We start from the raw sequence: 57,671 nt of genomic DNA on the forward strand, positions 1-57,671 counted from the left end.
AAATTGCGACTCTTATTTACACAATATCCCTAATTACATGAAAAAAATTATCCTATTATTCTTATTTACAGCTTCTTTAACCATTAATGGACAAGTACACTGTGATGATGCCAATGCTTACTTAGTTAGTGCATATTCACATGTTAAAACTTCCTACGAAGCTAATAATATAAGTCATCTAAAATATTATGCTAATAGATCTGTCGAGTCTTTTAAACTTGCACAAACAGAATTAGATATCTGTGATTGCGTTGAAGCAAAAAAACTGGCTGATAAAAGCATGAAGTTATTAGTACAAGTTGATGATGCTGAAACTTATGAAGACGGACGTTTTTTTGTAAAACGTGCTAGAGAACTTAGTAAGGAATGTGTTATTGAAATTGATAAATGCTCTATAGCTAGTGATAGTGATGAAGGCACAGCATCTTCTACAGAAGATAGTAATGACCTTGACGAATTACAACAAGAACAGTTAAAATTACAACAACAACAAGAAGCTCTATTACTTAAAGCTGAACAAATAAAATCTAGACTAGCCGAACAAAAAGAAAGAGCATTGTTAATTGAAAAGAAAGAATTAATTCTCTCTTATGAAAATGTCCTTACATCTAACATTGAGATGTATAATAAATCTTTAGATGATTGTGATTGTGAGCAACAAGCTATTAACAATATTACTTCGCCTAGTGATATTTCTGAAAAAAGTTTTGAAGATATTAAAAAACACTACATAGCTAATCTTAAAGCATTAGCTTCAAAATACTTATCAAAACTAAATGCATGCAAGTAATAATTACTTTTTAAAATAAAAAATAAGCCCCATAAAATAGTTATTTTATGGGGCTTATTTTTTATTTTACTTATCTATATTATCTATATTATTTACTCGCAAATAACTTGACATCAGTTTCGCTTACTTCTTTTCCTCCTAAAATAATTAAACGTTCAATTACATTTCGAAGCTCTCTAATATTTCCTGTCCAATCATATTCTTGAAGTAATTTTATAGCTTTATCTGAAAACATTTTTTTCACACTTCCTTGCTCGCTTGCTATCTTTTCTGAAAAATGTTTTACCAATAAAGGAATATCATCACGCCTGTCATTTAAAGCTGGTACTTTAACTAGAATAACGGCTAGTCTATGGTATAAATCTTCACGAAACCTACCTTCTGCTATCTCTTTTTTTAAATCTTTATTTGTTGCAGCCAGAACTCGTACATTAACCTTTATATCTTTATCACTACCAACACGTTGAATTCTACTTTCTTGTAATGCTCTTAAAACCTTAGCTTGTGCTGGTAAACTCATATCTCCTATTTCATCAAGAAAAATGGTACCCCCATTTGCTGCTTCAAACTTTCCTGCTCTATCTTTATTAGCACTTGTAAAAGCGCCTTTTACATGACCAAACAATTCGCTTTCTATTAACTCGCTCGGTATTGCAGCACAGTTTACTTCTATTAAATTAGCTTTTGCTCTATCACTTTTTTCATGTAACCAATGTGCAACTAATTCTTTACCTGTACCATTTGGGCCTGTAATTAAAACTCTGGCATCTGTTGGAGCTACTTTATCTATAATATCCTTGATTTGCGAAATAGCTTCACTCTCACCAATCATTTCATATTTCTTGCTTACTTTTTTCTTTAAAATTTTGTTTTCTACAACCAATTCTTTTCGGTCTAAAGCAATACGAACGGTATTAAGTAAACGATTTAAATCTGGTGGTTTTGAAATATAATCAAAAGCACCTAAGCGCATTGTATTTACAGCTGTATCTAAATCTCCATGTCCTGAAATCATAACAATAGGTATTTCTGGTTTAATCTTTTTTACAGCTTCTAATACTTCTACACCATCCATTTTTGGCATTTTAATATCACAAAGTATTAAGTCAAAATCTTCATTTTTTATTTTTTCAATTCCTAATAAGCCATCTTCTGCTTCTTCTACTTGATAGGTATCATTTTCTTCTGAAAGAATTTTAACAAGCACACGTCTAATGGCAGCTTCATCTTCTATTACTAATATTTTTGACATATTTATATTTTATATTTAAGTCTAGTTCTTAAATAAAACGTACTTACATCGTTTATTTAAAAATTTTATTTCTATTTTAATTTCGCAACATACTTGTTTTATATGATTAATGTTACCTCTATACATATATGCTACTAAGTAGGTACTTAAACAATATTCATACCCAAATTAAAAAACATACTAAATATTATATATTAATTTAAAATTTAACTTAGCTTTTGAACAACATGAACATCTCTTTGAGGAAATGGGATTGTTATATTATTTTCTTTAAAGCTTTCATATATTTTAAAACGTAAATCACTTTTTATTAATAATCCATTAAAACTATCGTTTACATAAAAACGTAGCCTAAATTCCAAGGCACTATCTCCAAAGTTTTCAAAAAATACGGCTGGACTTGGTTTACTTAAAATAGCTTCTTCTTGTAATGCGATACCTAAAAGTAACGCTTTTACTAAATCTATATCTGCATCGTAAGCAACGCCAACATCTACATATTCTCTTGTTACCTCATTATTTTGAGTCCAATTATATAAAATTTCATTTAAAAATTTATGATTGGGTATTACTAATATTTTATCATCATTGGTTATCGCTTTTGTTGTTCTTAAACTAACATGTGTCACCTTCCCTACTTTTCCATCAATTTCAATAATATCATTAACAGTGATAGTACCATCTATTAAAATAAATATTCCAGAAATAATATCTTGAAATAATTTTTGCATCCCTAAACCAAGGCCTACAAACAACGCTGTAGATGCTGCTAATAATGCTGTTACTTTTACACCCGAAGCATCTAAAGTCGTTACTATGACTACTAAAAATATAATATATTTAAAAAAAGTAAATACCGTTTTAAAGCGATTTTTATCGTCTTCCTTTAACCTCTTGCTTGCCATAGTTCTAGCTAAGCGTAGTAAAACATGAGTAAAAAACAATGTTAATACCAAAATTAAAATGGTTCCTATGGTTACTTCTACCCCATCGGAATTATACAAACTCTCTGATAAAAACTTTTGAATCGATTCAATCATTTTAATACTTTATCCATTTAATAAGTTCCTTATAACTTGCTTTTTTTCCATACATTAAGATACCAACTCGATAAATTTTTGCAGCAAACCAAACGGTAAAAATAAATGAGCCAACCAAAATTAATAACGATAATAATTGTTGCCACAATGGTACTCCAAATGGTATACGCATAAGCATAACCACTGGTGATGTTAATGGTATAAATGAGAATACTGTAGATACTGTTCCGTGCGGGTCTTCTATAACTGTAAAGATGCCAATATATACGGCTAACATTAAAGGCATAATAATAGGCATCATAAACTGCTGTGTATCTGTTTCATTATCTACTGCAGCTCCTATAGCTGCGTATAATGAACTATATAGTAAATACCCTCCTATAAAAAAGAAAACAAAAGCTACCACTAAATTAGCCAAAGGCAAATTATAAAAAGCAATTATTGCTTCTTGTACTTTCATATTTAATTCTGGAGTTTCCATGGCTTGTTGCATAAGCTCTTGTTGTGGCGTTTGCACTTTCGAAATATCTATCCCTATAAAGGCAGAAACTACAACCATTAAAACAGTACTTAAAACTATCCATATGGCAAACTGTGTAATCCCAGCAAGAGAGGTGCCTATAATTTTACCCAACATTAATTGAATGGGTTTTACAGATGATATAATTACTTCAATAATCCTACTTGTTTTTTCTTCAATAACACTACGCATAATCATGTTACCGTAAATAATAATAAACATGAATAATAAATAACCTGCCGCTATACCAAAAGCTAATTTTGCAAAACTATCTGTTTTCGAAGTCTTCTCTCCTTCAAAACTCTCTTGAGCAATATTAACCCTAACCTTTGAAGCATTAATCATTGCGATATCTACTTTATTTTTTTTAAGATTAATATTAGTTAACTTATTACCTAACTGCCTTTCTAAATCTGAAATTACAGTTAATGATGGAGATTCTTCAGAATAAAACGTGATATGATTTGATGCCATTTTCACATCACTTATTTTATCAACATGCAACAACCCGTATGCATTGCTTTCTTTTGAAAGTGCCTTAGCCTCTTCTAAAGTCATATTATTCTCAAAAAGATTATAAGTCGTTTTTTCTGAGCTTTCAAAGATATCTTTTACTAAGTTTGACTCATCTAAAACAGAAATGACATGTACTTTATCATTATTTAATTGTGATAAATAAGCAACAACAGCTATAAGTGCTATAAAAATTATAGGACTTAAAACTGTCATAATTATAAACGATTTATTTTTAACCTTAGTTAAATATTCACGTTTTATAATGAGTGATAAATGGTTCATATAAATTAATTATTCTTTACTGTTTTAATAAAAATATCGTTTACACTTGGTATGAGTTCTACAAAATGAGACACATCTCCTTTAGTAGTTAGATAATTTAATAAGTCGTTTGGTTTATGTCCATCTTTAAGCTTAATATTAAGTTTTAATTCGTCTTCTAATGTTTTAAAATTAGCTTCTGAAACACTAAATTTTTCTGTTAATTCTTGCCTTAAATATTCTTTATCGTTTACACGAATACCAACCTCATAAGTGTTTATTTTATATTGACGCTTTATATCTATTAATTTACCACCTAATATTTTATTAGATTTGTTTATTAATGCTATATCATCACACAATTCTTCAACAGATTCCATCCTATGGGTTGAAAAAATAACGGTAGCCCCATCTTCTCGTAAGCGCAAAATTTCATCTTTTATTAAATTAGCATTTATAGGATCGAATCCTGAAAAAGGCTCATCAAAAATCAACAGTTTTGGCTGATGTAAAACGGTAACAACAAATTGTATTTTTTGAGCCATTCCTTTAGAAAGCTCTTGAATTTTCTTGTTCCACCAATCTCCTATTTCTAAACGGTCAAACCAATATTTTAAACGCATTCTAGCTTCTGCCTTGCTTAAGCCTTTTAGTTGCGCCAAGTACAAAGCTTGCTCTCCTACTTTCATTGATTTATACAGACCTCTCTCTTCTGGTAAGTAGCCAATATCTTTAATGTGCTGCTCGTTAAGTGATACGCCGTCTAAATGTACCGTTCCCACATCTGGCATCGTTATCTGGTTTACAATACGTATTAACGTTGTTTTTCCTGCTCCATTTGGCCCAAGCAACCCAAATATACTCCCCTTAGGAACAGCAATTGAAACATTATTTAATGCTTTAAAGTCTCCAAAATTTTTAGAAACTTTATTAACTTCTAGTAAGTTACTCATTTATATTTTTTAATTGAGTTGTCGTTGGTAAATATATTAAATGTTATGCGAGAAGCTTTAATGCTTCATATATAAATAGTAACTAAACACATAAATTTGTTACATCATGCTTTTAATCGTATTTTACTTAATTAAGTATAATGCCCTTTTATTAATATTCTTAGTTAGTTATTTAAAATAATTTTATTTAGGGTTTAATAACAAATCGTATCCTAACTCTATAAGAACTATTTTCTAGTTATTAATTATTCTCTATAAAATCACAAAACATTTAAAATAAAAGATAAAATCATTCGTTAGTGTTAATTCAATTAACAGTTTTTGTAAATTGTTTTAATTATAAGATTAAGATATCTCTATGAAATAAGAGCTATTATGCTACATTAAATACTTTATAGACTTAAAAAATTGAGCTTCTATAAAAAACAAAACCCACCCTTAATTAAATTAAGGATGGGAAAAAAATTGCTATGAAAAAGAAAAATTATCACTAAAATACATTAGTGATACTCCAAATATAGTTTTTTTTTATTAAAGTACTAAAACAAAACATAAATTACTTTTTACCAAAAAAAAATCCGTACAAATACGGATTCTTTATTTTTTAATAGTTTTAATTACGAAAACATATCTTTTACTTTCTCAAAGAAAGATTTATCTGATCTTTCTGGCTTTGGCATAAAATGTTCATCTTCTTGCATTTCTTCAAAGAATTCTCTTTGTTTTTTATTCAACGTTTTTGGTGTCCAAACATTAACATGCACTAAAAGGTCTCCTTTTCCGTATCCATTTACACTTGGAATTCCTTTTCCGCGTAAGCGTAAAATTTTACCAGATTGTACTCCTGCTTCAACTTTAATACGTACTTTTCCTGTTACCGTATCAATTTCTTTTGATGTTCCTAAAACAGCATCCGGATAACTCACATATAAATCATAATGTAAATTATCTCCCTCTCGTTGTAATTTATCGTGATCTTCTTCTTCAATAACAACTATAAGATCTCCAGATATTCCATTTCCTGGTGCTTCATTACCTTTTCCTGAAACTTTAAGTTGCATATCATCTACAACACCTGCTGGTATTTTAATAGATACTGTTTCTTCTGCTACTTTTAACCCTTGCGCATCTGCATCACTTGGTTTTTTATCTATAGTTTGTCCTGCTCCTCCACACACATTACATGGTGCAGATGTTTGCATTCTACCTAAAATAGTGTTTGCTATACGCGTAACTTGTCCACTACCATTACATGTAGAACATGTTTTATATGTAGTTCCTGGTGCTTGGACTTTACGTTTTACTTTTATTTTCTTCTCTACACCATTAGCTATTTCCTCTAAAGTTAACTTTACACGAATACGAAGGTTACTCCCTTTAACTCTACGTTGGCCACCGCCTCCGCCGCCAAAACCTGAGAAACCTCCACCAAAGCCGCCTCCGCTGCCAAAAATATCACCAAACTGGCTAAATATGTCATCCATATTCATACCTCCGCCGCCAAAGCCGCCGCCTCCATTCTCAAAGGCTTGATGACCAAATTGATCGTAACGTGCTTTTTTATCGCCATCACTTAAAACTTCATAGGCTTCAGCTGCTTCTTTAAATTTACCTTCAGCATCCTTATCGTCAGGATTTTTATCTGGATGAAATTCTATTGCTTTTTTACGATAAGCTTTTTTAATTTCTGCAGTACTTGCTCCTTTACTAACTCCTAATATCTCGTAATAATCTCTTTTAGCCATGTCTTTAATTTATTGCCCTATAACTACTTTTGGAAAACGAATTACTTTCTCGCCTAAAACATACCCTTTTTCAATAACATCAATGACTTTTCCTTTTAAATCATCTGTAGGCGCTGGTATTTGAGTAATAGCTTCGTGATTATCTGCATTAAAAACATCTCCCTTTTCAACTTTTACAGACTTCAACCCTTTTTGCTCTAATGTATTTACTAATTTTTGATAGATTAATAATACACCTTTGCGTAGCTCTTCAGCTTCTTTATCTTCTTCTATATGACTTAATGCTCGTTCAAAATCATCAAGAATTGGCAATAAAGTTTTCATAACATCTTCACTTGCGGTAGAAAATAACTCAATACGCTCTTTAGCAGTACGTCTCTTGTAATTTTCAAACTCAGCAAATAAGCGCAAAAACTTATCTTTCTCTTGTTTTAACTCCTCTTGAAGTTTTTCCTCAATAGTTTGCTCTTCAATAACTTGTTCTTCAACCTCAACAGTTTCATTTTCTGCAACGTCTACTTGTTCGTTATCTATATCGTTTATTTTATCTTCTTTACTCATTACTGTACCTAAATTTTATACAAATACTAGAATTAGTTGGCAAAAGTACTGCCAATATTATAAAAATGCCATAATGTCACTAAAATATTTTTTTTTTTTTACAGATATGATTACCTAATTTTACACAATAAATTATACCCTTATTAAGGTTTTTGTCTAAAAAATGAAATAACATTTTTTACTTCAACCAAAAAACTCACTAAAAATAATTAAAAATGAAAAAAAAAATCGCCTCTATTTTTTTTATGACCGCTTTAACTGTATTTGTTATAAGTTGTAAAGAGACTACTAAAGAAGCTACAACTACTGAAGCTCAAAAAGTCAAAGAAGTAAAAGTTAAATCTAATGTATTTACTGCTAATGTTTCTTCATCTACCATTGAATGGAAAGGCTTCAAACCTACTGGGTCTCACAATGGAACAATGCATTTAAAAACAGGTTCTATTAATGTTGTTGATGGAAAAATTGTTGGAGGTTCATTTCTTATCGACATGACGTCTATTATTGTTACAGATATTCCTAAAGAAGATGCTGGTAACGCAAAGCTACTTGAACACTTAAAAAACCCTGACTTTTTTAATGTTGAAAAGTACCCTACTGCTACTTTTGAGATTACCAGTTTAAAAGAAATTGATAATAAAACTATGGTTTCTGGAAATTTAACACTTAAAGAATTAAAAAACAACGTAACACTCCCTGTTACTATTTCTAACGAGAACAATATAATATCTCTTATTAGTGATACTTTTACTATTGATAGAACTAAATGGAATATAAAATATAAATCTAAATCTATTTTTGGTGATTTAGGTGATAAGTTTATTAATGATGATATTGAATTAAAAATTATAATTAAGGCTACTAAATCTTAAATCTCATCATACTATATTAAACTTATAAAAATCCATTCAATAACATTATTGAATGGATTTTTCATACTGCTTACTTATTCGTAAAAATACAACAACTTAATATTACATCTGCAAACAAAAAACATAAGAAATCTATTTAACTCATTCCAATAACCCCTCTAAAGCGGGGTCTAAATGGTGATACTCAAAATAAAACCCTTCATTTTCTATTTTTTTAGAACTGACTCGTTGACTTTCAAATAATAACGTATACATATCTCCTAAAATCATTTTCATAAAAAATTTAGGGATATTTGGTATAAATAAAGGTTTTCCTAACTTATTAGCTATAATCTTAGTTAGGTCTTGATTTGTAACAGGATTTGGAGCTACTCCATTATAAACACCTTTTAAATTATTTTCAAATACATACAAAAACATATTTGCTAAATCCTGAATATGAATCCAAGACTGCCATTGTTTTCCATTACCAAAAGCAGCACCCAACCCTAGTTTTATAGGTTTTATCATTTCTTGCAATGCTCCTCCCTTATTTGACAACACTAAACCTATTCTAATTTTTGATACTACAATACTTAACTTCTCAAATTCATCTACAGAACGTTCCCATTGCTGCACAACTTCACCTAAAAAAGAAGAGTTAAAATCATTATAATCTTCACTATAATAATTAGTTAAAGAATCTGGATATATTCCAATAGCACTTGCCGAAATTACTTGTTTAATTGTATGTTGTTGTGTTTTTAAACTATCAATTAATAATTCTGTAGTTTGTTTTCTGCTAGCTATAATTTCTTTTTTATAGTTAGATGTCCATCGTTTTGAAACAGTTGCTCCTACTAAATGAACAATAGCATTTACCCCCCTAAAACAGTTAGCATCTATTGTTTTTGCTTTTGGATTCCAATAAAACCCTTGATAGTTTTCTGTTTCGGTAATTTTAGATTTACTCGTTGTTAAGAAGTTTACTTTTATCCCTTTTTTATGACAAAGTAATACAATCTCTTGACCAATTAATCCCGTAGCACCTGTTATTAAAACACGCATTTTCTTTTTTTAATAAAGTTACAAAATCCCCTAGTGGATTACTATGGTTTTATATTAGGTTTAACAAAATCAATGAATTACAAAAAGTAAACTACATAATTTTAAACCTCTCTTATTAAAGCACAAAATCTTATGAACTATAAGTATTATTAAGATATTGCTATTAAAAATTAAAAAAAATTATGAATACTCTAAAGCATTTAACCTTTTTAATGAATATTACAACTCTTTACAAGCCCGCAACATTTCACGTTTACCTGGTGGTCCAGGGAGGCGTTCTACAGTAAAACCTACTGCTTGCAATGCACGACGCACACTCCCTTTGGCTGAGTATGTCACCAAAACTCCATCACTTTGTAAAGCATTATACATTTTTTGAAAGATGGCTTCTGTCCATAATTCTGGCTGTACCCTGGCTCCAAAAGCGTCGAAATAAATTAAATTATAGACATTCTCATCTTTAATTTCAGAGAAAAACAGATTTTTTTTTGTTAATAAAAAATGATCAGATACCTGATGCTTTTCATCCCAAGGAATTTCATGGAGTTTTTTAAAAAGCTCTTCATTTTTTTCTTCATTTAACTGTTTAGGATAATTTAATTGGTTAATTTCTTCCATGGAAACTGGATACCCGTCAACACCTACATAACCAATATTTAGGTTTAACTTTTTAGCTTCCAACAAGGTAATAAAAGTATTTAATCCTGTACCAAAACCTATTTCTAAAATATTAATAGCTTTATTAGTCTTCCCTCTATATTCATTATAATTATATAATCCATGTTTTATAAATACATGATACGCTTCTTGTATGGCTCCATGTTTAGAATGGTACTGCTCATCCCATTCTGGCAAATGGATGGTTGAAGAACCATCTCCTGTAATAACAATTTCTCTATCCAAAATTAATTTTTTAATAAAACCCCATCTGCTTCAAACAAATAAGTTTTTTTTGGTTTTGTAATGTTTGCAATAGCTTTAGTAGACTTCCCCTCATCTTTAGCATAATGTTTTTGTTCATCAACAGAAACCTCTTTTACATAAGCTTTACCGTTTACAATAACATCTTTCCCAGTTATATCTTTTGGTACAAAAAAACCATAATCTTTAAACTTTACCATAACTTTTGTACTACCTTCTATATTTAAAGTCATCCAACATCCTTTTACTTGGCATACACTATTTACTTTTGCTATCATTTTAGAGTTTATGCTATCTCCTATATTCATAGTTTCATAATGATATGCCATAGATACAGACTTTATAGCATCGTCTGCAATAATTTCTTTTCCAAAAGATGTATATTCTACTTTTTCACTTTTATTTGAGTCTTTAGCATTGTTTTTACTTTTCTTTTTACAAGAATTAAAAAATAAAACACTAAAAACCAACACAATAAGTAACTTCATAACATTAATACTTCTATTTTAAGCGATTTATGTAAATATACCTCTTTTTTAAAAACGTTTTTATTTAAATTTGTATTATAAAATAACTAGAACTATGAGTACTATAATCAACAATATAGAGATTATAAAGGCTAAAGCTACTAAAATCAATGATGTAGATTTTAACAATTTAAAATTCGGACATGTGTTTTCGGATCACATGCTAGAATGTAATTTTAAAGATGGTAAATGGGCTGCTCCTAAAGTAGTACCTTATCAAGCTATTACTTTAGATCCTTCTTCTAAGATTTTTCATTATGGGCAATCTGTTTTTGAAGGCATGAAAGCTTATAAAGATGCTAACGAAGATGTCTGGTTATTTCGCCCGTTAGATAACTTTAATCGTTTGAATATTTCTTCAAAACGATTGGCTATTCCTGAGTTACCTGAAAATTATTTTATGGATGGCCTAAAAACCCTATTAGAGGTTGATAAAGAATGGGTTCCTAAAAACGAAGGTAGTTCGCTATATATTAGACCTTTTGTTTTTGCTTCTGGAAATGGATTTCATGCTTCACCAGCAGATGAGTATAAATTTATAATTTGTACAGCACCTTCTGGAGCATACTTTTCTGGAGAGGTACGTGTATTGATTGAAGAAACTTATTCGCGTTCTGCAAACGGAGGTGTTGGTTATGCTAAAGCTGGCGGTAATTATGCTGGTCAGTTTTACCCAACACAATTAGCAATAGAAAAAGGTTACCAACAAGTTATCTGGACAGACGACAATACACATGAGTATATTGAAGAAGCTGGAGCTATGAATATTTTTGTTCGTATTAACGATACATTAATTACTGGACCAACTAGTGATAGAATTTTAGATGGTATTACCCGTAAAAGTATTATCGAATTAGCTCAAGCCGAAGGTATAGCTGTGGAGATTAGAAAACTATCTGTACTCGAAGTTGTAGAAGCTGCTAAAAATGGAACTTTAAAAGAAATGTTTGGAGCTGGAACTGCTGCTGTTATCTCTCCAATCTCTGGATTTGGATATAAAGACACAGATTACGACTTGCCAAAGCTAGATGATACTTATGCTAACTATTTAAAAAAGCGTATTACAGATATTCAAACTAATAAGGCGGAAGACCCTTTTGGATGGCGTTATAAGATATAACTCATGGATTTTGAAAAAAGAAACATATAAATTACAATTAAAAAAGGAAGCTAAAATTAGCTTCCTTTTTTAATAAATGTGTAAATAATACCCAAAATAACATCGACTTTAATACGACATTTTATAAAGTTGGTATAAAAAACCTTATTTACTTAAAATAGATTCTATATTTGGTTTAAAATAATTAGGACCTTTAAGTACCTTACCGTCCTCTCTATAAATTGGCTCTCCGTCTTCTCCCAATTTACTCATGTTACTTCTTTGTATTTCATTAAAAACTTCTTCAATCTTATGTTGCATACCATGCTCTATTATAGTACCACATAAAATATAAAGCATATCCCCTAAAGCATCAGCTACCTCTACTAGATCATTATTATTAGCGGCTTCTAAATACTCCTCATTTTCTTCTTTCATCAAATTAAAACGTAACATATTTTTCTCTTCACCCAAATTGGCCTTAGGTGTTTCTCTATGTCCAATTTTAAATACTGTATGAAATGCCTTAACCGCTTCTATTTTATTCTTCATTATATTTCAAATTAATTCTATTTTCTTTATTTTGCATAAAAATAACTATATGTTTAGTAAAGGTCAAATCATTTTCGGTGTTTTATTTTTTATTGTCTTTGCTGTAATTATTGCATACACTTATCGCAAAGATTTTAAACTTCATAAACGCTTTTATGCTGGTAGCATATGGGTTCTTATTGCTTTTATCACCTTTATTTTGCTTATTTCTGCTATTAAGTTTTTTTTTAAATAATAAAACGCCCTACTTTTTTATTTCCATTAATCTTTATATTAAACTAAAAAAGACTAACATTAACTAACTCTTTAACAAAAATAAAGAGTAAAATTCTATGTAATAATTATTTTTTTCATAAACATAAACTTACATAAAAGGTTAAAAAACAAGAATTAAGGCATGGTTTTTGAAAGCTTATCATATAAGTTTAATTATCTAGACTGGGAAAATCTATAATTAACTTGTTACATAAATAAATAACCAATTTTAACGCAACCTTTTTAAAGGTTCTGCATCTAATTAATAACTCAACTAAATTTAACAAATGAAAATATTATTAATTTTCAGCATTCTCATTGTTATTAATATCATATTATTAGTTTTTAGTGTAAATAAAAAAACTGATCCTTAATTTAATACTTTGAATCATCAAATCATTATAAAACAGTATCTATCAAGACATTAACCAACTTAATAGATACTATTCTTTTTGATTTCCTAAAACTCTTCCACATATATAGGTTATCAAACATACATTTCTACATCCTTAAATTCACAAAAAACCAATATAACAACCTAAAAACCATTTATTTGCGGTTTTACATCTTTGTATCTACAAGCTTTATTCCTACAAAAAGAAAATTTAAAAATGATTATCTTTGAATTAATACAATCATTAAAACAGAAAAAATGAAAGCTATTAAGTACATTTTATTCTTATTACTCATTATTATTATTGGTCTCGCTAGTTATATTGCTGTACAACCAAATGAATTTGAATTTTCCAAAAGTAAGGTGATAAAAGCGCCTACTTCACTATTATTTAATAAAGTAAATGACTTTAAAAATTGGCCTAGTTTTTCACCTTGGATTGAAAAAGAACCTAATGCAATATTAACTTATGGAGAAAAGACCTCTGGAGAAGGTGGTAATTATGGCTGGAATGGAGAAATTTTAGGTGAGGGTAATATGAAAACACTTTCTGTAGAAAATAATAAATCTATTTCTCAACATATTTCTTTTATTAAACCGTTTGAGTCTGAATCTGATATAAATTGGAATTTTGAAACTACTGATGAGGGAACCAAAGTTACTTGGGCAATGAAAGGAAAACAAGATTTCGCAACTAAAGCGTTCACAACCTTCAAGGGATCCATCGAAAAAAATACAGGACCAGACTTTGAAAGAGGTTTATTTAAATTGGATAGTATAGTTGATGCTGATATGAAAAAATATGGTATAAAAATAAATGGCACCTCTGAACACGGAGGTGGGTATTATTTATACAATACAACTTCATGTAAAATAACCAATCTAAAAAATAAAATGCAAGAGATGTTGCCCAAAGTTGGTAAATATGCTATGAATAATAATATAAAAATAGCCGGAGCTCCCTTTGTTAATTATCATAAATGGGATGAAGAAAATAATGCTGTTATGTTCTCTTGTTGTGTACCAACAAGTACAAAAATTGAAAGTACGGACAATGACATTCTTACAGGGCAGCTACAACCTTTTAAAGCTATAAAAACTACCCTAAAAGGCAACTATACAAATTTAAAAGAAGCTTGGGATACAACCATGAGATACATACCTGAAAACGGTTTGGAATTTACTAAAAATGGTCCTATGTTAGAAACCTATCTTACAGACCCTATGAACACTCCTAATCCAGCAGATTGGGTTACCGAAATTTTTATTGCCATAAAATAATATACTACTATATATTTATTAAATTTAATTCGTAAAAACATGATGCAAAAATACCTCCAGGTAATTCAAACTAAAATTATTTAATGAAAAGTCTTTTATTTGTTTTTTTTGGAGGTGGGTTTGGTAGTGTACTTCGTTTTTTAATTGGTAAATATCTCAATAATGCTCAAAATGGTATTCCTTATGGAACATTTGCTGCTAATATTTTAGGAAGTTTATTTATTGGTATAATATTAGGCTTAGCTGCAAAAAATGACACCCTATCTCAAAACCAAACATTACTTTTAGCTACTGGGTTTTGCGGGGGCTTTACAACTTTTTCAACCTTCGCTTATGAAAACCATATATTTTTAAAATCTGGTGATTTTACGAGTTTTGCTATCTATACTATAGCAAGCTTTATCATTGGTTTTTTAGCTGTCTTTTTTGGCATGTATTTGGTAAAATAAATACTATAATAAAATTAAAAACCTTTAAATAAGCCCATAATTAACTAAGTTATCAACGTATAATATCTAACTATTTCTTTTCCTTATTAAAAATTTTCCCATAAAATAAAGGTATCTTGCCATATTATCTAAAAGTTACCTTTTATAGAATATGGCTAGTACTAATAACTCCCCAAAGAAAGCACCTACATCTTTACATAATTCAACATTCGATACGATAATTATAGGATCTGGAGTTGGAGGTTTATCCTCAGGGATTTGTCTATCACGTGCAGGTCAAAAAGTATTAATTTTAGAACAACACGACGTACCTGGTGGCTGGTGTCATAGCTTTTATCTTGATGGTCATCGTTTTACACCTGGTGTTCATTATGTTGGTTTGGTTGGTAAAGGCTTATCCACAAGTGAATTATATGAAGGGCTGGGTATTGCAAATGAAATAGCATTTTATCGTCAGAATCCAGAAGCTTTTGAACATTGTTGGATTGGAAACGAGCGATTTGATTATCCTGCCGATTTTAAAACATTCGAAAATAAACTTATTGAACGTTTTCCGCAGGAAAAGAAAAATATTATTAAGTACTTAAACCTTGTCACAAACATTGGAAAACAATTAGACTTAATACCAAAAGTACGCGGTTTTTGGCAACTTATAACTATTCCTTTTCGAACAAAACACATGGGAAAATATGCACCATTTAGTTTAAAACGTGTTATGGGTTGGTATATTAAAGACCCTTTGTTACAAAACATTTTAAACATACAAGTTGGTGATCATGGTTTACCTCCTGCCAAAGCTAGTTTTGTATTTCATTCTGCCATTATGCACCATTATTCTAGTGGTGGTTTCTACCCCATGGGAGGCGGCGGTGCCATTGTTAAGGCCATGACTAATGCTATAAAAGTAAAAGATGGGATCATAAAAACGAGTACTCTTGTAAAACGTATTTTATTAGAAAATGGAAAGAAAAAAAACAAAGCTATTGGAGTAGAACTTGCTAATGGAGATCAAATATTTGCAAATAACATAATTTCTAATGCAGACCCAGGAATTACATATCAAAAACTAATTGGTGAAGAACATTTAAGTAAAAGACTAAAGAAAAAACTTCATAATACAACATACTCTTGCACATCATTAATGCTCTTTCTTGTTGTAGATATGGATGTTAAAAAAGCTGGTTTAGACTCTGGAAACATTTGGCGCATACCAAATGTAAACATGGATGATTTGCATAGTGACATGCAAAAAAATGATATTTTAGAGGATGATGAATTTCCTGGTATGTTTATAAGCTGTACAACACTTAAAGACCCTATTAGTTACGATGGAAAACACCATACCTTAGAAGCTATAACCTACATTAATTATGATGCCTTTAAAGCATTTGAAGGTGAAGATATAGAACGTTCTCAAGCCTACTTAAAATTTAAAGAACAATTAATTACTAAATTTTTTGTGACTTTAGAAAAAGTTATTCCTGGAATTTCAAATCATGTAGTACTAAAAGAATTAGGCACTCCATTAACAAATAAATATTATATTAATACCACACGTGGTAATGTTTATGGCACAGAAAAAACTCTAAAACATATTGGTCCATTTGCTTACAAAACTAAAAGTGAAATTGACAATTTATATATGTGTGGTGCCAGTATTGTTTCTCATGGAGTAGCTGGAGCTAGTTACTCTGGAGTCCAAACAGCAGCAGCAATTTTAGGCTCTCATCAAGATGACTTAATAAAAAATACAGAAGACCAGCATTTACGTGTTTTTGAAGCTGAAGATGATACTAATTACCCAGATTGGATGAACAAAAAAATTGAATTAAAACAAACTAAAACTGAAGCAAAAATAAGACAGATATAATTATTTTTCTTTATTTTTAATAATTTAATGCTTATCAAAAACCTTTACACCAGCTTTAATCTTAATTTTTAAATAGTTTTCTCTTGGCACTATAGGACAAGAGTACTTTTCATTATAAGCACAATATGGATTATACGCTTTATTAAAATCGATTAGCATGACATCCCCTTCTGGAATTCGAGTATCAATATAGCGACCTCCTCCATAACTTTCTACACCGTTAGTTTCATCTAAGAAAGGAAGAAACAAATAATCTTCAAACCCTTTTTCTTTTATTAAATCTTTACCTTGATAAATATTTAACTTAAATGTTTCATCTTCTATTTCAAAAGACAAAACACCAAAAATACGCTCTTCTGAAACTCTATTTGTTGTTGTTTTCATATTAAACCATTTCGTATCGGGAGTTCTAAACAATGAAGCTTTAACAACATAAGTAGAATCAAACTTAAAAAAATCTAACCCTTTAAAGTTTTTTCTATCCTTATCTTTTAGAGGAGATTTTGTCGCATCTTTGTATTCAGAATTCAACTTTTTCTGAAATTCTGTTTCTCCTAAAATAGGACGTTTACCTTGAGCGCAACCTGCAAGCCAAATTACAGACAATAAAATAGGAATGAATAACTTCATTTTAATACATTTTTATTTCAAAAATAAGATTAATCTATTCTACAGCTTTAAAAGTTACTTTTAAATTTTCAGGGTACATCGTAAACTCAAATCGCTCTTTTATCTCTTCTGGTTTTACTTCTAGTTTAAAATTAAAATGTTTACACAATGCAGAAATTAAAACAATCATTTCACTTTTTGCCAAATGCATGCCTGGGCAATACCTAGCACCTCCTCCAAATGCACGCATAACATTAGGAGAATGTTTTTCATGCATTGGACATTCATTTAAAAGCCATCGCTCAGGAGTAAATGTATTGGGGTTAGAGAAATAATTTTCTTGCGTCTGGGCTACTTTATTTTGCAAAATAATACTTGTTCCTTTAGGAATCGACACATTTTCTATAATTATATGTTCATTAGATTCTAAGTACAACTGCGGCGTTGTCGGTTTTAATCGCATAGTTTCTTGAGCAACTGCATTAGCATATTTTAATAATTCTATATCATCGTAAACACTTGAAAGTACTTCATTTTTATATACTTCTATAGCCTCTTCCCTAACCTTATTTACAATTTCTGGATGCTGTGCTAAATAAAAAATAGCCCAAGACAATGTGTTTGATGTTGTATCCTCTCCAGCCAATAACATCGTAAAAACATTTCCATAAATTTCTTCATCACTAAAATTAGCTTCTCCATTTTCTACTAATAACGCCTCTAGGAAATTAGATGGTTGTTCTTTTAGTTTAGGCTGTTTTTCTATTCGCCTTTTTGCTTTGTTAATAACATCGTAAATGACATTTTCTATAGATTTTAAAGAATTATCTAACACCATGTCTTTCTTGCTTTTAAAATATCTCCAGATAGGAAATGGTGCAGTAACACGTTTATTAATCATAGGGAAAATAACTTCTAAATGTTTTTGAAAATCATTAGAGCTATTATTAATAGTATCCAACTTATAACCAAATGCAACCTCTGTAGTAATATCAATTGTAAATGCCATAAACTCTTTTTGAACATCAACAACATGCTCTACCTCAGCATACTTTTTAAATTTTTCAAGAATAGTTTTTGTTTTATCTAAGATAATAGGATAAAATGCTTTTACATGTTTTACACTTAACGCTTCAGCTATAGGCTTTCTATGTCGTTTCCAAGTCGTTCCTTCTGCATTAAAAACACCATCCACCCCCATTTCTTTTAAAACCTCTTCTATTTTAGAGAAACGTTTAAATGTTTCTGGTCGCATTCGTAACATTTTGTTATTAAAGTCTGGGTTTGCAGATACAACAAACTCCTTTCCTACAAAATTGATTTTAAACAAATCACCAGACTCTTCTACCCAACGCTCTAAAACTTGATGTTTATTATAAGTATTAAATTGAGGCAAGTGTCCTAATAAAAATGCTCCTTTTGGAGACTTTAAATCTTTAATTTTTATTATTTTATTATCAAGCATAAATAATGATTTATTAGAAAACTAAATGTATGTTAAAACAATTAATTATAAAAAAATACATACAAAAAATACAACTTACAATTATTTTATATAATTTTGTAAAAGTAAAATAAATAACATGAACAACAACGTCACAATTTATAAGCAACTATCGACCTCTTTATTTAGAAAAAGTTGGGCTTGTTATATATTGTGGTGATATAAATATAAAATATTACAATATTAAAAAGTCCGACTTCACAGTCGGACTTTTTGCTTTTAGATAATTTTCAAAACTTTAATTAAGACCAAAGCATACATATAGAAACATAAACTAAGAATAACTAAAGCTAATGAAAACACTTTTTAACAATTACTTAAATACTTTTAAAGGTCTATCTCGAGAAGTATGGTGGTTATCTTTAATAACTCTAATAAATAGAGCAGGAACTATGGTTATTCCTTTCTTATCATTATACTTAACCAAGAATCTTAATTTTACATTAAGTGATGTAGGGTGGATTATGAGTGCATTTGGTTTGGGCTCTGTATTTGGCTCTTGGTTAGGTGGTAAGTTAACAGATAAAATAGGTTATTACAAAGTAATGATATATAGCTTATTGTTTACTGGTATATTATTTATCGTATTACAGTTTATAACAACATTTAACTCATTTTGCTTAGGTATTTTTTTAGTTATGTTGGTAGCCGATATGTTTCGCCCTGCAATGTTTGTAGCGCTTAGCGCTTATAGTAAGCCTGAAAATAAAACACGATCGGTTACTTTAATTAGACTTGCCATAAACTTAGGATTTTCTGCTGGACCTGCTATTGGAGGCATTATAATTACAACTCTTAGTTATGGTGGTTTATTTTGGGTAGATGGTATTACATGCATCGTAGCTACTCTAGTTCTTATTAATGTTTTAAATCCTAAAACAACTAAAACGTTAGATGATGTTAAAACTGAAAATCCAAAATCAGCATATCAAGACAAAGCTTTTTTAATATTTTTAATGGCTATGGTACTTTTTGGAATAGTGTTCTTACAATATTTTTCAACAATGCCATTGTATTACAAAGATGTACATCATTTAACCGAATTAGAAATAGGAATAATACTTGGAATGAACGGTTTTATCATTTTTGCTTTAGAAATGCCTTTAATAAAATGGTTAGAAAACACAACTTATACAAAATCTGGATTAATACTTTTTGGAGCTTTACTTACAGGTTTAAGTTTTATTATTTTAAACACAACATCATGGACTGGCATTTTAATAACAGGCATGTTATTAATGACTTTTGGTGAAATGATTGCATTTCCTTTTTCTAATGCATTTGCTATGGATAGAGCAAAAAAAGGCAATCAAGGAGAATATATGGCATTATACTCCATTGCATTCTCTATTGCTCATATTTTTGGGCATAATGCAGGTATGAGAATGGTTAACTATTTTGGTTTTGATAATACTTGGTATGTTATCACTTTACTTGCTGCGCTTTGTATATTTTTATTATTCATTTTAAGTCAATACTTAAATCGAAAAAAAAAATTAAAAACTCAATCTTGAGTTTTTAATCAAAAAAAACTATAAATCATAATAGCTATGAATTTAAATCAAATAACCATTCCTTCATTAAATGTCGAAAAATCTACTAAATTTTACAAAATCTTGGGACTACATCTTATTGTAGATGCACTCCTAAGATATGTAAGGTTTGAATGCCCAAATGGGGATGCCACATTCTCTATTCACAAAGTAGACGAATTATCCCAAAAAAATGGCATTACAGTATATTTTGAAGATGATAATTTAGATACATTAGTTCTAAAACTTCAACAAAAAGGTGTTATTTTTACCAAGATGCCAGAAGACACATCTTGGTTATGGCGTGAAGCTCATTTACTTGATCCTGATGGAAATAAAATTATTTTATATTTCGCTGGTAAAAACAGAAAAAATCCGCCATGGAGAATTAATTAACTCAATTTCAAAATACTATTCATAATATGAAAAACGTCCTATTACCAATAATTCTATTACTTTTGGTAAGTTGTAATTCTTCCGAAAAAAAGAAAACAATTTCTAATGGTGAAATTCAAAAACAAATTCAACAAGACAATAGCAAGGTCTTTCCTAAGCTAGAGCCTAACCGCTATAATGTAGCGTTTTTAATTATGGATGGTACATTCAACACAGAATTAACGGCTCCTTTTGATATTTTTCAACATACTATATTTAGAGACAGTATTAAGGCTATGAATGTTTTTACAGTTGCTAACACTGATGATGCTATTACGACATTTGAAGGCATGCGCATTTTACCTGATTTTAATTATATCAAAGATTCACTTCCAAAAATAGACATACTAGTCGTACCAAGTGCAGAGCACCATTTAGACACCGATTTAAATGATGAAATCATGATTAATTTTGTAAAAAAAGTTAATAATGAAGCACAATTTATCACATCACACTGTGATGGTGCATTTGTACTAGCTAAAGCTGGTGTTCTTAATAATGTAGTATCTACAACATTCCCTAGTGATATTGATAAAATGAGATCTAAATTTCCCCACTTAGATATTAGAAAAAAAGTCTTATTTGTTCATGATGGTAAATATATTACTTCTGCAGGTGGTGCCAAAAGTTTTGAAGGAGCTCTTTATTTATGTGAGTATTTATATGGCAAGGAAGTCGCACAAGCTTTAGCTGGAGGTTTAGTAATTGATTGGAATTTAGAAAATGTTCCACATTTAATAATTAAAAAATAAAATTGAAATCTTTAAAAAAGTTATTTATTGAATTGAATACATAAAACCCTTTTATATTTTAACCTATTAAATAGGCTTAACTTCCTTTTGCTTAATAACTCGAGACAAAACAATTTGAGTTTTAGTTTCACCATAACTAATAAGCTGATCTATAAAAATTTCTAAATGCTTATGGTTTTTTAATACCACTTCCATCACAATGTTTTCATCACCTGTAATTCTATAGCAGTTTATAACCTCATCATACGTTTTTACTTTATCTAAAAAGGGTTTTAATTTCCCCATAAAAGCTCTTAAAGTTATAATAGCTTTAAGCTGATATCCAATCTCAAAAGGAGAAACAATCGTTTTATACCCTTCAATAATCCCCATATCTTCCATCTTTTTAATGCGCTCTGAAACTGCTGGGGAACTTATACCAACTTGCCTACCAATTTCTGCATTAGATAGCCTCGCATTTTTCTGTAAACACTTTAAAATCTTACTATTAAGGGCATCTACACTCATTTAAAAGAAAATTAACTATAAAAAATTAGAAATTAAAGCAAATATACGATTTTACTTTAAAACCTAAAGCTAAATATAATTTCTTGTGACTAATTTTGAAGTAATTGTTTAGAGAAAAAGATTATGCTACCTAATACCCCATTAAACCTATCGGATTTACCGATTTACAAAAAGGCTTTAGAGATATTTGATTTATCTCAGAATATTTCTGTTTATCTAAATAATGACTTATCCAACTTAAAACCAGATGGGTCTGAAGACAATAACATCTATTTTTCAGGAGATATTATACAACAATCAATCTCATTAGCACCAGAAATTTTAAACGCTGAATTAGAGCGTCATTCCGACAGAAAACATAAGCATATTGCCTCTCTTAAGCGTCTTACTAATAAGCTTTATAGAAACTCATACAGATTAGAACGATCAAATAGCAACGGAAAAGATTTTTTACCTATTCTACGTAGTGAATTAAGGAAATTTAAGAAATTACAACGTAGCTGGATGCTTAGTTTATAAAATATCTATATTATTTATTATATAGTGAAAAATAAAAAAAACAGAAAAAGCGACTCTTAAAATATTAGCTGAACTTTAAAAACCCTTCGACTCCTTCAGGATAAGTGATTCACGTACTTTTTCTAAAACAGAAAAATGGTTCTCTGTTTACATATTACGTCTATACTGCCCACCTACTTCAAAAAGAGCATTTGTAATTTCACCTAAAGAACATACTTTACAAACTTCCATTAAAGCTTCAAATATATTTTCATTATGGATCGCTTTTATTTGAAGGTCTTTTAATAACGTTTTAGTATCATTAGCCGTATGCAGATTTTCTAATGTTTTAATTTGAAATTGCTTTTCTTCATCTGCAGCACGAATTACTTCCACTGGTAAAACCGTTGGAGATCCTTTACTACTCAAAAATGTATTTACTCCTATAATTGGGAACTTACCATTATGTTTTAAGGTTTCGTAGTACAAGCTTTCTTCTTGTATTTTACTACGTTGATACATGGTTTCCATAGCTCCTAAAACACCTCCTCGTTCTGTAATTCTATCAAACTCTAAAAGCACAGCTTCTTCTACTAAATCTGTTAATTCCTCAATAATAAATGAACCCTGTATTGGGTTTTCATTTTTAGCTAACCCTAGTTCTTTATTAATGATTAATTGTATGGCCATTGCACGACGTACAGATTCTTCTGTTGGTGTCGTTATAGCTTCGTCGTAAGCGTTGGTATGTAACGAGTTACAATTATCGTAAATGGCATACAAAGCTTGTAATGTTGTACGAATATCGTTAAAATCTATCTCTTGAGCATGCAAACTACGCCCCGATGTTTGGATATGATATTTAAGCATTTGTGCTCTAGCATTAGCATTATACTTATGCTTCATCGCTTTTGCCCATATTTTTCGAGCTACACGACCAATAACTGCATATTCAGGATCTATGCCATTTGAGAAAAAGAATGATAAATTTGGTCCAAACTTATTAATATCCATACCTCGACTTAAATAATATTCCACGTAAGTGAAACCATTAGATAAAGTGAGTGCTAATTGAGTTATTGGATTTGCGCCTGCTTCTGCTATATGATAGCCTGAAATTGAAACTGAGTAAAAATTACGCACCTTATTTTCAATGAAATATTCTTGAACATCTCCCATTAAACGTAATGCAAATTCTGTTGAAAAAATGCACGTATTTTGCGCTTGATCTTCTTTTAAAATATCTGCCTGAACCGTTCCCCTAACTTGAGCAATGGTTTTAACTTTAATATCTAGATATAGATCTTTAGATAATACTTGATCCCCTGTTACTCCAAGGAGCATCAAACCTAAACCATTATTTCCTTCAGGTAATTTGCCATTATATTTTGGGCGTTCTTTTCCCTTGTATATCTTTTTTATTTTCTCCTCAACTTCAGCTTCTAAATTATTTTCCTTGATATAAATTTCACATTGTTGGTCTATTGCGGCATTCATAAAAAAGCCCAATAACATAGGTGCAGGACCATTTATAGTCATACTTACCGATGTCATTTCATGAGCCAAATTAAAACCTGAATATAACTTTTTAGCATCATCTAAACAGCAAATACTAACACCTGCATTACCAATTTTCCCATAAATATCTGGCCTCAAATCTGGATCGTTTCCATAAAGTGTTACACTATCAAAAGCTGTTGATAAACGTTTTGCTAATAAACCTGCACTTACGTAATGAAATCGCCTGTTTGTTCGCTCAGGACCACCTTCACCTGCAAACATACGTGCTGGATCTTCACCTGTGCGTTTAAAGGGATATAAACCTGCTGTATATGGAAATTCTCCAGGTACATTTTCTTGTAAACACCATCTTAAAACATCTCCCCAAGCTTGATATTTTGGAAGTGCAACTTTTGGAATCTGTGTATGAGACAAAGATTCTGTATGGGTTTCTATTTTAACTTCTTTATCTCTAACTTTAAACGAATAAATAGGTTTTTCATATTTGTTTACTTTATCACCCCACCCTGTAATAATTTCCCAATTATAAGGGTCTAGATTTAGTTTTACGCGATCAAATTCTTTGAATAATAGTCCTAAAAAGTTTTTATCGCTTTCATCTTGAACTTGATCTAAAATGTTATCATGCACTAATCCCGACTTACTCAAATATAATTTCTCGTTTTCGTTCGAAATAGAGGCTACAGAACAAATCGTTTTATAAATTCCATAAAGTTTTTGAGTGACTTCTACTTGTTTATTTACTTTTTCATCATATCCTCTATTACTCTCTGCTATTTCAGATAAATAACGTGTTCTTGCTGGAGGGATAACAAAAATCTTTTCACTCATTTCATTTGAAATATTAAAGGTAGATTTTAAATTAGCATCGGTCTTTTCTACTACCTTCCCCATAATTGCTTTATAAAGCGTATTCATTCCTAGATCATTAAATTGCGAAGCAATTGTTCCGTAAACAGGTAATTCATCTTGTGGTAAATCCCAAAGATTATTATTTCGCATGAATTGTTTTTTCACATCACGCAAAGCATCTAAAGAACCACGTTTATCAAACTTATTAATGGCTACCAAATCTGCAAAATCAAGCATATCAATTTTTTCTAATTGTGTAGCTGCACCAAATTCTGGAGTCATAACGTATAATGAAACATCAGAATGTTCTATAATTTCAGTATCGGATTGTCCAATACCAGAAGTTTCTAAAATAATAAGATCATATTCCGCAGCTTTTAAAACTTCAACAGCTTCATTCACATATTTAGAAAGCGCCAAATTAGATTGTCGTGTTGCCAAACTCCGCATGTATACTCTAGGAGAATTTATGGCATTCATACGAATTCTATCTCCTAAAAGTGCGCCTCCTGTTTTTCGTTTTGAAGGATCTACTGAAACTATACCTACTGTTTTCTCTGGAAAATCAATTAAAAACCGCCTCACTAATTCATCCACTAAACTAGATTTCCCTGCACCTCCTGTACCTGTAATTCCTAAAACAGGTGTCTTAGATGTTTTATTTTTTGCATGAATCTTTTCTAAACTATCTTTTGCTACTTCTGGAAAATTCTCTGCAGATGAAATAACTCGAGCTATAGCCTTAGAGTTTTTACTTTGTAATATATCCACCTCTCCATTTAACTGATCTCCTATTGCAAAGTCTGATTTTTCAACTAAATCATTAATCATACCTTGTAGCCCCATTTCTCTTCCATCATCTGGCGAATAGATACGTGAAATGCCATAATCCATCAATGCTTTAATTTCCGATGGCAAAATAACACCACCTCCGCCGCCAAAAATCTTTATATGTTCTCCGCCTTTTTCTTTTAAAAGATCAAACATATATTTAAAATATTCGTTATGACCACCTTGATATGAAGTTAAACATATGGCATTAACGTCTTCTTGAATAGCAGTATTTACAACTTCTTCAACACTCCTATCATGACCTAAATGAATCACCTCAACACCTGTAGATTGAATAATACGACGCATAATATTTATGGAGGCATCATGTCCATCAAAAAGTGATGCTGCTGTAACTATTCTAACTTTATATTTTGGTTTATAGGGAGTACTTGATATCATTATTAAATAAACTTATTTTTTAAGCCACTAATTTACGAAATATTCAAAAAAACAAACCATTTACACAAAATTATCTAAAACTATATTACCCTCTAACTTTTATATATTTTTAAGCTAATTTTGGGTATCAAAAGGTTTAAAATTTCATGAATAAAATCACTATTTTAATACACTGTAAAGACCAGCCAAACATTATAGCATCTGTCACCAACTTTATAGCAGAAAAAGGGGGAAATATTGTTTATATCGACCAACATGTTGATAGGGAACAAAACATATTTTTTATGCGATTAGAAAGTGAATTTTTTTCTGAAGCTTTTTCTACTGAAGCTTTTAAAATTACATTTAAGGATTCCTTAGCCGAAAAATTTGGAATGAAATGGCGTATTTATTCTTCTGAAGTAAAACCTAAAATGGCCTTGTTTATTTCTAAGTACGACCATTGTTTATACGATTTATTAGGGCGCTATAACTCTGGTGAACTTAATTTAGAAATTCCTTTTATTGTTAGTAATCATAACGATTTAAAATTTATTGCGGATAATTTTAAAATTCCATTTTATCATATTCCTGTCACTAAAGACACTAAAACTGAAGCTGAAGAAAAGCAACTTGAGTTATTAGAAAAATATGATATTAATTTTATTGTTTTAGCTAGATATATGCAAATTGTTTCTGGTAAATTAATAAATAAGTATCCTAATAAAATTATTAATATTCATCATTCTTTTTTACCTGCTTTTGTTGGTGCTAAACCTTATCATTCTGCCTATAAAAGAGGTGTAAAAATTATTGGTGCTACAAGTCATTACGTTACAGAAGAATTGGATGCTGGGCCTATTATTGAACAAGATGTAGCACATGTATCTCACACCCATTCTATTAATGATTTAATAGCCAAAGGACGTGATTTAGAAAAAATAGTATTAGCTAATGCTGTTAAACTCCATTCTAACAGAAAAGTTATGGTATATAATAATAAAACTGTCATTTTTTCTTAAGATATAAATATTTTCATTTAAAAATATAGTAATTTTCCTACGCAAAAAGTTGAATTTTAGTTAAGTTTGTGACTTAAGCACTTTTGGTGCATCTCATGAATAACGAAATTATTAACCATTAACTAAAATTTTAACTTTTATGAAAACAAAATTATTTTTATGTTTAGCATGTTTACTAAGCATCAATTTTAGTCAAGCTCAAAATTTACCAGCAAATCCAGAACCTGGAAAATGCTATGTAAAATGTATTACTAAAGATGAATTTAAAGACATTCAAGAAACTATTGAAGTGTATCCCTCTTACACTAAATTAAAAGTTGTTCCTGCTAAATACAAAACAGTTACAGAACGTGTATTAATAAAAGAAGCGTCTAAGAAATTAGTTTACGTACCTGCTGTATACCAAACGATTGAAATTCCATATACAAAAAAAGAAGGAAGAACAGATTTAAGAGTTACTCCTGCTTCTTTTGGCTCAAGCTCAAAAACTTTTGAAGTTTACCCTAAAACTGCTGGCTGGGAGTATAAAGAAACAACTTGCGATTCTCCGAATAAAGAAGATTGTGTTGTAGCATGTTTTGTTGAGTACCCATCTCGTTCTAAAGATGTCAAATACACAACATTGGCTAATGATGCGGGAACCAGAAATATTCCTATAAATCAAATAAGTACAACTTACAAAAAACGTATTATAAAAACACCTGCAAGAATGGATGAAGTTGAAATACCTGCAGAATATGGTACTATTACCAAACAAGTTATAGCTAGTCCTGCTACTACTATAAGTTCTGAAGTACCAGCCAAAACATTAAACGTAACAAGAACTGTTTTAGCTAAAAAAGGAGGTATTACGACTTGGGAAGAAGTTGATTGCGGATTACTAAGCGCAAATGTTTTACCTATTTTTTACGAAACTGGAAGTGCTCGTATTACGCCATCTTCTAAAAAAATAATTGATGAAACTTTATTACCATTACTTAACAAGAAACCTGTGAGTATCGAACTGATGTCTCATACAGATTCTAGAGGTAATGACAATTTTAATATGTCTTTATCTCAACAACGTGCTAATTCGGTTGTAAACTATTTAGTTTCAAGAGGTATTTCAAGAAGTCGTTTATCGGCTAAAGGATATGGGGAAACTAGATTAGTAAACCGTTGTTCTAATGGAATAGCATGTTCTGCTTCTCAACACCAGAAAAACAGAAGAACTGAATTTAGAGTTTTATCTAACTAAACTTTTAGTGTATCGTTATTTCAGGACGAGACAACAAATTTTAAAAAAAAGGTACTTTAAAAAGATACCTTTTTTTTATACAACCAAGCATTCTAATAAGAACACTGTTTTAAATTATCTTTGAGTTATAATATAATTAGGGAAATTAGCTATTTTCTTTTCTATTTGAATCCCATAAGTATCATCCATAATAGATTTCATTAAACCAAAATACTTATAATGTATTTCCCAATCATGTAAGTCTTCGTCCGTTTTGTTCCCTTTTATAATAATTGGTATGTTTAAAAGATTGGTAAGTTGATATTTTATTTGACTGAGTGTGACATTATCTGCTTTAATTTCGGAATCTCCTATCAAAAAATGACGCGTATCTACACCCCAATCTATTTGCTTTGTATCCCAAAATGTTGGTTCTTCAATATTAAAAACTAAAGTTTTCCCTGTTATTTCCTTATTTACTTGTTTCAATTTTAAAGCTTCAATAATGAATTTTGCTTTATTTTTATAGGCATTCGTTTCAAAATTAAACTTTACTTTATAATTTTTATTTAAATTACCTGAAAGCACTATTTGTCTTTTATGTACATTATATGAATATGCCAAAATATCTTTTAAATGCCCTTTTAACTCTAAAAAGAATTTATGTTTTTTAATTTGTAATATTTTCACATTCTCATCTATTTCTAAAATCTCAAAATCATCCTTCAAACTAACCTCTTCTTTTTCAACTTCTTTACTGTACAACTTCGTTATAAACACATCATCTACTGATATCCGTTTTTTATTATCCTTTAAAAATCCTTCTATATGATGCCCTTTAAATTCTGCAGGATGTCCTTCCCATAACTTTACACCTTGAGCATTATACAAAATACCATAAGGCAAACTCACTACCTTATTATTAGCAAAGGTTTCCCCTTCGTAATCTATGGCTACAGCTAAATCCATATTACGTTTTTCCATAAAACGTTTTACAACCTCTGGGCTTTCTTTAGTTAAAGAAAGTACATAGAAATTATCTGAGTATTGTTTTTGAAGTGATTCCAAATATTTTGACACATGTACACAGGGACTACACCAAGTTGCCCAAAAGTCAACAAAATACAAGGCGTTATTATTTTGCTTTGTAATTTTAGAAGCTTGTATATGCTGAGAAACTTTTATCTGTCCGAAAAAAAATAAAGGAAATAAAAAACACATTAAATACAAAGAACATTTTGTAAACTTCATTTAAAACAGTTTTTAGATTAATACTTAATTAAATATAACAAATACTATACTAAAATAATATTTTATATGACTTTTAACTTTTTTATACTCTGAACTCATCTTGACTTTATCTATTTCCTAAAAAATGTCCAAAATTCGCCCATATTTTAGTTATTTTTCATGTGTAGCCTATGCTATGCCTTTTAAAAATAACTTTATCTGAACAAATTTTTACTCATTTTTGGTTAAATCCAAAAAATCAAGATGAGTTCTTTTATAGTTATAAAAGAAACTAAATTATTAGGCACGAATGTTGTTAGCTTTTAATTCGTAAAATATATCTTTGTTATAAATTATAAACCCAAAACCATGATACGTAAATTTTTGGCAGTTCTCTTAATATTTAACCTTACTGCTTGTGCTGAATTGCAGCACGTTGTTAATCAATTACCTCAAGCTACAGGAGTTATAGGCAACGCAGAAATAGCTTCTGGACTTAGACAAGCCTTAAACTTAGGTATAGATAAACAGGTTACTAAGCTAACTCAAACAGACGGATTCTTTAAAAACAATCTTGTTAAAATATTATTACCAGAAGAACTTCGTAAAGTAGATAAAGGACTAAGAGATATAGGTCTAAGCAAATTAGCCGATAAAGGTTTAAAAGTACTTAATAGAGCTGCAGAAGATGCTGTAAAAGAAGCTACTCCAATTTTTATTAGTGCTGTAAAAGATATTACATTTACAGATGCAAAAAATATTCTGTTAGGTAATAACAATGCTGCTACAAATTATTTAACTTCTAAAACCCAAACAGCTTTATACGCTAAATTTAATCCTGTTATTAAAAACTCTTTTAGTAAAGTTGGTGCAGACCAAATTTGGAAAAATTTAATTAATAAATATAATAGCATTCCTTTTACTAATAAAGTAAACCCTAACTTAACAGATTACGTTACTAGTGAAGCTCTAAAAGGAGTTTATACTATGATCGCTGTTGAAGAAAAAGACATAAGAACAAAACTATCCTCAAGAACAACAGATTTATTGAAAAAAGTTTTTGCTTTACAGGATGGTAAATAATCTCTATTAAAGTAATAAGCATAGTATATACCAAATTTAGAAAAACCGAATAGAAATATTCGGTTTTTTATGCTTACCACTTAACTATAATCATCATATTACTATCTCTATTTCTCATTTCTTAATAGTTTTACAACATAGTCATTTATTTTCTAATCTATATTGAGTGAAATTTAATGATTTATTTATGTAAGATTAAACTTATTTTTATGGAAAAATAGTTAGGTAATTATTTTTTATTCTTTAATAAAAAACGTATATTTAGATAACTATTATTCAGTAAGTAAGATAATGAATAGAATAGATATCATAAAAAATCACCAGAATAAGCTTACAGAACAGTACAAAACTCTAATTGAGCAAGCTTATAATTTAAGCCAAACAGATTCTGCTTTAAGTGACATTTCTGAATATCGAGCTATTAAACTACTCAACAAGCTTAATAGACTAAAATATCTTTCTAGAGAAGTTAAACAACAAACTAGTGCTTGACGTTATTTAGCAATTTTTTAACTTTTCACTTACGTCTAAAAAACACAAATCATCGTAATTTATAAAAAAAAAGTTATGAGTACACATTTCTGTAAAGTTGGTAAAATAAAACCCAATTTAAACAAGTTAATTAGCTTAAAAGAGTTAGAAAATAAGATTTCAAACTTTGTAGAAGACGTTAGCAAGGTCGATTATCCTGAAGGTTTAAACAGTAGCTTTTAAAATACTTAAAAGCTTTTGTATTTATGAGCAAGGAAAAGACATATTCATCTATATAGGATTGCATTATTGTAATACTCTTTTTTTTATGTCCTTGTTTTAAATAGAAAAGTTTCTCCTGAAACAATGTATACCTATACATTATTTCCTTCTTATATCAAATTAAATTTCAAGAAAGCAGTTACTATCTTATATCTTTTAAATTTATTTAGTTGGAGTATAAATAATAGTACTCTTATTTTATGATTTGATTTGTATCTAACTAATAAGTCTATTCCTTTCTATTTTTAATTTATTCTACTCCATTCTTCTTAATCATACAGTATACCTTTTTAAATATTATAAAATAGATTAAATTTTATGCAACAATTCAATTTAACTATAAAAGTTTAGAAAAATAACCTTCTTTTTATTCTCTAGAAAAAAATTTGTAATAATAAATTAGATCAATACCTTAACTATAATTAAAAAGGCTATCTCAAAGGATATGAGACAGCCTTTTATTAATTAACACAAGTTTTTAATTTCTAATAATATGAAAAGACTAAACCTTGTTTTGTAAATGGTTGATTTAATTTTTCTTAATTACTTTAAATATCTTAGTATCTTTTTTCCCTACCAAAGTAACTATATAGATACCGTTTTTGTTATTTTCAAGCATTAAATCAAACTTGTTTTCATTATTAGTAAGATTCTTTTTATATACAACACGTCCATCTAGACTAGTAACTTTTATAAAATGAACATCTTTATTATCTTTATTTCCTAAAAGAATAGAAAGCCTATCTCTAAATGGATTAGGGTATGCTACTGCATCAACGTTTTCAAAAAGAGTTTCGTCATGTTTATTTAAAGAGTTTTTGGCTCCAATTGCTGTCAAATAACTAATTTCTAATTGAGGTATCATAGAACTACTTTCTTTAGATGCAAAAGCTACATCGTTTCCATCTGTTTGTGAAACAATAATACTAACCATTCCATTAGTTGGTATTTGAGACCCATCCAAATTCCATGTATAAGTTCTTCCTATACTATAACTTGAATTTAAACTACCTAAAAGAACAGTAGAAGAAGGCTTATTTCCATTAGATAAATTGCTTTCTGTCCAACTATTACTATCACCTAATTCAATATTTATGTTCCCACTACCACTGTCGCTATCACAAGTTAGCTTTAATTTTGCTTCAGTAATACTTCCTTTAATATTACTTAAATCAAATTGAAAGTAACCTACACGCTTTCCTGGCTCAACTCTAACAATAGTATTATTAAACCCTGTAGTTCCTTGTAGATACGCATCATGAATAGGACTAAGAGTTGCTGTTATAGGTTGAGAACCTGCATCAACTACAGTTATTGTACTTGTAGCTGTTTTATCTCCTTCTTCTGTTGTTACTGTAATGATGGCACTTCCAACACCATTAGCAGTTACCAGACCGTCTTGATTAATAGATGCTACCGTATCATTATTAGAAGACCAGCTTACTGTTTTGTTAGTAGCATTAAAAGGCAAAACATTAGCAACTAACGATCCAGTTGTACCTTCCTCTATTGTTAGTGATGTTGGTACTATACTTACTCCTGTTACAGACACTGGACCTGTCGAACCTAACTTTATAAAAGCAACCCAATCGTTGCTATCTGGAGCTACGAGATTAGAACCTAATGGAACAGCATTTTGAATTTCTCCAGATCTAGGATTAAACCATTGTACGGTATAGTTTGAGTTTCCTGAAGGTAAACTAAGATTTGTACTCCCTCCGTTTGGTCGATAAATCGCATATACACCAATAGGGTTTGCCAATACGAAATCATTATTATCAGAAGTAATACCATCATCACTAACAGCTCCTACAACATACTCTTGTAGATAATTATCAAAGAATTTAACCGCATATCCAGCTTCCTTGTATTTTACACCTCTTTTCCTATGATCTTGATTATTAAGATCTCCATCATCCTTTGTATAACCATAATAATATTCAACACCGGCTCCTCCAGCCATCATTGTTCCATAAAGTACTTTTTTACGAACATCTTTATCTGAAATACGAACACCTAATGAAGGAGTTCCTTGTTCGTCATTTGCAACTACCCATTTTTTACCAGAGTTCTTCGATTTTTGAATCCATTTTTTTACATCATTATGTACATCATTCACATTTGTCTGTAATGATACCCCAGTAAGCTCTGATGCATTCCCCAATAACGGATCATATTTTCTATCTTTTTCATGAGGAAAAGTATGAAGAACAATATTATTTTCATAGGGATCTATAGATTTGATGTAACTAGCTACTCCCTTATTAACATTAGCTGACAATTTTGTCTCTTCTCCCATATTCCAATTAAGAGCAAGGTGATGAGCAAAACGAGCAATTAATTCTCTATAATATAATTTTCGTTCTCTTCCATTATTTCCGTTATCCATTAGCCTATCATTTTCAGTCTCTAATGTTTTAAAGTGAAGATAAACTCCTTTTTTGTCTGCGTATTCAAAGATGTTTTCCCATTGATCCATTTTGGATACATCGAATCGATCATGGTGTAAACCATCATCCCATTCTTTTTCTTTCCTTAAGTTTTCATAGTCTCTTACACTTCCTTTAATTAAATGAGGAAAAACATTCTCGTCATCACCTTCTGCATTAAAAGTTAGAAACGACATGACATTAGCTCCTTCTTTATGCAAATAGTTTATAACACCCAAAAGTTCTGTTCCTTTACCGTTATTCCATGTATAACTACTTGCATCTGTTGCAACATAATCTTGTTGATGTCGAGACCAAGATTTTCTTCTATTTCCTTCATTAGGAGTTGCATCAAAATCCTCATAAGCAAAAGCATTTTCTGGAGAGTCTGCACCTACTTTAAAGAACATTTTACCATTTGGAGTTCTAGGAGTAGTACCAGAGAACCTTAAATAATGTTCTCCTACATACACCAATCTTCCATTTTCTTTGTTCCTAAAATCACGTCCAGACTTATTAGACTCTGTGATGTTTATAAAACCTGTATCACCGTCCATAAATCCAGCAGTAACACCACCACCATTTATGGCAACGTTTGATCCTGTCTTAAAAGTAGCTTGCCAGTTCCATCGACCTGTTAAGTTTGGAGCAAAATGCACTCTCCATTTGTTTCCAGAATTACAGCTACTCTCGTCTGCATCTCCACAAGCAGCAAAAAAACCAGGTACTTTGTACTTCACTCCACTAGAGGCATGAGTAAACAATACTTCTAAATTGTAATCTGAAAAAGGATTTGGAGTAGCTGTTTCAGATGTGTTTGGTCCATCGAAAGTTAAACTCACTTTGTGCCAGCGTTTGAGCTCACCACTAACTGTTTGAGCTCGCAAAAGCGTAGGCATTAATGAAACTAAAAAAAATAGAATCATACTAATCTTAATTTGGGTTTTCATAATTTAATTGTTTTTGTTAAAATTAATTTCTTCAACTGTATGTATGTACGAAAAAGGACTACATTTTAGATGTCTTATTTTACAAAAAAAAGTTAAATAAAATCTGTTTAAAAAATATACCTTAATGAAAAAATTAAGTGAACTTTCTGATAGTATTTTTACTCACTATCAACCATTGATTTATACAAAAATTTAAATATAAATGAAACTAAAAAACTTAAATCATATTAATTTCTGTTTGAATTTAAATAGATTAACTGATTAAAAATGAATCAAATAACAACTTCAATAATGTGATAAAAAAATCAATTAAATATATTTAAACTACTTAAAGGTTATTAGTTTATAACAATGTAATATATTTAATACTAACTTTTTTTACATAGAAATCACACTATTTAGTATAAATCTCCATTGGGAAACATTTGATTTAAATACTTCAAAAAATTATCATACAAGATGTTCTAAAACAAATACATCAATAAAAAGTAGTTATTCTATTTATTTTGTTACTAACACTCATTATCAAACAGTTAAATTCATTAAAATTAAACTACACACCCGTAATCACTCATAATTCAGCAATATTTGTAATAACGAGCCTATCAAAAATTCTTTCATCAAAACACCCTCTATTGAGTTTATAAGCAAACTCATTCAAATATAATTGCAAGTATTTTTTTGATTTTATGATGATTACCCACAAAATTGTGTTTAGCATTATTAATAGATATATGTACCCACTTGAGAGTTTCTTTAGTGGTTACTTCATTTGATTTTTCACTTATATGAATTTCAATATAATCTGCAATATTTACATATGAAGCACTCTTGTCTGTAAAGATGATGATTTGTCCATTATCTATAACTTTTTCAAAGACTAGCTCTGTAGGATCTGCTTTATAATCTTCTAATACTTTAGCTTTGAAATTGCAACATTGTCTTTCTGTTTTCCTATTTCTAGATCTTCAAGAATTGTACTTTCAGACATAATTATAACAATTAGATTTGGTTTCACTACCACATCCTGATTTTTGAGTTTCATGTTGATGTTCTGAGGCTTCACTGTACAGACAAGGTTTATAACGCTTTAAGCCTAATTGACGTTGTGTTTTTTTTGATTGCTGTTAACAAGAACATTGTTTTGCAACAAAAAAATAGAACTCTGCATATTACCATTTCGATAATATTAAAACTTAAAATGAAATCTATTAATGATATTAGTAGGTATAAAAATTAGCTCTCAAAAATAAGAGCATGATAAGCTTTGTTAGCTTTAACTAATTTTTATAGTTTTTTTATTATTTATTAACACAATAATCGACAATACGTTTAGAAGTATTTTTGGACGAATGAATCTATTGAATTAATTTTTAAATTCCATAGAATAAAATTCTCACACTTTAATTATGTTTACCAAAACTAATTTAGCACTTCTAAATGACGATCTAATTCAACCTTCATGTCTTGCTGAAGTTTTTCAGCCTTTAATGCAGCTGCTTGATCAAAATTCTCTTGATTAGAAGCATAAATAATACCTCTTGAAGAATTAATAAGTAATCCTACTCTATCATTTATACCATATTTACAAACGTCTTGTAAATTACCACCTTGTGCTCCTACTCCTGGTACTAATAAAAAACTATCTGGAATAATTTTTCTAATATCTGCTAAATACTCTGCTTTGGTTGCCCCAACTACATACATTAAGTTTTCTGCATGTTCCCATTCTTTTGAAGTCTCTAAAACTTGTTTATAAAGTTCTTTTCCTTCAACCGTTTTTGTTTGAAAATCGAAAGCGCCAGCATTAGATGTTAGCGCTAACATAATGGTGTGTTTATCTTTAAAAGCTAAAAAAGGTTCTACTGAATCTTTTCCCATATACGGTGCAACAGTTACACTATCAAAAGCTAAATCTTCAAAAAACGCCTTAGCATACATGGTACTTGTATTACCTATATCTCCACGCTTAGCATCTGCTATTGTAAAAATTTCTGGATGCTTTTCGTTTAAATAATTAATTGTTTTCTCTAAAGCTTGCCACCCTTTTATTCCATAAGCTTCATAAAATGCGGTATTAGGCTTATAAGCTACACATAAATGGTGTGTTGCATCTATAATAGCTTTATTAAATTCGAAAATTGGATCTTCAGTTTCTAATAAATGCTTTGGTATTTTATTTAAATCAACATCTAACCCTATACATAAGAAAGATTTTTTTTGTTTAATTTGTTCTATTAATTCTTGTGTTGTCATTCCTCTTTTAGTTTAAAAAATATGAAAAATGAATAGTCGCAGACATTTCGTAAGTAATATAGCTCATGTAATATAAATCATATATTTGTATATTATTTTCGACGAATCAATCTCAATTCCTAAAACATCTTTATTTTTAGAAACTGATTTACCTTGATTACAACTAGTAGCTAATAAAATTACAAACAAATAATAGTATGCTATTTTTCACAAATACAGACTTCTATTCTTACGGAAACAATAATCTTTTAAATAACATCATTGTTTGCCTTTAACTTCTCTGTATTTTCGGCTAATTGTAATTCATCTATAATTTTTTGAATATCACCATTTACAATATTAGATAAATCGTAAAGCGTTAATCCTATTCTATGATCTGTAACACGTCCTTGTGGATAGTTATATGTTCTAATTTTAGCACTTCTATCTCCACTTGTTACCATAGTACCACGTAAAGCCGCATCTTCTTCCATCTTTTTTGCTAACTCTAAATCGTATAAACGTGATCGTAGTACTTTAAAAGCCTTCTCTTTGTTTTTATGCTGCGATTTTTGGTCTTGACATTGCGCTACTAAACCTGTTGGTATATGCGTTAAACGTACTGCCGAATATGTCGTGTTTACAGATTGACCACCAGGACCTGATGAACAGAAAAAATCAATTCTTACATCTTTAGGGTTTATTTCAACATCAAACTCTTCTGCCTCTGGAAATACCATTACTGTTGCAGCACTGGTATGTACACGCCCTTGAGTTTCAGTTTGTGGCACACGTTGTACACGGTGAACACCTGCTTCAAATTTTAAAGTACCGTATACATCTTCGCCATTAACTTCAAACTGTATTTCTTTAAATCCGCCATTAGTTCCTTCACTAAAGTCTACAGTACTTACGTTCCAGCCTTTACCTTCACAGTATTTTGTATACATTCTAAACAGGTCTCCTGCAAAAATACTAGCTTCATCTCCTCCTGTTCCTGCACGTAATTCTACTACAGCATTTTTAGAATCTTCTGGATCTTTAGGTATTAATAATACTTTTATTTCCTCTTCTAATTTAGGAATTCCTTCTTTAGCCTCTTCATATTGCATTTTGGCCATTTCAACCATTTCGGCATCACTTCCATCTGCTATTATTTCTTCAGCTTCAGCTAGATTACTAGTAAACTCTAAATAAAGTTCACGTTTATCCATTAAAATTCTTAAATCTTTATATTCTCTATTTAATTGAACATAACGTTTTTGATCTGTAATAATGTCTGGTTGAATGATTAAATCACTTACCTCATCAAAACGTTGTTTTACTATTTGTAATTTCTCTAACATCTGCCTTATTTAATTGGGAACCAAAAATACGATAATTTATGAATTTTATAACCGATATAATGTACCCTATTCAAAATTAGTTTTTTATTCTTTAGGGTTAATGAATTTTCACTTACAAATTATAAGATAAAACACTACATTTACACACAAACAAAAATCTATATTTAAAAATGAACAAAATTTATGTACTAGCCCTATGTTATGGTACTACAGTGCATAATGCACAAAAGTTAAAAGGAAATTTTTATTCAAATTTGTGAAGTAAGTAAAATTAAATATTATTTAGTAACATATAAATAAAAATATATGATTTTATAAGACTTACCCTATTTTACTCTTCAACCCAAAAGTTTTTTACCTTATCTGGTTTTATAAGAATATAGGTTACTATAAAAAATAATGCATATATATATATTAGCCTATGTAAGTAAATTAGTAAGTTAAAATGAAAATAATACGCTAAAACAGCACAAAGATCTGCAAAACCAAATCCAAAAACAGAAAACATAAAATACATAGACTTTCTTATGCCATATTTATAGTTATAATTTGCAGCAAACACACATGTTATTATTATAGCCGTTCCATAGATATATAGTAAGTATTTTTGAAAAACATCATGTAAAGCCCCAGTTATCGAGTTTAAAATTTTGTCTAAAGTATAAATATTCAATGCAATTAAAAAACCATAAATAAATACCGATCTAATATCAATTTTTGCAACTCGAGTTTTCTTTAAAACATGGTATATAAGTGCTAAATACCCACTTATTGCTATTATTGAAATAATTTTATTATAAACAGGATCTTCATAATAAATTAAAAGAATGTCCGATACAAGAAAACATAGAAATGAAATAAAAACCCATTTTTCTTTATATCCTTTATAAAAAAGAAAAACTACAAAAAATATCAATATTGTTATAATTCTAATAACTCTAATTTCAAAAAAACCATATGCATTAATAATGTATATATTTATTAAAAATAGTATTAATGATATAACAACTAGTAGTTTTCCTTTTAAATTCATTAAATTTATTTCCTGCAAAAATAAGTCTAAAAATAAAACTCAAAATGAGATTTTGGTAATATCTCTAGCATAATTTGATTTTTATTAAAATTTCAACATACTAACTTCATTTATCTAAAGTAATCAATATTTATAATAATTTACTATTGAATATATCGTTATTATAATTAATATGCAACAATTATTTTCTATATCATTTTCTATAAACCATTTATTTTGTGGTCTTTTGGAATTAATTTAATGCTTTCCTTTATGGGGTTTCACTTTATCCTAATAGTTTTAGTAAAGCTCTTTTTAATATGTCTTCTATGGTATTTTATTAATGAAACTAAAGGCAAACAAAAATTAGTGTTTTATAACAATTTAGGTATTTCTCCTCTAAAACTTTTTTCTTTCTTGTTTATTATTGATTTACTTTTAAGTATACCTTTCCTTTTTCTCCTTAAAGAGTTTATATGATATTTGGAGATAAGGAATATTGATTTTTATCTAAAAAATTAAATTTTAAATAACCTATAATTTAAAAAAATGACGTTGCAAATCTTGATTAATAACTTAGAAGAGCTTAAAAATTATTACAAAAAAGGGATTTGATTTATACCAATTAAACTAAAAATCTACTGCAAACCCCACACCTAAAAACTGTTTCCACTGTACTCTAGCTCCTGCCTCATCATCTGCTTCTCCTTCAATTTCTGATGGTTTTGTAGTTTTAACATCATCATCATACCTTATATGTGAACCAAACGTTGCTCTAACAAAATCATTGACTTTAAAATCAAAATCAATTTTCCAATCTAAATCTATATTTCCAAAATTATTTAGATAATCGGTATATAAACTCACTTGATTTTTTAAGCCTATATTTTCAGCTACTTCCATTTCGTAACTATTTGTTAGAAGAATCCCTACTTCTTCTCTTACTCTTTCCCCTTCGGTAATCACATTACCTGCAGCATCTAACACTGCTGGAGTAACTCCAAAAGCTCCTGCATTAGCTAAATCTTCATCTAAAACAAAAGTTGCTTTTAAGGTTAGGGGCGAAAAATAAAAAGATAATTCGTCTATATCTTTACCATATTCCATACCACCCCCTAAAAATACATATCCTGGTGCTAGCAAGCTTGAAATGGGCTTATCTTTGTCTGGATATTTATATCCATTGGTTAATTGCGTTCTAAAATTAAGACGTGCAGAATAATACCAATGCGACTCACTATTGGGTTTATAACCTAAATTGGAGTTAATCTCTAATAAATCATCTGTTTTCCTTAATTCTCTGGATTCTTGTTTATTTATACCATAGCGTAAATCGATATTATTCTTCCATGTTAAAAATTCATCACTATAATTAGCTGAAGATTTAACACCTAAAAGCCCCGAAATAGAATTACTTCCCCCTGCATTCCAATTAACAAAGGTCACCTCACTTAAATCGACAGATGCTTTGTTTTTTTGAATCCATTGTGGTCCTATTTCCTTTATTTTATTTTTCTTAAAAAATAACGAATCTGGTTGAGCATTAACTAAATGATAAAAGAAGCAAACTAAAATGAATAGTGTGTATCTCATGTTTATGTTAGGTTATTTAAAACACATTTCTTATCAATAATCATTCCATTTTAACAAGAAATAATCTTATTTAATAACAAAACTCACCAAATTCAGATTTTATAGTCAATTTTTTAGTTTCTGAAGCTTCTACTCGACCTATTATTTTAGCATCTACATTGAAAGTTTTAGATATAGCAATAATATTTTCTGCAACTTTTGGAGAAACATATAATTCCATTCTATGACCACAATTAAATACTTGATACATTTCTTTCCAATCTGTTTTTGATTGTTCTTGAATCAATTTAAATAAAGGAGGAATTGGAAACATATTATCTTTTACAATATGAAATTCATCTACAAAATGAAGAATTTTAGTTTGCGCACCTCCAGAGCAATGTACCATACCATGAATAGTTTCACTATTATATTCTGATAAAATTGCTTTTATAATTGGCGCATAAGTTCTTGTTGGAGACAGTACTAGTTTACCTGCATCTATTGGAGCATTCTCAACTTCATCGGTTAATTTAACACCTCCCGAGTATACTAATTCTTCTGGCACTGAAGCATCAAAACTTTCTGGATATTTTTCTGCTAAATATTTACTAAACACATCGTGACGGGCAGATGTTAATCCGTTACTTCCCATACCGCCGTTATATGATTTCTCATAAGAAGCTTGTCCAAAACTTTCCAAACCTACAATAACATCACCAGCTTTAATATTAGCATTATCTATAACGTCTGTACGTTTCATTCTTGCCGTTACTGTAGAATCGACAATAATAGTACGCACTAAGTCACCTACATCTGCAGTTTCTCCACCTGTTGAATGAATAGTTACTCCAAAACCTTTTAAATCTTCTAATAATTCTTCGGTTCCATTAATTATAGCTGAAAGTACTTCTCCTGGAATTAAGTTTTTATTTCTTCCAATAGTTGAAGATAGCATAATATTATCGGTTGCTCCTACGCATAGTAAATCATCAATATTCATAATTAAAGCATCTTGAGCGATACCTTTCCAAACTGAAACATCTCCAGTTTCTTTCCAATACATATAAGCTAATGAAGACTTTGTTCCTGCACCATCGGCATGCATGATTAAACAATAATCGTCGTCGTTTGTTAAATAATCTGGAACTATTTTACAAAATGCTTTAGGAAATAATCCTTTATCAATGTTTTTAATCGCATTGTGAACATCTTCTTTTGATGCAGAAACCCCACGTTGTGCGTAGCGTTTTGAAACTTCTTGACCCATAATATTGTATTGAAATGCAAATTTACTTTTTTGAATTAAAAAATCCCGCTTTTAGTAACGGGATTTTTTAAATTATATATAGTTTTGTTTTAAGCGGTTATCTTGCGTTAGGGATTGAAGTATTGTTGAAGCTCCTCACAGAGAGCGACTACTGAAAGCCCGACCCTTGGGTAACGCCCTAAAAACACTACCTTGTAAACAATAACTCTCTATACTTAGTTAAAGGCCAAACCTCATCATCTACCAAAAGCTCTAATTTATCGCAATGGTAACGAATATCTTCAAACAAGGCCTTCACGTGATTACAGTAAGCTATCGCTTTCTTTTCTACTGCTTCCATGTTATTTGCTTTCTTTCTTTCTTCAATCATTTTCGTAACATTAACATTAATGCCTTCTATATGACTAGATATTTCCTCTATTAAATTGATTTGCTCCTTAGAAACTGTCTTAAATTTTTTATCAAAAATTTCTTTTAAACCTCTTACATTTTCTATCAAAACATTTTGATACTTAACTGCTGTTGGCACAATGTGATTACGGGCAATATCTCCTAACACACGACTTTCTATTTGAATATGCTTAATGTAAGCTTCTATTTCTATTTCATAACGTGCTTCGGTTTCAATTTTACTCATTACATTCATTTCTTCAAATAGCGCAATACTTTCTTTAGAAACCCTAGCTTTTAAGGCTTCGGGAGTTGTTTTATTATTACTTAAACCTCGTTTTTTTGCTTCTGCTTCCCAAGCTTCGCCATAACCATTACCTTCAAATAAAATATCTCTACAAGATTTAATATATTCTCTTAATACGTTAAAAACAGCTTCGTCTTTCTTTAAATCCTTTTTATCTATTAATACGTCTACTTCTATTTTAAAATCTTTTAATTGTTTAGCTACAATAGTATTTAATACTGTCATAGGGTTTCCACAATTAGCTGTAGACCCTACGGCTCTAAACTCAAATTTATTACCCGTAAAGGCGAAAGGAGATGTTCTGTTTCTATCTGTATTATCTAATAAGACATCTGGTATTTTACCAACAACATTAAGCTTTAATTCTGTTTTTTCTTGAGGTGATAATTTACCTTTAGTAACGCCTTCTAGCTCTTCTAAAACTTTTGTTAACTGCTCTCCTATAAATACAGAAATAATTGCTGGTGGCGCTTCATTGGCTCCTAATCTATGATCATTACTAGCAGATGTTATAGCTGCTCTTAAAAGTGACTCATGCTCATGAACTGCTTTAATAGTATTTATAAAAAATGTTAAGAATTGTAAATTACTCATTGGAGTTTTACCTGGAGCTAACAAGTTTATTCCCGTGTCTGTAGATAGTGACCAATTGTTATGTTTTCCAGACCCATTTACACCTGCAAATGGTTTTTCATGTAATAATACTTTAAAATTATGACGAGATGCTACACGTCCCATAATGTCCATTAACAATGAGTTATGATCTACCGCTAAATTTGCTTCTTCAAAAATTGGTGCTAATTCAAACTGATTTGGAGCGACTTCATTATGCCTTGTTTTTACAGGTATTCCTAAAAGCATACATTCGGTTTCCAACTCCCGCATAAAATTTAATGCTCTGTTAGGAATGGAGCCAAAATAATGATCATCTAATTGTTGACCTTTTGCCGAAGAATGCCCTAATAATGTACGCCCTGTTAACGTTATATCTGGACGACTTGCTGCCAACATTTTATCTATTAAAAAATATTCTTGTTCCCAACCTAGCGAAGAAGATACTTTTTTTACGTTTTTATCAAAATATTTACAAACTGCAGTTGCTGCATTATCTACCGCATGTAACGCTCTTAATAATGGTGTTTTATAATCTAAAGCTTCTCCTGTGTAAGCCACAAAAATGGTTGGAATACACAACGTTGTTTCATAAATAAACGCTGGAGATGTAGGATCCCAAGCAGTATATCCTCTTGCTTCAAAAGTATTTCTAATACCACCACTAGGAAAACTAGAGGCATCTGGTTCTTGCTGTACTAGTTGAGTGCCTCCAAATTTTTCGATAGACATACCGTCTCCTATCGTTTCAAAAAAAGCATCATGCTTTTCTGCTGTAGATCCTGTTAATGGTTGAAACCAGTGTGTATAATGTGTTACGCCTTTGGATAAGGCCCAATCTTTCATTGAAGATGCTACTTGATCTGCTATATTTCTATCAATTTTCTTCCCGTATTGAATAGCATTTGTAACGCCTTTAAAAGCATCTTTGGTTAAATATTGACGCATTGTATTTTCATTAAATACATTCTTACCAAATAAATCTGACCGACGCTCTTTCTCTTCTACCACAATTGCTTTATAAGCCAGAGATTCTTTTATAGCATGAAATCTTAATGTTGACATTCTTAATTAAATTAATTAAAATATTTTGAAAATAAATTACTGGACAAAAATAAACACCAAAACAATAAAAACTTAAAACAAGAAAACTTATTGTTAACATTTTTTCAGTATTTATATAAAATAATGGTCTTTTTTTTAAATAAACCTTAAAAAAATGGGGTATAAATAAAAATAACTAACCTTTTCATTAAAACACCCCCTATAAATTTTAAGTAAATGTATAAAAATTTATATTTGTGAAATTATTATCAATATTACATTTTATTAAAATATTCATTATGGCAAAAATTAAATTAGAATACCTTTGGTTAGATGGTTATAAGCCAACTCAAAACTTGAGAAGTAAAACTAAGGTAGAGGAGCATGAAAACTTCAAGGGAACATTAGAAGAATTAGGAAATTGGTCTTTTGATGGGTCTTCGACTCAACAAGCTGAAGGTGGATCTTCTGACTGTTTATTAAAACCTGTTGCTATTTATCCAGATCCAGAACGTAGAAATGGTTACTTAGTAATGACAGAAGTTTTAAATGCTGATGGAACTCCTCATGAATCAAATGGTAGAGCTACTATTGATGATGATGATAATGATTTCTGGTTTGGTTTTGAGCAAGAGTATTTCATAATGGATACAGCTACTCAATTACCATTAGGTTTCCCTATTGGTGGTTACCCTGGTCCTCAAGGTATGTACTACTGCTCTGTTGGTGGAAAAAATACTTGGGGTAGAGATTTAGTTGAAGAACATGCAGATTTATGTATCGATGCTGGTTTAAATTTTGAAGGTATTAACCAAGAGGTTGCTGCTGGACAATGGGAGTTCCAATTATTCGCTAAGGGTGCTAAAAAAGCTGGTGACGAAATATGGATTGCTAGATATTTATTAGACAGATTAACTGAAAAATATGGTTACTACATTGAGTACCATCCAAAACCAATTAAAGGTGACTGGAATGGTTCTGGTATGCACGCTAATTTCTCTAATGAGGTTTTAAGAACTTGTGGTTCTAAAGAAACTTACGAAGCTATTTGTGAAGCATTCCGTCCTGTAACTAAAGAACATATAGAGGTTTATGGAGCCTTTAACGACCAACGTTTAACTGGTTTACATGAAACCGCTTCAATTACAGATTTCTCTTACGGAGTATCTGATCGTGGAGCATCTATTCGTATTCCAATTATTACAGTAGAAAAAGGTTGGAAAGGCTGGTTAGAAGATAGAAGACCTGCTTCTAATGGAGATCCTTATAAAATTGCTGGACGTATTATTAAAACTGTTAAATCTGCTAAAATTTAATAACTTTAGTCCACAACATTTTAACATTTTGTTCATAATAAAAGCGTTTACAATATTTTTGTAAACGCTTTTATTTTTGATATATAAATAATAACTTTTTATTTAGGTTTCCAAGTTGATACTGCCTTAACAGCCGCATCTGTATAATCTGTAAATATACCATCGACACCTGCATCGAAAAACAAATGGTATTCTGCTTCAGAATTTCCTTTACTCCATTTTTCATCTTCATTTCTAAATGTATATGGGTGTACTTTTAAATCATATTTATGTGCTAAGTCTACAAAATTTGTTGCTGGTAATACTGTAATATTATTATTTGCATCTTTTGAAAAAGAAATAATAAATGGTTTCCAAGGTCCTATACCATCTGCATATGTAGAAGTAAAACGCATACCTTCTTCGGTTGTGAAATACTCATAGGTTCTATTATCACCATTGACATAAAAATCAAATGGTGACGCATAAGAAATAAAATCACCTGTTGGTACATTATAATCTAAAGTACCATCGTTATTTACATTATAAGTAGAAATTAATTGCACTAATTTAACCGTAGATTTCGAATTGATATACTGTAATGGTGCTACTTCGAAACACTGAACAAAAACTGGAGCATCGTATGAATTCATTTTTTCAGAATCTAACACCTCTAAAAGCGCATCTTCTATCGCTAAACCTAATTTATTATGAAAATAAGGGTGCTTCATTTCTGGATAAATCCCTACTACTTTCCCTTGTGCTCCTGTTTTCAACTTTGTTAATGCTATAATCTCCTTTAATGTTGGAATTTGATATAAGCCATCAAACTGATTAGACCTATCTGACCTTGGTTGTTTAGCTCTTAAACGTTTTATTTGAGCTAGAGTAAAATCTGAAGCAAACCAATCTGTAATTTCTTTACCATCTAAATTTTTTGTGGTTTTTAAATTCGCAAATTCCAGCAAGTCGGCAACATTGGTTGTACCTGACATAAATGGTTCGTGACGAGCAATTAGCACACCATCTTTAGTCATAACCAAATCTGGTTCAATAAAATCTGCACCTAATTCAATGCCCTTTGCATAAGCTTCTAATGTATGTTCTGGAAAAACAGATTGCGCTCCTCTATGGGCAATTACTAATGGCTTCTCAACAACACCTCCTTCTCTATCATCTGTTTTATCGCATGAAACTATACTTACGAATAACGAAAAGATAAGAATTCCTATAAACTTAATTTTTTTCATTCCCTTTATTTCTTTATAATTAATAATAGCGAAAGAAACGACTCACAAATTAAATTATCTCTATGTAAAGGTTAATATAACTATATGTTAATAGCCTACTTTTAAATGATTGTTAAGTTTACATATTAAAATTACAGTTTACCTGAAGTAAATACAAAAAACATAAAAACCCCGTAAGCCATCACTAAAAAGAACCCTTTGATTCTACTTATTTGCAATTGTTTTGGCAAGAAAATTAATGGTAATAGTATTGCTGAAATACCTAGCATCCAAAAAATATCATTAGATAATATTTGAGGCTCAGTAACAGGTATAGGTTTAACCATGGCCGTTAACCCTAAAACAGAAGCTATATTAAAAATATTCGAACCTATTAAATTACCTAAAGAAATAGCTTTTTCTTGCTTAGCAGCTGCAATAACAGAAGCTGCTAATTCTGGCACACTAGTACCAATAGCTATTAAGGACACACCAATTACAGCCTCACTAACTCCTACATCTTCAGCTATATCTTTAGCTCCACTTACTAACCATTCGCTACCAAAATAAAGTGCAGTAGCACCTATAATTAACCATAAAAGTATTTTAAAATTAGATACTACAGATAAAGTATCATCAACCTCATCACTTACAACTGTATCTTTCTTGGCTCCTTTAATAAGGATAATTAAAAATACGATAAGCCCTACAAATAAGAACCCTCCTTCAATAGCTGTTAATACATTATCATTTTTAAGAAAATAATACAATACCATTGAAAATACCATCATTACTGGCCAATTAACTTTATAAAAAGATTTATCTACAGCAATAGATCCAACCATAGCCGTAATACCTAATACCAAACCAATATTTGCAATATTAGAACCTACTACATTATTTATAGCAATAGCAGACGAACCAGACAAAGCTGCTTGAAGACTCACTAATAATTCTGGGGCAGAGGTAGCAAACGATACCACCGTCATACCAATAATCATTTTAGATATATTAAACTTAAATGATAAAGCAACAGACGAACGCACTAAAAACTCACCACCTATGACTAATAAAATAAAGCCTAGTAAAACCCAAAGTAAACTCATAATTTTTTTTTTGCGAAGATAATATAAGAATCTACGATTAACCTTTTTTTAATTAAGGTTTTTGACTTCTTATCTAAAGCTAAAATTAAAAGACTCAAAAGTATTTATTCTACACAAACCCACTACCTAAAGGTAGTTATTTATTATAATTCCATTTTTATTTAAAGAACTCATATTGACTTTTTGTTTTTAACCGAAAATGGATCAAAGTTTGCTCAGATAAAGTTGCTTTTTAAAGGTCATAGCACCATTACGCATTAAAAAATAACTGAAACATGGGTGAATTTTGGACATTTTTTAGGAAATATAAAAAGACGAGTTCAAAGATAAAACACTTAAAAAACAATATTTATTTTACCAAAAGCCCCTTAGTTTTTAAAATTAATTCAAAAAAAACCCTACAATAGTATCAAATTAAAACATAAAACGTAATTATTAATTGCAAAATGAAACTAAAACAAAGAAAGTCACTTTTCTATTAAAACCATTTTAATTTTTAAAGTTACATATTCGTATTCAATTTCATCGATTTATTAAAAAACATTTGGTAAGCATATTAGTAAATATATATCTTCAAAAAACATTGATCTAATTAACTATTTACTAACCTAAAAAACTGAAAATTTATGATAACACTTGCAAAACTTCTAATTGAAATAATTTTATTTATTGTTTCAATTATTTAACACCTTTATAGATAAAGCTTAGTCTAGAATAAGTTTTACTATTTTTGTCTTCTAAGAAGCTCTAAAAAATGCAAAAGCAAATATTCAAATTTTTAGCAAAGGTTAATAAAACTATATTACCAAGTTACTCTAAACAACAATTAGATTTAGCTAAAGCAAACAAATTACAAATGGCTATTATAGGCTGGAGATGGTTTGTTACCAAAAATGCTTTAGATTAAAGCTTTATTTTAACTCTCTTAAAAAGCGGTGTTAAATAGTAACTAAACTTTAAAAATTTATCTAAACCTATAATTACTTTCTGATTAATTCAAATAATATAACTAGTTCTTAATAAATTAATAAATAGACAAAAGCCAAATAACTTGATATTACTAATTATAGATTAAACATAACTATTAATTAACAATTACTTTTTTCACCACTTTTTCATTGTTCGAATAGACCTCAAGAAAATAAACACCAGAATTTACACTACCCAAATCTATACTAATAGTGTCTTTTACTTTTCTGAGTATTAACTTACCGAAAACATCGTAAAGTGCTAAACTACTTAAAAGCACTTTAGTAGTTACATAAACCTTATCATTCGTGGGGTTAGGATAAACACGTATAGCATCATTTAAACTAAAACTATCTTCAATACTTAATACATCTGCTTGATACACTTTAACGTAATCTATAACCATAGCACTCTTAGTAAACCTAGAATCTATGGTTCCTGCAATGCCCCCCATTGCTATGTTCAACAAAATATATTGATCGGCATCAAATGGCCATGTACTCGCATCCTTAACCAGTGGATTATAAACATAATAGACTTCACCATCAATTAAAAAAGTAATTTGATTAGGAGACCAATTAACCGAATATATATGAAAATTATTTACTACATCGCTAATTTCCTTAGAATTCGTATTCATCGTATTACCAAAACAACCAGCACATGAGGTATGCAATGCGCTTGATACATGATTTACAGCACCTAAACCATGCTCCATAATATCTATCTCGCCACAAGCAGGCCAATTTGTTGTGCCAAAACTTGAATCCCAAAACCCACCATTTTCATCAATATTCTTACCCAACATCCAAATTGCTGGCCAGGTTCCTGCTCCTTCAGGTAATTTCGCTCTAACATCTACCCTACCATAGGTAAATGCAAATTTTGAATTTAATCTTGCAGAGGTATATTCCTTTGTTATTCCTTGATATGTAAAAGATTCTTTTATGGCTACGATATTTAAAAAACCGTTATCAACAAAAGAATTTTCTAAACGATTTGTATAATGTTGTTCTTCTCCATTAAACCAACTTCCTCCTGCCGGTAGTTGTGTTTGATGATGCCAATTATCGGGGTTCACAGCCTCAGGAATATCAAAATTATCTTCCCAAACTAAATTTGTGTATTCTACATCAATAGCGTTTGGATCCGTTCCTGCAGAGCCGTCTCTAAAATTATCAATTAAATAAGTTCCTGGAGTTGTAACTCCTCCATCAATGAAAATTGTTAATTTACCATATGTGCCAGCAGCATTAACAGGTGTTACACCATCTGAACTTAATACTGCGTTGGAAAAATTGAAAGTAATATGATCTATCCAACCACCTCCAGAAGGTACATTTTGGGTAACCTGAACATTAGGATTTTCACCATCCTCTAACTTTAAAGTTACAATATGTGTATTAGGATCAAACCCATAGAATGATAACGAAAGAATATTTTGAGAGTCTAAATCAATAGGCTTTATTAAATCAATTGAAAAACCCTGCCATGCATTAGATCCATCATTAAAAAATTGTCCTACATCATTTCCAGAATCATTAGGATCTTTATTAAAAGAAAAACCACTTCCTAAAAAAGCCGTAAAATTATCTGATGAATCAGAAAAGTCTATCGATACCTCTTGTGAAACAGACAGTTGCGAAACAAATAAAAAGACAAAAAATAGATTAATAAAATCCCTCTTCATAACTATAGTATTTTTAAGTTAATAAAAATACTTTATTCCACTTCAATAGCTTAGTCTTTAACCTATACAAAAACCATACAATATAACCTATTATCTCCTTTGGAAAAGCTAAGAAGCTATTTTTACTAGACCTTTTTTTACTTATTCATTCAGTTAAAGATAATACAGTCACCAAAAAAAGCTATCTTATATATCAAATTTTAAAAAAGAGAAATTCCTATAAACACAAATGTATCATTAAACTGGGTTGACGTAAAGGGTATTACCTTTGGCACATACCAAGCGATGTTAAAAGGTAAAAATGGAATGCGCTATATTTTAATCTAATAAAAAAACATGCAAAGATACAGGAAAGTGTTAAAATAGCTTTTGAAACATTTCCTGAATTAAAATTAAAAATGCCATAAATAATACTAAAAGACTTAGAGTGGTTTATGCTTTATTTCAAGATTTAGAGTTCTTTTCTTTGCTAGAAAATTTGAAGTTTACAAAAAATTAAAAGTAAAAACATTTATATTTGACTTAATATCAATAAAAAACGAAGTCTCAAAACTCCCCTAGGTTTCTAGGAAAAAAATAGTCTCAAATAATAAATGAATGAACTATATATAATATTAAAAGAGCTAATTGGCTTAACAGAAATTGAATGGCAAAACTTTAAAACAAAGCTACAGCAAAAAGAGTTTAAAACTAAATCCTTAATAATTAAAGAAGGAGGTATTGCTTATAATCTATACTTTATTAAATCTGGTTTATTAAGAACATATCATTTGCAAAACGGAAAAGAAGTCAATACTTATTTTGCTTGTAATAACCAGATTATTTCAGCCTTTTCTAGTTTTATAACACAAACACCTTCTTTTGAAAATTTAGAAGTTATTGAAGATAGTATTGTTTATTCGTTATCATATCAAGCATTGACGGAGTTATATAAAGCGTCTTCCAAATTTGAAAAACTTGGGAGGGTTTTAGCAGAAAAAAATTACTTATGTATCCTTGATAGAACCATTACAATGCAAACTAAAACTGCTAAAGAAAAATACTTAGATTTTATTAAGAATTATAATGAAAAAATAGTTCTAAGAGTTCCGCAATACCAAATTGCAAGCTTTCTTGGGATTGCTCCAGAATCGTTAAGTCGAATTAGAAAAGAAATATCCATTTCTTAACAAATATCAATGCAAACAAATTAAATTTTTAGTCACTTTGTATTATAAAAAACAAATACAATGCGGGTCAAAAAAATAATTAAATCATTAAGTATATTCTTCATTATAGGTCTCGTAACAAGCATAATAATTCAATCTTGTGCTATAAAACCATTAGCATGGTTACCTCCAATAAAACCAGAATTAAAAGGAGTTATAGCAGAAAATGAATTATTAAATTCAACAGAATGGATCGATTTAAATGGTTGGTATGGCCCAGAAGACATTGCTGTAGATAAACAAGGAAATCTATATTGTGGTGCTCATGTTTCAAAAAACGATTTCACAGATGGTAGAATTTTAAAAATTAACCCTACAGGTAAGGTTTCAATTTTTTGTAAGACAAATGCTTGGGTAACAGGATTACATTTTGATAAAAATGAAAATCTTATTGCCTGCGACCAAAAAAGAGGACTAATAAGCGTCGATAAAAAAGGAGAAATAACAATTTTGGCAAGTCACGATAAAAATGGAAATAAATTCCTAATACCAAATGACGTGGATATAGCTAGTAATGGAATAATATATTTTTCTAACACTTCTTCTAAATATTCATTTAGTCGTAAAAATGCTCGTAAAATTCTATTGGAAGTAAAACCCGATGGTGGTCTTTACAGCTATAACCCAGAAACAGAAGAAGTAAAAACAGTAATAGATAGTTCTTTTTTTGGAAATGGTGTTGCTGTCTCTAAAAATGATGACTTTGTGTTAATGGTTGATTTAACTAAATATAGAGTTGTTAGACATTGGTTAAAAGGAGAAAAAAAAGGAGAAACAGATATATTTATAGAAAACCTGCCTGGTCTTCCAAATGGAATTTCAAAAAGGGATGATGGCAGTTTTTGGCTTGGGTTCACAACTCGAAGAGATGATTTATTAGATAAAATTCAGCCAAAAGTAGGAGTAAAAAAATTAATATCTGGAATACCGCTTTGGCTTCAACCAAAACAAGAACCTTTTGGTATGATTATGCACATTAGCGAAAATGGGGCAATATTAAAAACATACTACGATACTACTGGTAAATTTGTTTCGGAAGCTAGTTCTATTGAAGAGTACAATGGTTATCTTTATCTTGGAGGTGATTTAACAGACCATATAGGAAAATATAAAATGGATTAATAATGCATAGAAATATTGAAAAAATCAAGTAAAAAAATAAAAAAACTAATACTAAAGTTTGAAAACGGATTAAACTCTGCTGAAAAAACGCTTAAGAAAATTAATAAAATTTCTTCTATAAAAATAGATAAGGTTTTATTAACAAATTATTGGAGGAGTTCTGATATAGAAAATTTCGTAGAACTATTAGTAAGTCCAGAAATCAAAAACTGGGAAGAAATTGATGATACTTATGCTGATAAACTAATTACCGAAATTAAAAATAACTTAATCAATGACGCCCTAATAAACAAAAATATAACCGCTTTAGAGAAAAGATATAAAAAATCGAAGAGAACAATATTTAACTGGATTTTTCACAAAAATATAATGGACAATAGAAAGATTTTAGAATTATTAAAAGAAAATACAATAGTTCAATTATAGAATTGTTCCTTTTTAATTTAAAATATTAAGAGCACAAAATGAATTATTTCTTGATATTAATGATTCATTAACTCTATTAATTCTTTTTTGTGCTCTATCCACTGTTAGAAAAGCACTTGAAAGTCATTTTAAAACGAGTAGAACAGAAAAAGAAATTCTTACTACAAATCCAACTAAAGGTTTTAAAAGTAAAAAAATAAACAAAGCCATTTTTTGTAAATATTATTTAATGTTACTTAGTTCCATCTTTTTTAGGACTGAGTAACCTTTTTTTTTCAGAAAAGTAGTGTTTGTATTGGTGCTTCTTTATTCAGTGGCAAATTTTACACCTTAACAAAATACAAGGCAAGGTACTTACAAAAAGAGAGATTATGTAAAAAACCATACTTGTTATTCAATTATAATTCATTCAAAATACTACTATATCAAAACAAATACACTTAACGATTATTCAACTGTTTTTTCTTCTTTTTCATAAACAAAACCAGACACTTATATGTTTATAATAATACTACATAGTAATCCAGCTTATTTCTAACTACATATTTAAGTAATTATTGCTTATTTTTGTAGTATCATGAATTTTATATCAAAAAACATAAAGCATTTGAGGAGTTTAAAAAAGCTATCTCAAGAAGGTTTAGCCGAAGAACTTGGTATTACACGTTCGCGTGTAGGATCTTATGAAGAAAGTCGCTCTGCTCCTACTATAGAGTTGCTTTTAAAACTATCAGACTATTTTAAAATACCTGTAGATATTTTACTCCGTAATGACCTAACTAAAGCAAAAGATTTCTCTTTTATTGAGTTAAATAACCAGCGTGTCTTATTCCCTATTACAGTAAATAGTGATAATGAGAATTTAATAGAAGTAGTGCCAATAAAAGCATCTGCAGGGTATTTAGCAGGGTATGATGATCCCGAATATATTGAGCAACTTCAAAAAATAAAACTCCCCTTTTTACCAACGGGTAAACATCGTGCTTTCCCTATTAAAGGTGATTCTATGTTACCCATGAAAGATGGAGCTTTTGTGATTGGTCGTTTTATTGAAGATAGAAATGATATAAAAAGTGGTCGCACTTATGTTTTAATTACTTTAAATGATGGCATGGTATATAAACGTGTTAAAAATAATATTAATCATGATAACTCTCTATTACTAATATCTGATAACAAAGCGTATAATAATTATAGTGTTCCTATTAGTGAAGTATTAGAACTTTGGGAATTCACCTGCAGTATAAACACACAAGAGTATAGTGAGGAAGAATTAAAAATAAGTAGCATTATTAATATGTTCAATCAACTAGGCATTGAACTTAAAACCTTAGAAAAAGTTTTAAAATGATGTACAGCATTATAGATGTTGAAACTACAGGTAAAAGTAATCAGATTACAGAAATATCTATTTTTAAATTTGATGGTAAGGAGATTATCGACGAATTTACATCCTTAGTCAATCCGCAAACCTTAATTCCAGATTATATAACAGCCTTAACTGGTATTGATAATGGCATGGTAACTAATGCTCCAACATTTTCAGAAATAGCAAATGATATTCTATCAATAACCGAAGGCACTATTTTCGTAGCACATAATGTTAGTTTCGATTACAATATTATAAGAAATGAATTCAAGGCTATAGATATTGATTTCAGAAGAAAAAAATTATGTACAATCCGATTATCTAGAAAGCTTTTACCAGGCCACAAATCTTATAGCTTAGGCAAACTTTGTACTGCTTTAAATATAAATATTACAGCTAGACATAGAGCAAAAGGAGATGCAGAAGCAACGGTTATTTTATTTAAAATACTACTTAACCAAGAGAATGCAGAAACTATATTTAATGATTTTTTAAAAAAATCTTCCAAAGAAGCTACATTACCTTCTCACCTACCAACATCTGTTTTTAATAACCTACCCAATACCGCTGGCATATATTATTTTAAAAATAAAAAAGGAAAAATCATTTATGTAGGTAAAGCAAAAGACATAAAAAAACGCGTTTTAAGTCATTTCTACAGTAAAACAAAAAAATCCTTAGACATGTGCCGAGAAACATCAGACATAGACTTTGAACTCTCTGGAAGTGAATTTATAGCTTTACTTATGGAAGATGCCGCTATTAAACAGCACTTTCCAGAATATAATCAACAAGCAAAACGTAAACCTAAAAACTATGCTATATTCAGTTTCGAAGACCGCAAGGGCATTTTACACCTCGCTTTTAACACCTTAAAGTCAAGTCCAAATCCTTTAAAAGTTTTTCATGATATTATAACATGTAGAGCCTATCTTGAATCTCTTTGCACACAATTTAATTTATGTCCTAAATATTGCCACTTACAAGAAGGTGTTGCCTTCTGTTCTCACTATACTATTAAATCGTGTAAAGGCATCTGTAAAGATTTAGAACAAGAATACAGATACAATAACCGTGTTATTAAAGCTATAGAACATATAAATAATAGTACCGAAACCCAAGTAATAAAAGAACAAGGTAGAACTATTAATGAAGATGCTTTTGTGTTAATTAAAAATGGAACGTATTTAGGCTATGGTTTTATTGATAAAATGGAGCAGATTAGTAACAATGAAGCTTTAGAAGGTTTTCTAATTCCTCAAAAAGACAATTTAGATATTCAGGCCATAATTAGAAAACACTTATAACCAAACTTAAGTATAAGGATATAGAAAACAAAACCTTTTAGGGTAAATTAGACACTATATATTAAATTAATATTTAATAATTTTCTCTGTTAATTGGTACCCTCCAAAAACACCATGCCCTCCTTCTCCCTTTATGTTAGTGGGAGGTATAGTTCCATCATAAAAAGGATTAGAAGCATTTTCTTTATTTAAATAATTAGCATAAAGACTATTATATAGAATAGGTTCCATATTAGCAACACGTAATACTATATTGGTTATTGTAGAATTTTCTTTTTGTGTAAAAAAGCCAAATGAAGATATGGTAATTCCATCTTTAATATTGTCTGTTGCAAAACGTTGTATTCCAAAATTTAAAAATGATTTAATAATAAAATCTTCCAACTCTGCACCTATAACATAATAATTAGATTCTCCTCCAATATCTTTAAAAGAAATAACTACAGATTCTTTAAGAACACCTTCTGAATTTAAGTTATTAGAAATTTCTCCATTAATTTCTGCTACAATACCTTTTGGAATATTACAAGTTGCAGTAAACTCTCTTTCTTCTACAATAACTCTTAAATTATAACTTTTTCCAGCAATGATATCTAACTTAGAAGATTCTATTTGATAGCTTAATGTTTCTGGTATGTATAATAGTGCAACCTCTTCTCCTATTTCATTTGATAACAATACAATTGCATCTGTTATTACTAAAGCTTCTAATTCGTCTGTATCTAGATCATTTATAGATACTGCTGTTTTTGAAACACTTACCTTTAAAACTTTATCTTGTGGAGATATAGAGCTATTAATTAACACTAACTCTTCTTTCGTATTTACAAAGTCACCTATATTCACAGCCTCATCGCAACTCATAATAATAATTCCTAATATAACATATAGTATCTTTTTCATAATTAAAATTTATAAGAATAATTAATAGAAGGTATAAATACTAATGCAGATACACGTCTTAAAGATTTTTCTGTAACAACTTCTGAATCTGAATCTCCTATTCCAAAAACAGATGATAGACCATCATTTACATAATAAAAAAAAGGGTTTTTACGAGCATATATATTGTATATTGAAAACCCCCAGGTTCTACGATGCTTTCGTTGGGTTATTTTATGAAACTGAATCCCTAAATCTAATCTATGAGTA

At 29.8% G+C, this 57,671-nt stretch carries 49 protein-coding genes and 1 pseudogene (1 of these 50 cut by a window edge); 22 read left to right on the forward strand and 28 right to left on the reverse strand.

What is annotated here, in order from left to right:
- Window positions 1-37 precede the first annotated feature (37 nt).
- Window positions 38-790, forward strand: a complete 753-nt coding sequence (locus A8C32_RS16795) for a hypothetical protein (protein WP_069831554.1) — start codon at window positions 38-40, stop codon at window positions 788-790.
- A gap of 88 nt (window positions 791-878) precedes the next feature.
- Here A8C32_RS16795 and A8C32_RS16800 read toward each other — a convergent pair whose 3' ends face one another.
- The 6 genes from A8C32_RS16800 to A8C32_RS16825 form a co-directional block, all read right to left on the reverse strand.
- Entirely contained in the window at window positions 879-2,042 is a 1,164-nt protein-coding gene (locus A8C32_RS16800; protein ID WP_069831555.1) for a sigma-54-dependent transcriptional regulator, read from the reverse strand.
- Window positions 2,043-2,248: 206 nt separating this feature from the next.
- On the reverse strand, window positions 2,249-3,082 hold the full coding sequence (locus A8C32_RS16805) for a mechanosensitive ion channel family protein (protein ID WP_069831556.1): 834 nt from the start codon (window positions 3,080-3,082) through the stop codon (window positions 2,249-2,251).
- Window position 3,083: 1 nt separating this feature from the next.
- On the reverse strand, window positions 3,084-4,400 hold the full coding sequence (locus A8C32_RS16810) for an ABC transporter permease (protein WP_069831557.1): 1,317 nt from the start codon (window positions 4,398-4,400) through the stop codon (window positions 3,084-3,086).
- A gap of 5 nt (window positions 4,401-4,405) precedes the next feature.
- Window positions 4,406-5,332 (reverse strand): ABC transporter ATP-binding protein, encoded by a 927-nt coding sequence (locus tag A8C32_RS16815; protein ID WP_069831558.1) that lies wholly within the window; start codon window positions 5,330-5,332, stop codon window positions 4,406-4,408.
- Window positions 5,333-5,949: 617 nt separating this feature from the next.
- Window positions 5,950-7,077, reverse strand: a complete 1,128-nt coding sequence (dnaJ, locus tag A8C32_RS16820; protein WP_069831559.1) for a molecular chaperone DnaJ — start codon at window positions 7,075-7,077, stop codon at window positions 5,950-5,952.
- Between the two features lie 9 nt (window positions 7,078-7,086).
- Window positions 7,087-7,638 carry a nucleotide exchange factor GrpE gene (locus A8C32_RS16825; RefSeq protein WP_069831560.1) on the reverse strand — a complete coding sequence of 184 codons (552 nt, stop codon included), beginning with the start codon at window positions 7,636-7,638 and terminating at the stop codon, window positions 7,087-7,089.
- 215 nt (window positions 7,639-7,853) lie between these two features.
- On the opposite strand from A8C32_RS16825, the gene A8C32_RS16830 reads away from it, so the two are divergent.
- Window positions 7,854-8,510 (forward strand): YceI family protein, encoded by a 657-nt coding sequence (locus A8C32_RS16830; protein WP_069831561.1) that lies wholly within the window; start codon window positions 7,854-7,856, stop codon window positions 8,508-8,510.
- Window positions 8,511-8,651: 141 nt separating this feature from the next.
- Here the strand turns inward: A8C32_RS16830 and A8C32_RS16835 are convergent, their stop codons facing one another.
- The 3 genes from A8C32_RS16835 to A8C32_RS16845 all read right to left on the reverse strand — a co-directional run bounded on the left by A8C32_RS16835 (window position 8,652) and on the right by A8C32_RS16845 (window position 10,966).
- Window positions 8,652-9,557, reverse strand: coding sequence for a TIGR01777 family oxidoreductase (locus A8C32_RS16835; RefSeq protein ID WP_069831562.1), 906 nt, complete (start codon window positions 9,555-9,557; stop codon window positions 8,652-8,654).
- Window positions 9,558-9,776: 219 nt separating this feature from the next.
- Window positions 9,777-10,460: a tRNA (5-methylaminomethyl-2-thiouridine)(34)-methyltransferase MnmC2 gene (mnmC2, locus tag A8C32_RS16840; protein ID WP_069831563.1), complete on the reverse strand. Its 684-nt coding sequence runs from the start codon at window positions 10,458-10,460 to the stop codon at window positions 9,777-9,779.
- 2 nt (window positions 10,461-10,462) lie between these two features.
- Complete coding sequence (locus A8C32_RS16845; RefSeq protein WP_069831564.1) at window positions 10,463-10,966, reverse strand: DUF4920 domain-containing protein; 504 nt, start codon at window positions 10,964-10,966, stop codon at window positions 10,463-10,465.
- 94 nt (window positions 10,967-11,060) lie between these two features.
- On the opposite strand from A8C32_RS16845, the gene A8C32_RS16850 reads away from it, so the two are divergent.
- On the forward strand, window positions 11,061-12,125 hold the full coding sequence (locus A8C32_RS16850; RefSeq protein ID WP_069831565.1) for a branched-chain amino acid aminotransferase: 1,065 nt from the start codon (window positions 11,061-11,063) through the stop codon (window positions 12,123-12,125).
- Between the two features lie 144 nt (window positions 12,126-12,269).
- On the opposite strand, the gene A8C32_RS16855 is transcribed toward A8C32_RS16850, so the two are convergent.
- Window positions 12,270-12,656: a pyrophosphohydrolase domain-containing protein gene (locus A8C32_RS16855; RefSeq protein WP_069831566.1), complete on the reverse strand. Its 387-nt coding sequence runs from the start codon at window positions 12,654-12,656 to the stop codon at window positions 12,270-12,272.
- Window positions 12,657-13,563: 907 nt separating this feature from the next.
- Between A8C32_RS16855 and A8C32_RS16865 the strand changes: the two genes are divergently transcribed.
- The 3 genes from A8C32_RS16865 to A8C32_RS16875 all read left to right on the forward strand — a co-directional run bounded on the left by A8C32_RS16865 (window position 13,564) and on the right by A8C32_RS16875 (window position 16,905).
- On the forward strand, window positions 13,564-14,586 hold the full coding sequence (locus tag A8C32_RS16865) for an SRPBCC family protein (RefSeq protein WP_069831568.1): 1,023 nt from the start codon (window positions 13,564-13,566) through the stop codon (window positions 14,584-14,586).
- 83 nt (window positions 14,587-14,669) lie between these two features.
- Entirely contained in the window at window positions 14,670-15,035 is a 366-nt protein-coding gene (gene crcB / locus A8C32_RS16870; RefSeq protein ID WP_069831569.1) for a fluoride efflux transporter CrcB, read from the forward strand.
- 151 nt (window positions 15,036-15,186) lie between these two features.
- The gene (locus A8C32_RS16875; RefSeq protein ID WP_069831570.1) at window positions 15,187-16,905 is read left to right on the forward strand and encodes a phytoene desaturase family protein; all 1,719 of its coding nucleotides are present in this window, start codon (window positions 15,187-15,189) and stop codon (window positions 16,903-16,905) included.
- 24 nt (window positions 16,906-16,929) lie between these two features.
- On the opposite strand, the gene A8C32_RS16880 is transcribed toward A8C32_RS16875, so the two are convergent.
- Window positions 16,930-17,535, reverse strand: a complete 606-nt coding sequence (locus tag A8C32_RS16880; RefSeq protein ID WP_069831571.1) for a DUF1684 domain-containing protein — start codon at window positions 17,533-17,535, stop codon at window positions 16,930-16,932.
- A gap of 34 nt (window positions 17,536-17,569) precedes the next feature.
- On the reverse strand, window positions 17,570-18,979 hold the full coding sequence (locus A8C32_RS16885; protein ID WP_069831572.1) for a cytochrome P450: 1,410 nt from the start codon (window positions 18,977-18,979) through the stop codon (window positions 17,570-17,572).
- 332 nt (window positions 18,980-19,311) lie between these two features.
- On the opposite strand from A8C32_RS16885, the gene A8C32_RS16890 reads away from it, so the two are divergent.
- The 3 genes from A8C32_RS16890 to A8C32_RS16900 are packed head-to-tail and all read left to right on the forward strand — an operon-like array spanning window position 19,312 to window position 21,737.
- Window positions 19,312-20,532 carry an MDR family MFS transporter gene (locus A8C32_RS16890; protein WP_069831573.1) on the forward strand — a complete coding sequence of 407 codons (1,221 nt, stop codon included), beginning with the start codon at window positions 19,312-19,314 and terminating at the stop codon, window positions 20,530-20,532.
- A 36-nt stretch (window positions 20,533-20,568) separates the two neighbouring features.
- A complete protein-coding gene (locus tag A8C32_RS16895; RefSeq protein ID WP_069831574.1) occupies window positions 20,569-20,946 on the forward strand; it encodes a VOC family protein in 378 nt (125 codons plus the stop codon).
- Window positions 20,947-20,972: 26 nt separating this feature from the next.
- Complete coding sequence (locus tag A8C32_RS16900) at window positions 20,973-21,737, forward strand: DJ-1/PfpI family protein (protein ID WP_069831575.1); 765 nt, start codon at window positions 20,973-20,975, stop codon at window positions 21,735-21,737.
- Window positions 21,738-21,803: 66 nt separating this feature from the next.
- Here A8C32_RS16900 and A8C32_RS16905 read toward each other — a convergent pair whose 3' ends face one another.
- Window positions 21,804-22,244, reverse strand: a complete 441-nt coding sequence (locus tag A8C32_RS16905; RefSeq protein WP_069831576.1) for an Lrp/AsnC family transcriptional regulator — start codon at window positions 22,242-22,244, stop codon at window positions 21,804-21,806.
- 123 nt (window positions 22,245-22,367) lie between these two features.
- Here A8C32_RS16905 and A8C32_RS16910 point away from each other — a divergent pair, with 123 nt between their 5' ends.
- The gene (locus A8C32_RS16910; RefSeq protein WP_069831577.1) at window positions 22,368-22,763 is read left to right on the forward strand and encodes a hypothetical protein; all 396 of its coding nucleotides are present in this window, start codon (window positions 22,368-22,370) and stop codon (window positions 22,761-22,763) included.
- Window positions 22,764-22,910: 147 nt separating this feature from the next.
- On the opposite strand, the gene A8C32_RS16915 is transcribed toward A8C32_RS16910, so the two are convergent.
- Entirely contained in the window at window positions 22,911-26,348 is a 3,438-nt protein-coding gene (locus tag A8C32_RS16915; RefSeq protein ID WP_069831578.1) for a methylmalonyl-CoA mutase family protein, read from the reverse strand.
- 146 nt (window positions 26,349-26,494) lie between these two features.
- On the opposite strand from A8C32_RS16915, the gene purU reads away from it, so the two are divergent.
- Together purU and A8C32_RS16925 are read left to right on the forward strand one after the other, a co-directional pair.
- The gene (gene purU / locus A8C32_RS16920) at window positions 26,495-27,349 is read left to right on the forward strand and encodes a formyltetrahydrofolate deformylase (protein WP_069831579.1); all 855 of its coding nucleotides are present in this window, start codon (window positions 26,495-26,497) and stop codon (window positions 27,347-27,349) included.
- A 139-nt stretch (window positions 27,350-27,488) separates the two neighbouring features.
- Entirely contained in the window at window positions 27,489-28,586 is a 1,098-nt protein-coding gene (locus A8C32_RS16925) for an OmpA family protein (protein ID WP_069831580.1), read from the forward strand.
- Window positions 28,587-28,700: 114 nt separating this feature from the next.
- Here A8C32_RS16925 and A8C32_RS16930 read toward each other — a convergent pair whose 3' ends face one another.
- Complete coding sequence (locus A8C32_RS16930) at window positions 28,701-29,816, reverse strand: TlpA family protein disulfide reductase (RefSeq protein ID WP_083253401.1); 1,116 nt, start codon at window positions 29,814-29,816, stop codon at window positions 28,701-28,703.
- 348 nt (window positions 29,817-30,164) lie between these two features.
- Here A8C32_RS16930 and A8C32_RS16935 point away from each other — a divergent pair, with 348 nt between their 5' ends.
- From A8C32_RS16935 to A8C32_RS20790, 3 genes are all read left to right on the forward strand, one after another.
- Window positions 30,165-30,878 carry a DUF4197 domain-containing protein gene (locus tag A8C32_RS16935; RefSeq protein ID WP_069831582.1) on the forward strand — a complete coding sequence of 238 codons (714 nt, stop codon included), beginning with the start codon at window positions 30,165-30,167 and terminating at the stop codon, window positions 30,876-30,878.
- A gap of 291 nt (window positions 30,879-31,169) precedes the next feature.
- Window positions 31,170-31,370 carry a Lacal_2735 family protein gene (locus A8C32_RS16940; protein ID WP_069831583.1) on the forward strand — a complete coding sequence of 67 codons (201 nt, stop codon included), beginning with the start codon at window positions 31,170-31,172 and terminating at the stop codon, window positions 31,368-31,370.
- Window positions 31,371-31,445: 75 nt separating this feature from the next.
- Complete coding sequence (locus A8C32_RS20790; RefSeq protein WP_165605860.1) at window positions 31,446-31,592, forward strand: hypothetical protein; 147 nt, start codon at window positions 31,446-31,448, stop codon at window positions 31,590-31,592.
- A gap of 568 nt (window positions 31,593-32,160) precedes the next feature.
- On the opposite strand, the gene A8C32_RS16945 is transcribed toward A8C32_RS20790, so the two are convergent.
- The 8 genes and pseudogenes from A8C32_RS16945 to A8C32_RS16980 all read right to left on the reverse strand — a co-directional run bounded on the left by A8C32_RS16945 (window position 32,161) and on the right by A8C32_RS16980 (window position 44,819).
- On the reverse strand, window positions 32,161-35,010 hold the full coding sequence (locus A8C32_RS16945; RefSeq protein ID WP_069831584.1) for a DUF5060 domain-containing protein: 2,850 nt from the start codon (window positions 35,008-35,010) through the stop codon (window positions 32,161-32,163).
- A gap of 571 nt (window positions 35,011-35,581) precedes the next feature.
- Window positions 35,582-36,077 (reverse strand): annotated as a pseudogene (locus A8C32_RS21190) (transposase); the annotation flags it as partial.
- Between the two features lie 355 nt (window positions 36,078-36,432).
- Entirely contained in the window at window positions 36,433-37,266 is an 834-nt protein-coding gene (gene pyrF / locus A8C32_RS16950; RefSeq protein ID WP_069831585.1) for an orotidine-5'-phosphate decarboxylase, read from the reverse strand.
- A gap of 248 nt (window positions 37,267-37,514) precedes the next feature.
- The gene (gene prfA / locus A8C32_RS16955; protein ID WP_069831586.1) at window positions 37,515-38,591 is read right to left on the reverse strand and encodes a peptide chain release factor 1; all 1,077 of its coding nucleotides are present in this window, start codon (window positions 38,589-38,591) and stop codon (window positions 37,515-37,517) included.
- Between the two features lie 331 nt (window positions 38,592-38,922).
- Window positions 38,923-39,624 carry a hypothetical protein gene (locus A8C32_RS16960; protein ID WP_069831587.1) on the reverse strand — a complete coding sequence of 234 codons (702 nt, stop codon included), beginning with the start codon at window positions 39,622-39,624 and terminating at the stop codon, window positions 38,923-38,925.
- A gap of 609 nt (window positions 39,625-40,233) precedes the next feature.
- Window positions 40,234-41,196 carry a DUF3078 domain-containing protein gene (locus A8C32_RS16970; protein ID WP_069831589.1) on the reverse strand — a complete coding sequence of 321 codons (963 nt, stop codon included), beginning with the start codon at window positions 41,194-41,196 and terminating at the stop codon, window positions 40,234-40,236.
- Window positions 41,197-41,266: 70 nt separating this feature from the next.
- Window positions 41,267-42,445 (reverse strand): AIR synthase related protein, encoded by a 1,179-nt coding sequence (locus tag A8C32_RS16975; protein WP_069831590.1) that lies wholly within the window; start codon window positions 42,443-42,445, stop codon window positions 41,267-41,269.
- 187 nt (window positions 42,446-42,632) lie between these two features.
- Window positions 42,633-44,819 (reverse strand): glutamine synthetase III family protein, encoded by a 2,187-nt coding sequence (locus tag A8C32_RS16980; RefSeq protein ID WP_069831591.1) that lies wholly within the window; start codon window positions 44,817-44,819, stop codon window positions 42,633-42,635.
- A 278-nt stretch (window positions 44,820-45,097) separates the two neighbouring features.
- On the opposite strand from A8C32_RS16980, the gene A8C32_RS16985 reads away from it, so the two are divergent.
- Window positions 45,098-46,114: a glutamine synthetase beta-grasp domain-containing protein gene (locus tag A8C32_RS16985; protein WP_069831592.1), complete on the forward strand. Its 1,017-nt coding sequence runs from the start codon at window positions 45,098-45,100 to the stop codon at window positions 46,112-46,114.
- A 98-nt stretch (window positions 46,115-46,212) separates the two neighbouring features.
- Here A8C32_RS16985 and A8C32_RS16990 read toward each other — a convergent pair whose 3' ends face one another.
- Both A8C32_RS16990 and A8C32_RS16995 read right to left on the reverse strand, forming a co-directional pair.
- A complete protein-coding gene (locus tag A8C32_RS16990; RefSeq protein ID WP_069831593.1) occupies window positions 46,213-47,343 on the reverse strand; it encodes a glycerophosphodiester phosphodiesterase in 1,131 nt (376 codons plus the stop codon).
- A gap of 131 nt (window positions 47,344-47,474) precedes the next feature.
- Entirely contained in the window at window positions 47,475-48,428 is a 954-nt protein-coding gene (locus tag A8C32_RS16995; RefSeq protein WP_069831594.1) for a calcium/sodium antiporter, read from the reverse strand.
- Window positions 48,429-49,182: 754 nt separating this feature from the next.
- Between A8C32_RS16995 and A8C32_RS17000 the strand changes: the two genes are divergently transcribed.
- The gene (locus A8C32_RS17000; RefSeq protein WP_069831595.1) at window positions 49,183-49,335 is read left to right on the forward strand and encodes an SsrA-binding protein; all 153 of its coding nucleotides are present in this window, start codon (window positions 49,183-49,185) and stop codon (window positions 49,333-49,335) included.
- 177 nt (window positions 49,336-49,512) lie between these two features.
- Here the strand turns inward: A8C32_RS17000 and A8C32_RS17005 are convergent, their stop codons facing one another.
- A complete protein-coding gene (locus A8C32_RS17005; RefSeq protein WP_069831596.1) occupies window positions 49,513-51,087 on the reverse strand; it encodes a family 16 glycosylhydrolase in 1,575 nt (524 codons plus the stop codon).
- A 593-nt stretch (window positions 51,088-51,680) separates the two neighbouring features.
- On the opposite strand from A8C32_RS17005, the gene A8C32_RS17010 reads away from it, so the two are divergent.
- The 5 genes from A8C32_RS17010 to A8C32_RS17030 all read left to right on the forward strand — a co-directional run bounded on the left by A8C32_RS17010 (window position 51,681) and on the right by A8C32_RS17030 (window position 56,519).
- Entirely contained in the window at window positions 51,681-52,256 is a 576-nt protein-coding gene (locus A8C32_RS17010; protein ID WP_069831597.1) for a Crp/Fnr family transcriptional regulator, read from the forward strand.
- Between the two features lie 60 nt (window positions 52,257-52,316).
- A complete protein-coding gene (locus tag A8C32_RS17015; RefSeq protein WP_069831598.1) occupies window positions 52,317-53,417 on the forward strand; it encodes an SMP-30/gluconolactonase/LRE family protein in 1,101 nt (366 codons plus the stop codon).
- A gap of 15 nt (window positions 53,418-53,432) precedes the next feature.
- Window positions 53,433-53,843, forward strand: a complete 411-nt coding sequence (locus A8C32_RS17020) for a hypothetical protein (protein WP_069831599.1) — start codon at window positions 53,433-53,435, stop codon at window positions 53,841-53,843.
- Window positions 53,844-54,420: 577 nt separating this feature from the next.
- Complete coding sequence (locus A8C32_RS17025; RefSeq protein WP_069831600.1) at window positions 54,421-55,194, forward strand: XRE family transcriptional regulator; 774 nt, start codon at window positions 54,421-54,423, stop codon at window positions 55,192-55,194.
- Complete coding sequence (locus A8C32_RS17030) at window positions 55,191-56,519, forward strand: exonuclease domain-containing protein (protein ID WP_069831601.1); 1,329 nt, start codon at window positions 55,191-55,193, stop codon at window positions 56,517-56,519. The genes A8C32_RS17025 and A8C32_RS17030 overlap by 4 nt, the downstream gene beginning before the upstream one ends.
- Window positions 56,520-56,585: 66 nt before the next feature.
- Here A8C32_RS17030 and A8C32_RS17035 read toward each other — a convergent pair whose 3' ends face one another.
- Window positions 56,586-57,422: a DUF4249 family protein gene (locus A8C32_RS17035; protein WP_069831602.1), complete on the reverse strand. Its 837-nt coding sequence runs from the start codon at window positions 57,420-57,422 to the stop codon at window positions 56,586-56,588.
- A gap of 2 nt (window positions 57,423-57,424) precedes the next feature.
- Window positions 57,425-57,671 carry the end of a TonB-dependent receptor gene (locus A8C32_RS17040; RefSeq protein WP_083253403.1) on the reverse strand. Its footprint extends 2,405 nt past the window's final position, so 247 of the gene's 2,652 nt are visible here — the last part of the coding sequence; its start codon lies beyond the right edge, outside the window; it ends in the stop codon at window positions 57,425-57,427.

The sequence above is a fragment of the Flavivirga aquatica genome, assembly GCF_001747085.1.
Classification (GTDB): domain Bacteria; phylum Bacteroidota; class Bacteroidia; order Flavobacteriales; family Flavobacteriaceae; genus Algibacter_C; species Algibacter_C aquatica.

Excerpts from the sequence above, each read along its gene's own strand:
- A8C32_RS16945 (WP_069831584.1), bottom strand. The coding sequence starts at position 35,010 with ATGAAAACCCAAATTAAGATTAGTATGATTCTATTTTTTTTAGTTTCA.
- A8C32_RS17030 (WP_069831601.1), top strand. The coding sequence starts at position 55,191 with ATGATGTACAGCATTATAGATGTTGAAACTACAGGTAAAAGTAATCAG.
- A8C32_RS16905 (WP_069831576.1), bottom strand. The coding sequence starts at position 22,244 with ATGAGTGTAGATGCCCTTAATAGTAAGATTTTAAAGTGTTTACAGAAA.
- A8C32_RS16990 (WP_069831593.1), bottom strand. The coding sequence starts at position 47,343 with ATGAAAAAAATTAAGTTTATAGGAATTCTTATCTTTTCGTTATTCGTA.
- A8C32_RS16830 (WP_069831561.1), top strand. The coding sequence starts at position 7,854 with ATGAAAAAAAAAATCGCCTCTATTTTTTTTATGACCGCTTTAACTGTA.
- A8C32_RS17010 (WP_069831597.1), top strand. The coding sequence starts at position 51,681 with ATGAATGAACTATATATAATATTAAAAGAGCTAATTGGCTTAACAGAA.
- A8C32_RS16875 (WP_069831570.1), top strand. The coding sequence starts at position 15,187 with ATGGCTAGTACTAATAACTCCCCAAAGAAAGCACCTACATCTTTACAT.
- A8C32_RS16815 (WP_069831558.1), bottom strand. The coding sequence starts at position 5,332 with ATGAGTAACTTACTAGAAGTTAATAAAGTTTCTAAAAATTTTGGAGAC.
- A8C32_RS16795 (WP_069831554.1), top strand. The coding sequence starts at position 38 with ATGAAAAAAATTATCCTATTATTCTTATTTACAGCTTCTTTAACCATT.
- A8C32_RS17000 (WP_069831595.1), top strand. The coding sequence starts at position 49,183 with ATGCAAAAGCAAATATTCAAATTTTTAGCAAAGGTTAATAAAACTATA.
- A8C32_RS16985 (WP_069831592.1), top strand. The coding sequence starts at position 45,098 with ATGGCAAAAATTAAATTAGAATACCTTTGGTTAGATGGTTATAAGCCA.
- prfA (WP_069831586.1), bottom strand. The coding sequence starts at position 38,591 with ATGTTAGAGAAATTACAAATAGTAAAACAACGTTTTGATGAGGTAAGT.
- A8C32_RS16825 (WP_069831560.1), bottom strand. The coding sequence starts at position 7,638 with ATGAGTAAAGAAGATAAAATAAACGATATAGATAACGAACAAGTAGAC.
- dnaJ (WP_069831559.1), bottom strand. The coding sequence starts at position 7,077 with ATGGCTAAAAGAGATTATTACGAGATATTAGGAGTTAGTAAAGGAGCA.
- A8C32_RS17015 (WP_069831598.1), top strand. The coding sequence starts at position 52,317 with ATGCGGGTCAAAAAAATAATTAAATCATTAAGTATATTCTTCATTATA.
- A8C32_RS16980 (WP_069831591.1), bottom strand. The coding sequence starts at position 44,819 with ATGTCAACATTAAGATTTCATGCTATAAAAGAATCTCTGGCTTATAAA.
- pyrF (WP_069831585.1), bottom strand. The coding sequence starts at position 37,266 with ATGACAACACAAGAATTAATAGAACAAATTAAACAAAAAAAATCTTTC.
- A8C32_RS16845 (WP_069831564.1), bottom strand. The coding sequence starts at position 10,966 with ATGAAGTTACTTATTGTGTTGGTTTTTAGTGTTTTATTTTTTAATTCT.
- A8C32_RS16960 (WP_069831587.1), bottom strand. The coding sequence starts at position 39,624 with ATGAATTTAAAAGGAAAACTACTAGTTGTTATATCATTAATACTATTT.
- A8C32_RS17035 (WP_069831602.1), bottom strand. The coding sequence starts at position 57,422 with ATGAAAAAGATACTATATGTTATATTAGGAATTATTATTATGAGTTGC.
- A8C32_RS16895 (WP_069831574.1), top strand. The coding sequence starts at position 20,569 with ATGAATTTAAATCAAATAACCATTCCTTCATTAAATGTCGAAAAATCT.
- A8C32_RS16880 (WP_069831571.1), bottom strand. The coding sequence starts at position 17,535 with ATGAAGTTATTCATTCCTATTTTATTGTCTGTAATTTGGCTTGCAGGT.
- A8C32_RS16915 (WP_069831578.1), bottom strand. The coding sequence starts at position 26,348 with ATGATATCAAGTACTCCCTATAAACCAAAATATAAAGTTAGAATAGTT.
- A8C32_RS20790 (WP_165605860.1), top strand. The coding sequence starts at position 31,446 with ATGAGTACACATTTCTGTAAAGTTGGTAAAATAAAACCCAATTTAAAC.
- A8C32_RS16805 (WP_069831556.1), bottom strand. The coding sequence starts at position 3,082 with ATGATTGAATCGATTCAAAAGTTTTTATCAGAGAGTTTGTATAATTCC.
- A8C32_RS16995 (WP_069831594.1), bottom strand. The coding sequence starts at position 48,428 with ATGAGTTTACTTTGGGTTTTACTAGGCTTTATTTTATTAGTCATAGGT.
- A8C32_RS16970 (WP_069831589.1), bottom strand. The coding sequence starts at position 41,196 with ATGAGATACACACTATTCATTTTAGTTTGCTTCTTTTATCATTTAGTT.
- A8C32_RS16890 (WP_069831573.1), top strand. The coding sequence starts at position 19,312 with ATGAAAACACTTTTTAACAATTACTTAAATACTTTTAAAGGTCTATCT.
- A8C32_RS16910 (WP_069831577.1), top strand. The coding sequence starts at position 22,368 with ATGCTACCTAATACCCCATTAAACCTATCGGATTTACCGATTTACAAA.
- A8C32_RS16935 (WP_069831582.1), top strand. The coding sequence starts at position 30,165 with ATGATACGTAAATTTTTGGCAGTTCTCTTAATATTTAACCTTACTGCT.
- A8C32_RS16810 (WP_069831557.1), bottom strand. The coding sequence starts at position 4,400 with ATGAACCATTTATCACTCATTATAAAACGTGAATATTTAACTAAGGTT.
- A8C32_RS16800 (WP_069831555.1), bottom strand. The coding sequence starts at position 2,042 with ATGTCAAAAATATTAGTAATAGAAGATGAAGCTGCCATTAGACGTGTG.
- A8C32_RS16940 (WP_069831583.1), top strand. The coding sequence starts at position 31,170 with ATGAATAGAATAGATATCATAAAAAATCACCAGAATAAGCTTACAGAA.
- A8C32_RS16900 (WP_069831575.1), top strand. The coding sequence starts at position 20,973 with ATGAAAAACGTCCTATTACCAATAATTCTATTACTTTTGGTAAGTTGT.
- A8C32_RS16930 (WP_083253401.1), bottom strand. The coding sequence starts at position 29,816 with ATGAAGTTTACAAAATGTTCTTTGTATTTAATGTGTTTTTTATTTCCT.
- A8C32_RS17005 (WP_069831596.1), bottom strand. The coding sequence starts at position 51,087 with ATGAAGAGGGATTTTATTAATCTATTTTTTGTCTTTTTATTTGTTTCG.
- A8C32_RS17025 (WP_069831600.1), top strand. The coding sequence starts at position 54,421 with ATGAATTTTATATCAAAAAACATAAAGCATTTGAGGAGTTTAAAAAAG.
- purU (WP_069831579.1), top strand. The coding sequence starts at position 26,495 with ATGAATAAAATCACTATTTTAATACACTGTAAAGACCAGCCAAACATT.
- A8C32_RS16855 (WP_069831566.1), bottom strand. The coding sequence starts at position 12,656 with ATGAAGAATAAAATAGAAGCGGTTAAGGCATTTCATACAGTATTTAAA.
- A8C32_RS16975 (WP_069831590.1), bottom strand. The coding sequence starts at position 42,445 with ATGGGTCAAGAAGTTTCAAAACGCTACGCACAACGTGGGGTTTCTGCA.
- A8C32_RS16865 (WP_069831568.1), top strand. The coding sequence starts at position 13,564 with ATGAAAGCTATTAAGTACATTTTATTCTTATTACTCATTATTATTATT.
- A8C32_RS16850 (WP_069831565.1), top strand. The coding sequence starts at position 11,061 with ATGAGTACTATAATCAACAATATAGAGATTATAAAGGCTAAAGCTACT.
- A8C32_RS16885 (WP_069831572.1), bottom strand. The coding sequence starts at position 18,979 with ATGCTTGATAATAAAATAATAAAAATTAAAGATTTAAAGTCTCCAAAA.
- A8C32_RS16835 (WP_069831562.1), bottom strand. The coding sequence starts at position 9,557 with ATGCGTGTTTTAATAACAGGTGCTACGGGATTAATTGGTCAAGAGATT.
- crcB (WP_069831569.1), top strand. The coding sequence starts at position 14,670 with ATGAAAAGTCTTTTATTTGTTTTTTTTGGAGGTGGGTTTGGTAGTGTA.
- A8C32_RS16925 (WP_069831580.1), top strand. The coding sequence starts at position 27,489 with ATGAAAACAAAATTATTTTTATGTTTAGCATGTTTACTAAGCATCAAT.